Raw genomic sequence first — 57,671 nt, forward strand, 5'->3', positions numbered from 1 at the left:
GACCAATAATGTTTGTGCGCCTGTACCCGGGCGACGCCGACAAAGGCGGCGACCAGCTGCGCCGGGATGCCGACTTCCCAGCCATAGCGGTTTTGCAAGGTCGCGGCGGCAGCAAAGGAGGTCGAGCTGTGGCCCGAGGGGAAGCTGTCATTGTCGCTGCCGTCGGCGCGCAGGCGCGGGAAGGCCTGTTTGGCACCCTGGGTCAGCGCAAAGGCCGCGCCGATGCTGCCCAGTGCCTGAAGATCGCCATGCCAGTCCTCCTGCACGGCGGGAACCAGAAAGGCGGAAGCCACCAGCGCATCGCGGCCGATATCGCTGGCGGTAGCCCAGCCCTTGTCGCTGGCCTGGGCCGGGGCGGCAAAGGTCAAGGCGGCGATGATCGGGATCATCGGCAAAAAACCGGGCAAATGTTTCATGGGAAAATCCTTGTTCGGTGGCGGCGTTATGCATCGCCAGCCGATATTCTACCAGGGAATTTCACGGCCGCTATAGTCATAAAATTTACCATTCTGGTCATGGCTGAGCCCGTCGATCACCGCCCGCATGCCCTCGACGCTTTCCTCCGGGGTCAGGTCGGCATTGGCACCGCCCATATCGGTCTGCACCCAGCCCGGGTGCAGCATCGCCAGCGTCAGGCCTTCGTCCTGCCACTGCTGTGCGAGTGAGTGCCAGGCCTGGTTCACCGCCGCCTTGCTGGTGCGGTAATACATCATGTTGCCGCTGTCATTTTCGGCGATGCTGCCGACCTGGCTGGAGATGACCACCATCTTGCCGTCTGCAGATTTGGTAACATTGTCCTTGAGGGCCGTTGCCAGCTTGACCGGGCCAACCACATTGACGTTGAACAGGTCGAGCCATTGGTCGCGGTCCAGTTCGGTCGGGCCGTATATTCCGGCGTTGTTGATGAACAGGTCTACCGGCCGGTCAGCGAGTTGCGCGACAAATTTTTCTATGCTCGCATCATCCGCTGCATCTAGGTGCATGACCGTGACCTTGTCGATCGCCTTGAGTTCTTTCGCCTTTTCGGGTTCCCGGGCGGTGCTGATGACATCCCAGCCATTGGCCGCATATTGTTTCGCCATTTCGAGGCCCAGGCCCCTATTTGCGCCGGTGATTATGACTGTGGCCATGTGAATTTCCTTCTGGTTGGTGTACTTTTTTTGTGACAGGGGCAATCGCCCCTCGCACCTGCAGGGTGAAACCGCTATATATGTCTACATGAGCAACAGTCCCGCAGGTTTCAACCAATGACAGCTGAAAATCCCTCCTTGCGCCCCTGGCGTGATATCGAGCGGCGCAAATGCCGCCAGATCATGGTCGGCGATGTGCCGGTCGGCGGCGATGCGCCGATTACCGTGCAGACGATGACCAACACGCTGACGAGCGATGCCAAGGCGACGATCGACCAGATTCGTCGCTGCGAGGAAGCCGGCGTCGACATCATCCGCGTCTCCTGCCCTGATGTCGAAAGCACCGCTGCGCTGAAACAGATTGTCCGCGCCAGCAAGGTGCCGATCGTCGCGGATATTCACTTTCACTATAAGCGCGGGATCGAAGCCGCCGAAGCGGGCGCGGCCTGTCTGCGGATCAATCCCGGCAATATCGGTTCCTCGGCGCGGGTGCGCGAAGTCATCGACGCGGCCAAGGCCAATGGCTGCGCGATCCGTATTGGCGTCAATGCGGGCAGTCTGGAAAAACATCTGCTCGAGAAATATGGCGAGCCCTGTCCGGAAGCTCTGGTCGAAAGCGCGCTCGACCATATCAAGATACTGCAGGACCATGATTTTCACGAGTACAAGGTGGCGGTGAAGGCGTCGGACGTGTTTCTCGCGGTTGCCGCCTATATGCAGCTGGCCGACGCGGTCGATTGTCCGCTGCACGTCGGTATTACCGAGGCGGGCGGCCTGATTGGCGGCACGGTGAAAAGCTCGATCGGCATCGGCAATCTGCTGTGGGCCGGGATTGGTGACACGATCCGGGTGAGCCTGTCGGCGGAACCGGAAGAAGAAGTGCGCGTCGGCTATGACATGCTGAAAGCACTCGGCCTGCGCACGCGCGGCGTCCGGGTGGTCAGTTGCCCGAGCTGCGCGCGGCAGGGTTTCGACGTGATCCGCACGGTGCAGAAACTGGAAGAACGGCTGCAGCATATCCGCACGCCGCTTTCGCTCTCCGTGCTCGGCTGCGTGGTCAATGGCCCCGGCGAGGCGCGCGAAACCGACATCGGCATCACCGGTGGCGGCAAGGGCAAGCATATGGTCTATCTCTCCGGCGTCACCGACCATCATGTCGCGGACGAGGATATGGTCGATCATATCGTCAAGCTGGTCGAGGCCAAGGCGGCGGAGATTGATGCGGCGGATCTGGCCATGGAACCGGCGGAATGAGGGCAGGCCGTAATTTGTACAACCAATGAATAAGGTCAGAACCGTTTGCCCTGAGCCTGTCGAAGGGCCTCTCTCGTAAAGCGCATCGTCAGTGCTATGCCGGGCAAGGCGCTTCGACGGGCTCAGCACAAACGGGATTACCAAAAGTATATTCTATGCTAACCGGAACTTCTGCTAAACTTCGCTGACGGATGATCCAACATGACTTTGACCCGCAAACGCGCAAGCGACTTCCACCCCCATATTCTCGAGATTTTCGACGGCTATGTCCATGGCGCGATCTCGAAGCGGGATTTTATCAAGCAGGCCGGGAAATTTGCTGCCGCTGGCGTGACCGGGGCGATGATCCTGGATCAGCTACAACCCAATTATGCCTGGGCGGCGCAGGTCGAGCCGGATGATCCTTCGATCAGCGCCGAACGGATCAGCTATATGAGCGCCGAAGGTCATGGCCCAATCAATGCGTTGATGGCGAAGCCGGCGGGGGCGACGGGCAAATTGCCGGCGGTGCTGGTGATCCACGAAAACCGCGGCCTCAATCCCTATATCGAGGATGTAGCCCGGCGGGTGGCCAAGACCGGTTATCTGGCGCTGGCCCCCGACGGCCTGTCCTCTCTGGGCGGCTATCCCGGTAATGACGATGACGGGCGGACGATGCAGCGGACGCTGGACAGCGCCAAGCTGATGGAGGATTTCTTCGCCGCCTTTGAATTTCTGCGCGACCATGATGGTTCGACCGGCAAGGTCGGCGCGGTCGGTTTCTGCTATGGCGGCGGCGTGTGCAACGCGCTGGCGGTGGCCTATCCCGATCTCGCCGCGTCGGTGCCTTATTATGGACGCCAGCCGGAAGCCGGCGATGTGCCAGCGATTGCAGCGCCGCTGATGATCCATCATGCTGGCAATGACGAGCGGATCAACGCCGGCTGGCCGGCCTATGAGGCGGCTTTGGCGGAGCATCAGAAAGAATATAGCGTGCATTTCTACCCCGATGTGAACCATGGATTCCACAATGACACGACGCCGCGCTATGACGAGGAAGCGGCCCAATTATCATGGCGGCGGACAATGGCGTTTTTCGACACGCATTTGCGCGGTTGATCGCAGCTTGATGCGTTTCCTGTTCCTGCTGTTTTTGGCGATGGCTACCACCACCTCTCCGCAATCGGCGCAGGCCGAGGGGGCTGTGGCCGACCATCCAGAGGCCCGTCCGTTTGAGGAATCTGCCGATGCGACAGCGCAAGTCGATGCAGCGCTAGCCCGTGCACAACTCAATGAAAAGCGGGTGATTCTCGTGATGGGCGCAAACTGGTGTCACGATAGCCGCGGCCTAGCGGGCTGGTTTGCGCAGCCGCGTTTCGCTGCGATGCTCGAAGCCAAATATGAGCTGGTCTATGTCGATGTCGGGTACAAGGACCGCAATATCGATATTGCCCGGCGCTTTGGCCTGAAGTCGATCAAGGGCACGCCGACGGTGCTCGTCCTGTCATCGAGCGGTGACCTGCTCAATCGCCAGTCCGCACCGAAATGGCGCGATGCCGCGCGCCGGGAGCAAGACGATATTTTCGTCTATTTCGACCAATTTGCCGCTGAACTCTGAATTGAAGGAAAGCAGGTGCCGCGCGCATTGACCTATATATTGATCATAATCTCCGTGATTGCCGTGGCCTTGTTCTTCCTGCCGCTGCGGCTGGCCGTGAGCATGGCCGGGCTGGAGGGAACGCGCTTCTCCGCCAAGGCGATCAGTGGATCGGTCTGGAACGGCCGGATCGAGGGCGCGCAGCTCGGGCTGTTTCCGCTGGGTGATCTGGATGCCGGTGTGCGGTTGCTGCCGCTGCTGACCGGCCGGGTGCTGCTCGATCTCGAACGGCCACCGGTCGCCGGTGATCCGGGGCTGGTCGCAACCGTCGGCAAGGCCGGCAACAGTCTGGTGGTGCAGGATCTGACCACAATATTGAGCGTGGGCCGCCAATTGGCGCCGCTGCCGGCCTCCGCGATTGATCTGCAGGCGGTCAGCATCAGCTTTGCCCAGGGCCGCTGCCAGTCGGCCAGCGGTCAGGTGCGGGTTTCGCTCGACGCCAATATTCCCGGGTTGAATCTCAAGCAGGGGTTGCTCGGCAAGGCGGAATGTCAGGACGGCGTGCTGGTGCTGCCGCTGCAAAGCGGGTCCGGCATGGAGCAGCTGACGCTGAAACTCCAAGGCAATGGCTTTTATACCGCGCGGCTGTTCCTCTCGGGTAGCGACCGCGCCTGGACCCTGCTATTGCCGACGCTTGGCTTTCGCAAGGCTCCCAGTGGCTATGCGATCAAGGTTGCCGGGCAGTTGGGACAAAGGAACGGACAATGATGCAAATGGGCACCAAAGCGGTAAAATTTTCGATTCTTGATCTTTCGCCGGTGCCGCTGGGCAGCGATGTCAGAACCGCACTCGACCGGTCGCTGGCGCTTGCGCAGCATGGCGAGGCGCTTGGCTATGAGCGGTTCTGGATGGCCGAACATCATGGTATGGAAGGCATTGCCAGCGCCGCCACCGCGGTCGCACTCGGCCATGTCGGACAGGGAACCAAGACCATCCGCATCGGTGCCGGCGGGATCATGCTGCCCAATCATGCGCCGATGATGATTGCCGAGCAATTCGGGACGCTGGAAGCGCTGTTCCCGGGAAGGATTGATCTGGGGCTTGGCCGGGCACCGGGATCGGACCAGCGGACCGCACAGGCCTTGCGCCGCAATCTGAACAGCGATGCCAATGAATTTCCGCGCGATGTGCTCGAATTGCAGGCGTTTCTGGCAGGCGACGAACGGCTTGGTATCCAGGCAACGCCGGGGCAGGGGACGAATATCCCGCTCTATATTCTCGGCAGCAGCCTGTTTGGTGCGCAACTGGCGGCAGCGCTGGGCCTGCCCTATGCCTTTGCATCGCATTTTGCGCCGCAGATGCTGGATGAGGCGCTCACCATTTACCGCCGCGACTTCAAACCGTCGGCGCAGCTGGCCGAGCCTTATGTGATGTGCGGCTTCAACATATTTGCCGCCGACAGCGACGCGGAAGCGGAATATCTGGCCAGCTCGATGCTGCAGAGCTTTGTCGCGCTGCGCACCGGCAATCCGGGCAAAATGCCGCCGCCGGTCGAAGGCTATCGCGAAAGCCTGCCACCCCAGTTCCAGTCGATGCTCGAGCAGATCATGCAGGGCAGTGCGGTGGGATCGGCCGATAGTGTGAAACAGGCGGTTGACCGCTTTGTCGAACGGACCGGCGCCGATGAGCTGATCATCTCCGGGTCGATCTTCGATCAGGCAGCGCGCGAGAAAAGCTATACCATTGCTGCAGGCGTTCGTGATCTGGTCGCCGCTTAGGGCCAAATTGGCTGCATACAAGTCTTGATTTTACCATCTGGCCTGCGCATGACCCGGAAAATCGCAATTCCGGAATAGACCCCCCAAGGGAGAAGAAAACGTGCCACGCACAGGTAGAAATTCAGCACTTCGCGACTTTCTGAAAAGCGAAGCGGCGGGCGGCATATTGCTGATGGTCGCTGCCGCGCTGGCGATGGTGGTGGCGAACAGCCCGTTATACGACATGTATCACCATTTTCTGCACGAACTGAAGGGACCGACCCTGTCCAGCAAACTGGGGCCGATGACGCCGCATTTGTGGATTAATGACGGGCTGATGGCGATTTTCTTCCTGCTCGTCGGGCTGGAAATCAAGCGCGAATTTGTCGACGGACGGCTGAACACTTGGGAACGCCGGCGACTGCCGGTACTCGCTGCCGCAGCAGGGATGGTGGTTCCGGCGCTGATCTATCTGTTCGTCGTCAAGGATGTGCCCCATCTCTATAATGGCTGGGCGATTCCGGCTGCCACCGATATTGCCTTTGCGATCGGCGTGCTCGCCCTGCTTGGCCCGCGCGCGCCAACCTCGCTCAAACTGTTTCTGGTCACCGTCGCGATTGTCGACGACATGGGCGCGGTGGCGATTATCGCGCTGGTTTACACGGCCGAGATCAACGGCGCGGCGCTGCTGGCCAGCGCCGCGATACTGGCGATCATGTACACGATGAACCGCAATGGCGTGCTCAAGCTCTGGCCCTATCTGATCGGTGCCGGTCTGCTTTGGTATACTGTGCTGATGTCCGGGGTTCATGCCACGATCGCCGGGGTCTTGGCCGCGATGGTTATCCCGATCGTGGTCACGCCGACCTCGCCGGATGATGAAAATTCTCCACTGCACCGGCTCGAACATGCGATTTCGCCATGGAGCGCCTTTCTGATCGTGCCGGTTTTCGGCTTCGCCAATGCCGGCGTGTCGCTTGAAGGTATCGGCTGGGAGCAGGTTTTTGCGCCTTTGCCGCTCGGCATTGCCGCCGGCCTGTTCTTCGGCAAGCAGATCGGTATTTTCGCCAGCGTCTGGATCGCGGTGAAAACCGGTTTTGCCGGTCGCCTCGGCGGCGCCAGCTGGCTGCAGGTCTACGGTGTGGCGATGCTCTGCGGTATCGGCTTCACGATGAGCCTGTTTATCGGCGCGCTGGCCTTCCCTGGTGAGGAGCTGCTGATCGAAGAGGCCAAGATCGGCGTGCTTGGCGGTTCTTTGCTGTCGGCCGTTGTCGGCTTTTGCATTCTCCGCTTTGCGCCGCAGGACAAGCATCTGAAATCCCTCGACAAGGAAGAGGCCGAAGAACTGAAGGCGGTGCTTTGAAAATTTCTCCGTTTCTCACCGCTGGCCTGTTCTTTGTCGGCTGCAGCCCTGCTGCCGCTCTGGCTGCAGATCCACCGGCACCAGTTCAGCCGGTGCCGGCCAGTATTTCGGTCGTGCCCATGTCGATCGATGATATCGTCCAGGACTATATCTTCTTCTCTCTGGCCATGGACAAATATGAGCCGGGCTATGTCGATGCTTATTATGGTCCGCCGGAATATGCCGAGATTTTGAAGGCTGACAAGCCTTCGCTGATCGAGCTGGGCAATGAATTCATCAAGATGATGGAACGGCTCGACGCGGTGCCGACCGGCGATGATCCGCTGGTCGCGGCGCGTAAGCACTTTCTGTCGGCGCAACTGGAAGCGGCGGTGACCCGCCATGCGATGATCCAGGGAGAGGTGTTTCCCTTTGCCAAGGAGGCCAAGGGATTGTTCGGGGTGACGCCGGAGCTCCGGCCGCTGGAAGAATTTGATCCAGTGCTCGAGGAGATTGAAAATCTTGCGCCGGGTGAAGGACCGCTGAGCGAGCGGGTAGCGGCGTTTGAAAATGGCTATATCATCCCCAAGGACCGGCTGCAGGTCGTGTTCGACACTGCGATTGCCGAGTGCAAGGCGCGGACCGCGCAATATTTCGATCTGCCCGAGGGCGAGAATTTTAGGCTGGAATTTGTCACCGGCAAGAGCTGGAGCGGCTATAATTATTATCAGGGCAATTATCAGAGCCTGATCCAGGTCAACACCGACCTGCCGATCTTCATCGGCCGCGCCGTCGATCTCGGCTGCCACGAAGGCTATCCCGGCCATCATGTCTATAATATGTTGCTCGAGCAGAATCTGACCAGGGGCCGCGGCTGGCAGGAATTTTCCATCTATCCGCTCTACAGCCCGCAAAGCCTGATCGCTGAGGGCTCGGCCAATTATGGCATCGAGCTGGCGTTCAGCGGCCAGGAGCGGCTGGATTATGAGCGCGAAGTGCTATACCCGCTCGCCGGTCTCGATCCCGATACGGCGGCGGCTTACTGGGCGCTGCAGATCGCCAAACAGGCGCTCAGCGGCGCGCGGATGACGATTGCGCAGCAATATCTCGATGGCGAAATCACCCGCGAGCAAGCGGTTGCGCTGAATCAGAAATATCAGCTGGTTTCGCGCGAGCGGGCCGAGCAGATGACCGATTTCAACGAGCAATATCGCAGCTATGTGATCAACTACGGTCTCGGCATGGAAATGGTCCGCGACTGGATCGAGGCGCAGGGCGACGCACCGGTCTGGCGCTGGAAGGCGATGGAGCGGTTGCTGAGCGAGCCGATGTTGCCGGGGGATTTGCAAAGCAATTTGGTGGAATGATTTGGCTGGGGTAATGGTTCCAGTACAATGAATTCGTCATGCTGAACTTGATTCAGCATTCAGAACGGCAATAGCTGTCCTTTCTCCCTGGATCCTGAAACGAGTTCAGGATGACGAGTTTCCAAATCCGGATTCCGTGCATTGCCCTTCTTCCTCAAGGGAGAAGATGGGGTAGTAATTCCAGCCCGGAAAACCCTTCCTATCTGCGCTTAGAATAATCGCGAACACCCCGCCGAATCCCTCTTGCGCATTGCAAAAATCGGCGTAATCCAAGCGCAGTTTTTCGGGATAGGATTGCTTCATGGCCTTCAATCTTTTCGGACGTATCAAGCCTCTCGACGCGATTTTGGCCACGGCAGAGAAAAAGGCGCTAACCCGCTCTCTCGGACCGGTTCAGCTTACCTTGCTGGGCGTTGGTGCGGTTATCGGCACCGGAATTTTCGTACTGACATCGGAGGCGGCGCAGAAGGCCGGGCCGGGGATGATGTGGAGTTTCGTGATCGCCGGGCTGGTCTGCGCGGTCGCTGCGCTCTGCTATTCGGAACTGGCCTCGATGGTGCCGGTATCAGGCTCCGCCTATACCTATACTTATGCGGTGATGGGCGAGCTGCTGGCGTGGATGGTCGGCTGGGCGCTGATCCTGGAATATGCGGTGGCGGCGAGCGCGGTTTCGGTGGGCTGGTCGGGCTATTTTGTCGGCCTGCTGGCCAATGCCGGGATAGAGCTACCGAGGGCGCTGACCATTGGCGGCTATGCGCCGGGCGGGCTGATCAATCTGCCGGCGCTGATCATCGCGCTGCTGGTCACCTTTCTGCTGATGATCGGCACCAGCGAGAGCGCCAAGGTCAATGCGGTGCTGGTCGCGATCAAGGTGACGGCGCTGACCATGTTCATCGTGCTCACCCTGCCGATGATGCAGGGGCAGAATTTCGATCCGTTCATGCCCAATGGCTGGTTTGGCGAGAGCCGCGGTTTTGGCGCGGTTGGCGCGGCTGCCTCGATATTTTTCGCCTATGTCGGCTTTGACGCGGTTTCGACTGCGGCGGAGGAGACCAAAAACCCGCAGCGCAACGTGCCGATCGGGCTGCTCGGCAGTCTGGCGATTTGCACGGTTTTCTATCTGCTGGTCGCGGCAGGCGCGATTGGTACGGTCGGCGCGCAGCCGATTGTCGATGCCGCTGGCAACACGCTCGCGCCCGGCAGCACCGCCTTTGCCGCGCAATGTCAGGCCTTGCTGGCCGCTGGCCATGAACCTCTGGTGTGCAGCCACGAGGCGCTGGCTTTCGTGCTGCGTCATATCGGCTATCCGGCCTTTGGCAATATGATCGGCATTGCCGCCTTCCTCGCGCTGCCATCGGTGATCTTGATCATGCTCTTCGGTCAGACCCGGATCTTCTTCGTGATGGCGCGCGACGGCCTGTTGCCCGAAAAGCTCGCCACCATTCACCCAAAATGGAAAACGCCCCATATCGTCACCGCCATCACCGGTGTCGCGGTATCGGTATTTGCGGCGTTTCTGCCGGTCGGCCAGCTGGCGGACATCTCCAATTCGGGGACATTATTCGCCTTTTTGATGGTCGCTCTGGCGGTGTTGATCCTGCGCCGCACCGATCCGGGCCGGCATCGCCCGTTCCGCACGCCGCTGGTCTGGGTGGTCGCGCCGCTGGCGATCGTCGGCTGTCTGGGGCTTTTCTACAATCTTCCCTATGAGGCGAAAATGGTGCTGCCGATCTGGGGCGGGATCGGGCTGCTGCTCTATTTCGCTTATGGTTACAGAAAGAGCCATGTCGGGCGCGGCCATATCGAGGTGCACGAGAGCGATGCCGATGCACCGCCGCAGCCGGTACCGCCGATCAGCGACCAATAAGCGGCCTTTGTCGCCTGTAAATTTCGGGGCGACATTAACTATCTGCTAACCAATTTCGTTCACTCCTGTTTCTGAAACATGAACCGCGCTCGCACAGGGCGCACCATGGACAGGGACCAGACTGTATGAATACGCCAAGCAAAGCCGCAGAAAAGCTCGTAGACGTAGCCATTATCGGTGCCGGACCGGCGGGTCTGACCGCCGCCTATCTGCTCTCCAAAAAGGGCTATAAGGTCACCGTGATCGAAAAAGACCCGAAATATGTCGGCGGGATCAGCCGGACGGTGGAACATGACGGCTTCCGCTTTGATATTGGCGGGCATCGCTTCTTTTCCAAAAGCCAGGAAGTGGTCGATCTGTGGAATGAAATCCTGCCCGACGACTTCATCCAGCGTCCGCGGATGAGCCGGATATATTATGAGGGCAAATTTTACAGCTATCCGCTGCGTGCCTTTGAAGCCCTGTGGAACCTCGGCATCTGGCGCTCGACCCTGTGCATGCTCAGCTATGGCAAGGCGAAGGTCTTCCCGAACAAGAATGTGAAGAGCTTTGAAGACTGGACGGTCAACCAGTTCGGTCACAAGCTCTATTCGATTTTCTTCAAGACCTATACCGAGAAGGTCTGGGGCATGCCATGCGACGAAATGTCGGCGGACTGGGCGGCCCAGCGGATCAAGGGTCTCAGCCTCTGGAACGCGGTCACCGACGGCCTGAAACGCTCGCTTGGTCTCAACAAGAAACCGAATGACGGACAGGAAGTGAAAACCCTGCTCGAAACTTTTCGCTATCCTCGCCTCGGCCCCGGCATGATGTGGGATGCCGCCAAGCGCCATGTCGAAGCCAAAGGCAATGAAGTGCTGATGGGGCATAGCCTGAAACAGCTCGCCCAGGATGGTGATGGCAATTGGCGGATGAGCGCCTCGAGCGCAGATGGCGAAACCATCATCACCGCGAAACATGTGATTTCGAGCGCGCCGATGCGCGAACTCGCCACCCGCATCCACCCGCTGCCGCAGTCTTTGCCGGAAGCGCAGGATCTGAAATATCGCGATTTTCTCACCGTGGCGCTGATGGTCAAATCGGACGACCTGTTCCCCGACAACTGGATCTATATCCATGATGATCGCGTGCAAGTCGGCCGGGTACAGAATTTTCGCAGCTGGTCACCGGAAATGGTGCCGGACGAGCATATCGCCTGTGTTGGCCTGGAATATTTCTGTTTTGAAAATGACGGCCTGTGGTCCTCATCCGACGAAGATCTGATCGAGCTTGCCAAGCAGGAAATGGCGATCCTCGGCCTGTGCAATCCGGAAGATGTCACCGGCGGCGCGGTTGTCCGTCAGGAGAAGGCCTATCCGGTCTATGACGACAGCTATGAAGATAATGTCGCCACCATGCGCGATGATCTGGAAAGCCGTTTTCCGACGCTGCACATGGTCGGTCGCAACGGCATGCACCGTTATAATAATCAGGATCATGCGATGATGACAGCGATGCTGTCCGTTGAAAATATCGAAGCCGGCACCCGCAAGTGGAATGTCTGGAACGTCAACGAAGACGCCGAATATCACGAATCGGGTGATGAAGGCGCGGAGACAATCATTGCTGAAGAAATTAGCGAAGATCGTGTGGCGGCGCTTGAAAGCATGCGCGATGTACCGACGCGGATCGAGGAAGACAAGCCAGCGAAGCGGGCCGCTTAGAAATGACCTTGGGTTGCCCGGACATAAAATTCTGCTGTTCTCCTGCAAAGGCGATGGCGGGTGATGGGTCCCTGCCTTCGCAGGGACACAAGTAAATGGAACGCAGCAGCCAAGAGAGACGGTCAACCGTCGGCGGCTGGGTCGGACAGCTGCCCGCTCCGCTCGCGATTCTCAACCGTTTTTCGATCACCCGCTATTTGCTGGCGAGCGTCGTCAGCCTCGCCTTTGATGTCGCCCTGTTCATGGTATTGGTCGCTTTCCTGGTCGATCCGGGATGGGCATCGGCAGCCGGTTATAGCGCCGGTATTGTCATTCACTGGCTGATTTCATCCAGCTTCGTTTTCCCCGGCAAGGCCCGTGATGGTGCGGCGCTGCACTTGCAGCGGCTCGGTTTCATCGGCACCGCCGTGCTCGGCCTGGGCATAACGGTCAGCATGGTCAGCGGTCTCACCAGTGCCGGTGTGCTGCCGGTGATGGCCAAGGCGGCGGCGGTTGCCGTCAGTTTCTTCGCCGTCTATCTGACTCGGAAATATGGCGTGTTCCGGTGAGCTATATGGACATGACCCTCGAAGCCCCGGCAAAAAAGCATCGCTTCAGCCCGGACTTCAAAAGATTTCTTAACTGGGCTCTGGTCTGGATAGTGCTGGCCAATATCCCGTTCATGGCGATGTGGATGGTCGGCGCGCCGCCGCGTGCGATTCCGATTGCGCTGGCGGGTCTCGTCGGTCTGATTGTCAAACGCATGCCGAGAGCGGTGCAGTGGATCGGTTTTGTTGGCGTGATGGTCTATTCCTTGCTCTCCTTCGTTTCCGGCCTGTTCAGCCTGACGCTCGACTCCCTGCTCTATTCGATGCAGTTTTTCGCCGAGATCAAGCCCGGCAACTCGATTGAATATATTGCCGCAGCGGTGGTCATCGTCGGCATATTGATCGGCAGCTGGTTCCTGCTCAAGCGCGATACCAATTTCGCCAAACCGCTGCATATCCTGCTCGGCGGAGCATTGATCTTCGGACTTGTCGGCGCCGATGCCGCAATCGGCGAGGGGATGCGCGGCCATTATTTCCGGCCCGCTCCGGTCGGCGCAGCTTTTGAATCGGCGGTCAGCAAGTCGGGCTTTGCCGCGCGCGCCGATGGCAAGCGCCATCTGGTGCTGATCATCGTTGAATCGCTGGGTGTTCCGAAAAATAACAAGGCGATGTCGGACAAGCTGTTCGCCTATTATAACGATAGTGCCGTCAAGGCGCGTTATGAGGTCAGCCAGGGTACCAGCCTCTATTATAACAGCACCACCTCCGGCGAGCTGCGCGAGCTGTGCGGTCGCTGGGGCGACTATTATGAATTGCTCGAAACCAATGATCCGAAGACGTTGGATTGCCTGCCGGCGCAGCTCGCCAAAAAAGGCTATGCGACGCAGGCGATGCATAGTTTCAAGGGTCCGTTCTTCAAACGGGAGGACTGGTATCCCAAGATCGGCTTTCAAAAGCGCGAATTTGCAGTGGATCTGGAAAAACGCGGCGCTGAATGGTGTGGCGGTGTTTTTGCCGGCGCTTGCGACCGTCAGGTGCCGAAGATGCTGGCCGAAAATCTGAAACGGGCGAAGCAGCCCACTTTCCAATATTGGCTGACACTGAACACCCATTTGCCGGTCCCGACCGAGCAGAATCTCGACACCGAAAATTGCGAAAAAACATCGGCTGCACTGGCCCGTGACTATCCGATGATCTGCCGCCAGTTCGCGATATTTGATGATATCGACAAGGCGCTGATCAAGGAAATTACCGCGAGTGATTTTCCGGAAGCGGATATATTGCTGGTTGGCGATCATATGCCACCATTTTTTGACCGCCATCACCGTTCGCAATTTGACCCGGAGCGGGTTCCATGGCTTTACCTGAAAGCCAAGGCCTCACAACCCGAGGGATAAGATTTTGGAACGCTTGCGCGGCAACCTGCCACTATTACTGATCTGGCTCGCGGTATGCGCGGTGCTGATTCTGGTCACTCGCGGCCAGATCAGCAGCGGCATCGGCTGGGATCCGGACGATCAGCTGCGCATGGTGCAGCTGCGCGACTGGCTCGGCGGACAAAGCTGGTTCGACACGACCCAATATCGCATCGGTGAACCGGACAGCCAGCCGATGCACTGGCCGCGCTGGATCGAGCTGCCGCTGGCTTTGGTATTCCTGCTGCTCAGGCCATTGATTGGTGCGGCGAGCGCAGAAACCGGCGCAATGGTTGTCGTACCGCTGATCACGCTGGGCATCGCCATGTGGCTGGCCATGAAAATCAGCGAACAGCTTTTTGACCGCAATATCGCGATATTGGCGGCCGCCCTGACCGCGACTGCAGTGCCGATTGTTGCACAAATCCGGCCGATGCGGGTCGATCATCATGGCTGGCAGATTGTGCTCGCGCTGACCGCGCTGTGGACGATGTGCTGGCCCGAGAAACGCAGAGGCGGAATCGCCCTCGGCATGGCGCTGGCGCTCTGGCTTTCGATATCACTGGAAGGTTTGCCGATATCGGCTGCCTTTGTCGTGCTGCTGGTCTGGCGCTGGGTCTTCCAGACCGAAGAAGGAGTCCGACTATTCTGGACCTTATTGTCCTTTCTGATTGCCAGTTTCATCTTCTATTTTGCTAGCCAGGGCAGTTTCGACGCCGCCATCAACTATTGTGATGCGCTTTCGCCAGCGCATTTGCTGGCTTGCGTGACAGGGGCCGCTGTCATCCTGCCGGCAATCAAATGGCTGCCCGCGAACATCCCGCTGCGCGTCGTCAGCCTCGCCGTTGCCGGCGGGGCGGCATTGGCTGTCTTCTATGGCCTTGCGCCGCAATGTATCGGCGGGGCGTTCAACACGATGGATCCGATCGTCCGCGAATATTGGCTGGTCAATGTCCTCGAAGGCCTGCCGATCTGGTATCAGAACGGGAAGACCATGGTTACCTTGCTCGGCGGATCGATCATCGTCGGGCTGGTCAGTCTGATCTATATCGTGCGCGTCCGTCCCGGCCAGATTGATCGCAGCAAATTGTTCGTCCTTGGCTATGCCTTTCTCTGGGCATTGGTGCTGTCGCTGTTCGTTCAGCGCGCGACGGCGGTCGCGGCAGCCTTTGCCCTGCCATTCATGGCCTGGGCCGTGCATCAGGCTTTTGTGAAGGCGCGGGGCATCAAGCGTCCGCTATCGCGTATCCTGGCCACCGCAGCGGTCGTGTTCCTGATCATGCCGGGACCGCTGGCCATCGCGCTATTCAACGGTGTCAGCGGCAAGGACCAAAAAACCGAGGAAAACCTGGAGACCGCTGCATGCGAGAATGATGCTTCGCTCGCCCGGCTCAACGCCTTGCCCCGGTCCAACATCCTGGCGCCGTTCGATTTCGGACCACGCATATTGCTGCTGACTCCGCATAATGTGCTCGCCACCAGCCACCATCGCAACGATCAGGCGATGGCGGACCAGATCAGGATTTTTACCTCCGCACCAGATGTGGCCAGTGCTTTGCTGGAGGCCCACAATATTCGCTATATCGTCGCCTGCGAAGCGGAGCCGGAGCTGGCCATCTATGCGAAGAAAAATCCCGAAGGCCTGTGGGCCCAACTGGTCAAAGGCCAAAAACCGGATTGGCTGCAGCCTGTCCATATTCGGGACAATAGCCTCGTCGTCTGGCGAGTGACGCCAATAAGGTTGCAAAACGCTACGTAAAATATAATAGTTTTCACTCGGGCGTCAAAAATAAAAACCGTGGAGATTATAATGGCAAGGGTCACCGGACTCGGTGGGGTTTTTCACAAGGTGAAGGATCCGGCGGCAACACGCAAATGGTACAAGGAATATCTGGAGCTGGACGGAGAATATGGTCCGATGCTCAACTGGTCGGAAGAGAAAGGCGAAAAGCCCTATAGTCTGATCAGCCATTTCCCGGAAGACACCGACTATCTGAAACCCAGCGAGGCGCGGTTCATGATCAATCTGCGGGTTGACGATCTGGACGCCTATGTCGAGCAGCTCGAAGAAAAAGGCCTGGAGATTTTGGGTCAGATTGATGAAGGATATGGCAAATTTGCCTGGATCCTTGATTGCGACGGGATCAAGCTCGAATTCTGGCAGCAGGTAGACGCGCCAGAAAGCTGATGTGCCAGTCTATGCTGGAATGAATTTAAGCGCGAGCCCGTTGATGCAATGCCGCTTGCCGGTTGGTTTCGGCCCATCATTGAAAATATGCCCGAGATGCCCGCCGCAGCGCGCGCAATGGACTTCGGTCCGAGGATAGCCGATCTTATAGTCTGTTGTCGTGCCAATCCGGTCCTTGGCGATCGGACCCCAAAAGCTCGGCCAGCCGGTGCCGCTGTCATATTTTTTGTCCGATTTATAGACGCCGAGATTGCAGCCGGCGCAGGCATAAACGCCGTTGCGCTTCTCACCATTCAGCGGGCTGGAATAGGCGCGTTCGGTACCTTCCATGCGCAATATCCGGTAGCGGGCCGCGCCCAGCTGCTGCTGCCATTGCTCCGGTGTCCGATTGATTTTGAACGGTTCGGATCGCGCATTTGCCTGGTCGAACACGCCCGACAGGCGCACAAGCCCATAAGCTCCAACGGCTGCCAGAGTTCCGGATATGACGGTGCGCCGATCGGGTGATTTCATCTGCAATCCTTGTCAAAATTCCTGATTCATTCGCAGCAGGAAGCCCAAGGGTTACAGATTTTCACCTGAATGGGAACTGATCAATATTTCGAGAGTTCGACTTCCAGTTCGCGGAATCCGTGGACGAAACAGGCGTGGACGCGGCGATGTTTGCCGGTCGGATTGACCTGCATCCGCCGCTTGTGCATTTCTTCCAGCAAAATACGGATCTGCAACTCGGCGAGGCGGGCACCGACACAGCGGTGAATGCCATAGCCAAAAGCCAGATGGCGCCGGGCATTTTCGCGGTCGACCTTGATCTTGTCGGCTTCCGGGAAAACCTCTTCGTCGCGATTGGCGGAAATATACCAAAGCACGACCTTGTCGCCTTTCTTGATCTGATGACCGAACAGGTCATGATCTGCCAGCGCGGTGCGCCGCATATGGGCGAGCGGGGTCTGCCAGCGAATGATTTCCTGCACCGCATTGGGAATAAGATCGGGGTTCTGCTGCAACTTTGTCCGTTCCTCGGGGAACTGGCTGAGACCAAAGGCCACGCCCGACATGGTGTTGCGCGTGGTGTCATTGCCACCGACGATCAGCAGCACCAGATTGCCCATGAATTCCATCGGATCCATATCGCGCATATGTTCCGAGTGGATCATCATCGAGATCAGGTCGGGGGTCGGTTCTGCATCCACCCGTTCATTCCACAGCTTGGTGAAATAAGCACCCATTTCAAATAATATCTGGCGTCGCTGCTCGGTGAGATCTTCTGCAACCGACAATTCCACGTCGCCAGCCCAGTCGGACCAGTAGGTCAACATCCTGCGGTCTTCCCAGGGGAAGCCGAACAATATGGCGAGCATGCCGGTGGTGAGTTCGATCGAGACCTTGTCGACCCAGTCGAATTTTTCGCCCCATGGCAGGCTGTCGAGCACTTCCTCGGTGCGCTGGCGGATTTCGGTTTCCATCCGCTTCATCTCGGTTGGCGTGAAGGCCGGTGCTACGGTGCGGCGCTGGCCGGTGTGCTTGGGCCGGTCCATGGCGATGAACATCGGCAGCTGGAAATCCTGATCAAATTCGGGATCGGCGATGGTGATGCCGCCATGGGAAACATCGGAAGAATAAATGTCGGGCAGCGCCTCGACATGCTGGATCGGTTTGTAGGTGGTGATGTTCCAGAAATCTCCGTGAACGCCGCCTTCGATCTTGTTGATCGGCGCCGTAGCGCGCATTTCCGCGAACGGCTTGCGCCAGAGATCCTTGCTGTACAGCTCGGCGCGACTGACGTCCCAGGGATTGGCATCGGTATCAGCAATCGGGGGGTTGCGTTTGTACCAGCCTTCCAGCGCCTCATCTGCAGTGGGGGAGGTAGTCAGATTGTCGAGGTCAATTTGGGGAACGGAAGCCATAATTCTCTCCTGCCGTTGCTGGTTTTAGCAATCGGTTGCGTTTCAAAACTAGTTCAATCTGCCGCTATTGACAGCAATGTCAATGTCTTTTCGGCAAATTACGTGAATCCCGAGATTATTTTCCGGTGACTCTGGCGAACAGGCTTTTCTTGCGGGCGGCCTGTCCGGATTTCATGACGTTGCGGCGGAACAGCATCACGGAAAAGCGGATGATGATCATCGTGAAAATTGCCTGCCAGATCAGCGCCAGGCCGTGCTGCCAGAGATTGTCCATCTGCGCCGCGCGCGCGATCATCGCGAACGGCGAGCTGAACGGAAACAGGACAGCGAACCATTCGACCGGTTCGCCGAGCTTGGTGATCGCGGAATAGGAGAGAAAGAATACCAGCAATTGCCCCATGGTGACCGGCATCGACAGGGTTTGCACCTCTCGCACGGTTGTTGCCATCGCCCCGATCCCGAGAAATAGCGAGCCCAGCAGCAGATAGGCCATGGAGAAGTAGAATATCATCAGCACGCCGAATATCGGCCAGCCGACTGCCGGCGAGGGCAAGGCACTCCAATTTCCGCCGACCAGCAGAGCCACGGTCAGGCCCATCGTGCTCCACACGGTGATTCCGACAAGGGCCATGCCAAGCATCGCGAATAGCTTGCCGAGAAATATCGCATCCATCGGGATCGCGGCGGCGAGAATTTCGATGATCTTGTTGGTCTTTTCCTCGACCAGATTGGACAGAACCATGCCCGCCAATATCATCGTCAGCAGGATCAGGATCGCCTGACCGGCCTGCGCCGTCATGAGTTGATTGCGTTCGCTGGAACTGCTGGTCTGACCGATAAATCTTGTTTCCACGTCAACCATTGCGGGCTGCGAAAGGGCCGTTTCCGCCAGCAGGGTGATCTTGCCCTGCCATCGCTTGACGTCGCGTTCCGATCCAGTCAGCACCGGCGCGGCGAGCGTGCCGGACAGGATCGCGGTCAATGATTTCTCGCTGTCCAGTTTCGCGATAATGTCCGCTTCCTTCTTGGAAAAATCTCTCAGGACCACCAGTTCCGGCATGGATTTGGAACCGAGACTCCGGGACAGGCGCAATCGAGTCGCCAGCAATATATCGGCTTCTTCCGGGCTTATGGCGACCCCGATGACGGAATTGTCGATATCCTGGGAAACCTGTGATCCGAGCCCGCCGGCCGCAACGGCAATGCCGATTGGAAATAGCGGCCCGAGCAGGAAGAAAAAGAAGGATTTGGAAAATATGATCGCGGTGAAATCACGGCGGGCAATGACATAGGCGGCGCGAATGGTCTCGATCATGCAGCTTCGTCCATATTGTTGGTCGTGGCATCTTCATCCATTTTTCGGGCCACCGCTTCGCCGGCGATCTGGACAAAGGCGTCGTGCAGGCCGGGGCGCTCGATCGACAGCGATTCGATACCGGCACCGCCTTCGACCAGCGCATGCAGCAGCGGTTCCACTCCGCTTTCCGGCAATGTGAAATGCCAGTTGTGACCGAGCGGCTTGCAGTCCGCCGGGATCGCGGTGCGCCAGGGACCATCGAGATTCCGCGTCTCCAGATGAACTTGCGGGCGCAGTCGGTTTCGCGCCGCCGAAACCTTGCCTTTGAACGGGATCTTCCCATCGGCGATAATGGCGATTTCTTCGCACAATCGCTCGGCATGAGCGATCACATGAGTCGAGAAAATGATCGTCACACCCTTGTCGGCCTGGTCGCGGATCAACCGTTCCAGCTTGCCCTGGTTCAGCGCGTCGAGACCGGAAAATGGTTCATCGAGGATGATCAGATCGGGATCGTGGACCAGCGTGCCGAGCAATTGCACCGTCTGCGCCATGCCTTTGGATAGCTGGCGAATCTGTTTGTCGGCGGCATCGCCCAGCCCGTGGTCTTCCATCATTCTGCGCCCGCGCTTGCGGCCTTCGGCCAGCGGCAGTCCGCGCAGCGCACCCATGAAGGCAATCGCATCATAGGCTTTCATCGATTGATAGAGGCCGCGCTCCTCGGGGAGATAGCCAACCTGATGCGCTTTTGAAATCGGGTTGGGTGATCCGAGCAGAAAGCGCTCGCCTTCGTCGGGGTCGATGATCCCGAGCAGCATCCGCAAGGTCGTGGTCTTGCCCGCTCCATTCGGTCCCAATATGCCGAATATGCTGCCTTTTCTGATCGCCAGATTAATGCCGTCAACGGCGGTCTCGCCATCAAATCTTTTGACAATATTGCGGGCCTCTATGGCAAATTCGGGATTGGGGGCGTGCATTTACGGCTTTCATATCTGATGCTAGTGTTTGATAGGGACAGCCTATGGCGGATGACAAGTTAAGATTGGCAAAAGCGCTCGAAAAAAAGGCGATCGACGAGGGGTTTTCTGCTGTCGGCATCGCGCCGGCCACTTTGGCCCCCGAAACCCGGAAACGCCTGCAGCAGTGGCTCGCGCAAGGGCGTCAGGGCGACATGCTCTGGATGGCCAACCGGGCGGATGAGCGGTCCGATCCGAAGACCCTGTGGCCCGAAGTGGAAACGGTTGTCATGCTGGGCATGAGCTATGCGCCGGCTACTGATCCATTCGCGCTGGAGGGCGTCTCTGACCATGGCCGGATTTCGGTCTATGCGCAGGGCAGGGACTATCATGATGTCGTCAAAGGCGCGCTCAAGCGCACCGCCCGCTGGCTGGTCGAACAGGCCGAGTGCGAAGTGAAGGTCTTTGTCGATACCGCGCCGGTGATGGAAAAGCCGCTGGCCGAAGCCGCTGGCCTCGGCTGGCAGGGAAAGCATACCAATGTCGTCAGCCGGGATCATGGCAGCTGGCTGTTTCTGGGTGCGATCTACACCACGCTTGAACTGGAGCCATCAAAGCCGGGAAAAGACAGTTGCGGCAGTTGCTCCGCCTGTCAGGATATTTGCCCGACCGGCGCCTTTCCCGCGCCCTATCAGCTCGATGCAAGAGCCTGCATCTCCTATCTGACGATCGAGCATAAGGGGCCGATCCCGCACAAATATCGCAAGGCGATCGGCAATCATATCTATGGTTGTGATGATTGTCTGGCGGTCTGTCCGTGGAATAAATTTGCCCAGGCGGGAGCGGCGAACAAGGCTTTCCTGCCGCGCGCGGAACTGGCGGCTCCCGCTCTGGTGGATATACTGGCGCTCGACGATGCCGGTTTCCGGCAGGTGTTCTCAGGATCGCCAATCAAGCGCACCGGCCGTAACAGGATGGTGCGCAATGCCCTGATCGCTGCTGGCAATAGCGGGGATGCAGCCTTGATTGCGCCGGTGCAGGCGCTTTTGGATGATGGCGATGAAGTGATCCGGGAAGCGGCTGGCTGGGCGCTTGATCAGCTGGCGTCAGCGCAGCCTTAAGGCATTGACGCAGCTGACCCGGTCCACTTCCGCACCATCGCTGCGGCGGGTGTCGATATGGGTGACCCGGCCTTCACCGCCACTTTCGGACGGATAGAGGTAGGCATCCATTATGCACGCGCCGCTGGCAAATTGCAGTTTCCGGGCGGGCGGCTCGGATATATCGAGCTGGGGATCGCCGAACAGGCGGGTCAACTGACTGGCGGTCTTGCCCATGACAATGTCCAGACCAGCGACAGAATTGAGCGGCGAAGCTGCAACAGCTGGCAGGCCGGGGCGCGTTGTCGTGGTCGTCGAGGCGCAGGCGGCCAGACCCGGCAGGCTGAGCAATATTAGAAATTTGGCTTTCATGCGGACCATTGTTCCTTCTTCCCATGAACCAGATGGGTAGCCATAGCGGCTGCCAAAACCGGTGCAAGAAAATTGACAAAGGGTATGGCGAGCAACAAGGCCGCGATCAGGCCAAGGAGGAAGCGCTGGGCTTTGGGAAGGCTCCATTCCGCCGCGAGATTTCGATAATCGGTCACGTGCCGGGCCGCGACCATGTCCTGCAAATCCCGGCCCAGCAAAATGGCATTGATCGCAAAAAAGGCAATCGGAACGCCGACGCCGGTCACCAGCAGCAACACATAGAGCGGGGCAGCAAGAATATTATAGCCCAGGGCGCGACCAGCGGAAGCAAGCCCCATTTTGATGCCGATGCCATAGCCCGGCGGTTTCGCCATTTCCGCCCGTTCCGGATAATAGCGCCGCTCGACCGCGTCGACGATGTCGTCAGAGAAGATGTTGAGCACAAAAATGGCGACAATCCGGAACAAAAAAAGCCCGGTCAATATAGCGATGATCGCTGCTACGGTTGCGGCGGCAAACCCGCCGTCTGTCGTGCCGAGCCACGCGAACAGCCATAGCAGCCCAAAATAGGCCACGACCCCGAACAGGATGAACAGCAGGGTCGTGAGTAATATGACCTTCAGCAGAATCGCCAATATGGTCCGGTCCGTGAGCTGCGCAAGCGAGCGGGTGAAGGCCTGTATCATATGTGCTTCATGTCACGATTGCCTGGCCAGCGTCAATTCTGCTTGATGGCGTCGGGGCAAACCCCTAACGCACCCCGAACTATAGACATTGCCCCAAGAGGATTTTTATGAGCACCGAAGCCCGTTATGATATTGTCGCCATCGGCAATGCGATTGTTGATGTAATCTCGCAGGCCAGCGACGAATTTCTCGACGAGGAGCAGCTGGTCAAGGGCAGCATGGCCCTGATCGATGCCGATCGGGCGCAGGAGCTTTATCGTGACATGGGGCCAGCGCGGGAAATTAGCGGTGGTTCAGGCGCAAATACGCTTGCCGGGGCTTCGACTTTGGGTCGCCAGTGCGCGTTGATCGCGCAAGTGGCCGACGATCAGCTGGGCGAAGTCTTTGCCCATGATATTCGCGCGACGGGGATTGATTTTGATGTGCCGCCGCTGGGCAAGCAGCCGCCGACCGCGCGTTGCCTGATTTTCGTCACGCCAGATGCACAGCGGACGATGAACACTTTTCTCGGCGCATCACAATTTCTACCCCCGGCTGCGGTCAATGCCGATTTGATCGCCAGCGGCGCGATCCTCTATCTGGAAGGCTATTTGTGGGACGCCGACGAACCCAAGGCGGCCATGGCACTGGGGATTGATATCGCCAAGCAACATGACCGGAAAGTTGCATTCACCCTGTCCGATACATTTTGTGTCGATCGGCACCGGGCAGAATTTGTCGGCCTGATTGACGATGGCAAGATTGATATTCTGTTCGCCAATGAAGCGGAAATCATGATGCTGAGCGAGACTGAAGATTTTGATGCGGCGGTTGCGCAAACGGCTGCCAAAGTCGAAACGCTGGTGGTGACGCGCAGCGAAAAAGGCGCGATCGCGGTTCGTGATGGCAAGACGACAGCCGTTTCTGCGGAACCCGTTGATCATATCGTCGATACGACCGGTGCCGGCGACCTGTTCGCCGCCGGTTTCCTCAGCGGCTATATCGAAAAGCGCCCGATGGCAGAATGTCTGACCATGGGTGCCGTCGCCGCAGCGGAAGTGATTTCTCATTATGGTGCCCGCCCGGAAGCAGATCTGCTTGCATTGGTGAAAGCCCGGCTCGGCTGATCAGCCTTTCATTTTGAACAAGGTTCGGTCTTCCGGTCCAAAGCCCCATTTCCAGATGACCCAGGCGTAACTGCCGAGGATCATCGGGATGCCGACGATCAATTCCGCCCATTCGGGCATATAGGTGACGAGATAGCCGACTGCGCTGGCGACGCCGACAGCGATCATCAAGGTCCAGCGCCAGCCATTGACCGGCGCGTCGAGCAGTTTTGACAGGAAAATTGCTTTGACCACCGAAGCATAAGCGAGCGCCACCATCAGGGCCGCCGCGACCGCCGCAGCCTTAAACAGGGGCCCCCAGCCCATATAGATGCAAATCTGGATGAAGGCGATGCTGAGCCCGGCCTGCAGCAGCAGCATCGACAGCGAGATCAGCAGGTTGCGGTGGCGCGCAATATAGACCAGCGCGGATTCGCTGACCACGGCGGTTGCCGCAACCGCTTCGGCGGCGAGCAGGAAGGCAAGGGCGCCGGTCCCTCCGACGAAACCCGGCCCGACCAGTCCCATCACGGCTTCGCCCGGGATCGCCAGAGCCAGCGCAATGCCGATCTGTGCAGCAATGATCCAGAAGCCGACCTGGCTGACCTGGCTGGCAATGGCTTTCATATTGCCGGCTGCCAGATTGCGGGTGATCACCGGACCGAGAATGGGATCGAAGCTGGTTTTGAGCTTCTGCGGCAGGCTCGCTACCTGCTGGGCAATATAATAGATTCCGACGATGGCGGGCGATGCAAACAGACCGAGGATCGCCAGATCCAGTCGGCGCGAGCCCCATTCGGCGGCATCAGCGGCCGCCAGCGGCATGTTGCGCCGGGCGATCATTGCGATTTTCATCGGTTCCGGACGCCAGCCCCAGGGCAGGCCATAGCTTTTGAACAGGGGCCAGAGCGACGCGACCAGTGCCGCGATCATTGATACGACATAGGAGAGGATCAGGCCGTCGCGCAGCGAATAATAAGAGAACAGGAAGGCGGCGATGCTGATCGTCCAGGGTTCCACGATCGACCGGGCGCGCACGGTCGCGGCAATATCATAGCGATAAGCGAGGGCGGCCAGAGCGATATCCGCTCCGACAACGGTGAATATCACCAGCGGTAAAAACCGGTCCAGTCCGTTGATTTCGCTATTGGGGAACATGATGAATGGAAAAGTGATGAGAATGGTCGCGGCGATTGCGGATGCCAGGAAGCTGACCAGCAAGCCATCCCAGACCACATGCACATGGGGTCTTTCGGTCTGGCTCAGCTGAGCCGCCAGTCCCCGTTTCAGTCCAAGAGTAGCGAGCTGGGCGGCAAATTCGACAACCAATATCGCATAGGCAAAACGCCCCAGCGCATCGGCGCCATAGATGCGTCCGGCGATGAACAGAAACGGTAGACGCGCAGCCAGACGCAGCAGAAAGCCGAAAATATTGGTCCGTCCGCCTTTGGCCAGCGCGGCAATATCATCCTTGCTTTTGTCGGCGGGCGTGTCGCCATCAATTGGCGCCGCACCAGCCGTGCCTGATGGTTCAGGACTGTTCAAATCGCTCTCCGGCTGGCCCGCTCCAGGGAAACAAGTCTATAGCAGTTTTGCAAATTTGTCATCATCATGGCTTGCCGGTCTATCTGCGTTCAGAGACCAGCGGCCTTTTCATGAGCTGGGTGACCACAGACTGAACATCGGCTGTGCCGGCCAGCAAAGCGCAGACGGCATCGACGATCGGCATGTCGACCTGGCGCGCCTTTGCATCCTGCTGAAGCACGGGTGCTGTTGAGGCGCCCTCGGCAACCGTTGTCCGGTCTGACAGAAGCGCTTCGGCCGACTGGCCTTCTCCCAACCCCCTGCCGAGCGAAAAATTGCGTGAGCTGGTCGAAGAGCAGGTCAGCACCAGATCGCCGAGGCCGCACAGGCCGGACAAGGTTTCCGCTCTGGCACCGCGGGCCGCGCCGTAGCGGAGCATTTCGGCAAAGCCGCGACTGATCAGCGATGCGCGGGCATTTTGTCCGAGGCCGGCACCGTCGACGACGCCGCAGCCGATCGCCAGCACATTTTTGACGGCGCCGCCAATTTCCGCGCCGATCACATCGTCGGAATAATAGGGCCGGAAGCTTGCTTTTGCGATCAGCGGATTGAGTCGGTCCCACAAGGCCTCGCTTTCGCAAGCCAGCGTCAGGGCGGTCGGCAGACCTTGCGCGACTTCGTGGGCAAAGGTCGGGCCGGATAATATCGCGAGGGGATTGTCAGGCCGCACTATCTTTGCAACTTCGCTTAACAGCAATCGGCTTCGCGCCTCGATGCCCTTGCAGCACAATAGCAGCGCCGCATCGCTGTCCGGCAAAGTCTGGAGGGTGGCGCGCAGATGTTGCGCCGGCGTGACCAGCAGCAGCATATCGCAAGCCGCCATTGCATCCCAATCCTGGGTCGCGTGGATATTGTTGCGGAGCCGGTGGCCGGGGAGAAAGGATTTATTTTCGTGGGTCCGGTTGATCTGGTCGATAACCTCAGGTTCGCGGGCCCACAGCAGCAATTGATCTTGTCCCTCGGACAGCACCTGCGCCAGGGCCGTGCCCCAGGCTCCGGCACCGATCACGCCGATTTTGGCAGTCGCCTTGGTCATGCTTTCACCCCCGCACCGCGCGCTTTTTCAGCCGTCGGATCCAGCGGCCAGCGCGGTCGGGCGACAAAATCGAGGGGATCGGTGAGGCCGGCTGCGAAACGCTCGGCGCCCGCCCAGGCGATCATCGCCGCATTGTCGGTGCACAGCCATTGCGGCGGCGCGGTAAAGGCCATCGCATTTTCCTCCGCGACCTGTTCGAGCATGGCGCGAATCGGGCCGTTGGCGGCAACTCCGCCCGCAACTACGAGATGGGCGCAGCTTTCCTGTTCCGCTATCGCCTTTTCCAGCCGGTCGCGCAGGCAGTCGACCACCGCTTGCTGAAAAGATGCGGCTATATCTTCGGGCCTGTGCGCGCCATTCTGATGGGCGCGAACCACGGCACTTTTCAATCCGGCGAAAGAAAAATGTGGTTCGGCAGACCGGAGCAACGGGCGGGGCAGGGGAACTGCGGCCGGATCGCCCTGCCGTGCCAAGGCCTCGACCCTGGGGCCGCCCGGATAGCCGAGACCCAATATTTTCGCGGTCTTGTCGAACGCTTCACCGGCGGCATCATCAATCGTGGTTGCCAGCCGCCGATATTGGCCGACGCCCTCGACGCGCAATATCTGGCAATGGCCGCCGGATACCAGCATCAGCAAATAGGGAAAGGCCAGATCCGGATTGACCAGTCGCGGGGACAGTGCGTGGCCTTCGAGATGATTGACCGCGATCAACGGTTTGCCTGCGGCCATCGCCAGCGCCTTGCCGGTGACCAGACCAACCATCACGCCGCCGATCAGGCCGGGGCCGGCGGTGGCGGCAATGGCATCGACATCATCCAGTGACTTGCCCGCTTCCGCCAGCGCCGCGGCTATGAGCGGGGTCAGAATCTCGGCATGGGCGCGGGCAGCAATTTCGGGGACGACGCCGCCATAGGGGGCATGTTCCGCTTCCTGGCCAGCCAGTTTGTGCGCCAAAATCTCCCGATCAGACGTGACTAGCGCGGCCGCTGTTTCGTCGCAGCTGGATTCAATTCCCAAGATCAGGCTCATGACGCTTTTACTTAGGCGCTCAAGCCATTAGAACAAGCGCTATCATGAGTGAAAACGCCAAAAAAGAGATTCTCGCCGGACTGGACCGGCCATTGCGTATCGGTACGCGCCAATCCCCGCTGGCTATGGCGCAGGCGCAAATGACCGCCAATGCGCTGTTATCGGTGCATGGCTGGCGGCCCGATCAGGTGGAACTGGTGCCGATGATCGCCAGCGGCGACAAGATACTCGATCGGGCGCTGGCGGACGTCGGCGGCAAGGCTTTGTGGACCAAGGAACTGGATTACGCGCTCGGCGGCGGTGAAATCGACTGCGCAGTGCACAGCATGAAGGATGTGGAAACCATCCGGCCGGAGGAATTCATTCTGGCGGCGATACTGGAACGGGCCGATATCCATGACCGGCTGATCGGCGCGGATTCGATTGACGGCCTGGCGGAGGGCGCCATCGTCGGTACCGCGTCGCCGCGCCGCAAGGCGCAGCTTTTGCGGCAAAGAAGCGATCTCGACATCCGGCTGATCCGCGGCAATGTGCAGACCCGGCTGCAGAAAATTGCAGACGGCGAATATGACGCGACTCTGCTCGCGGCCGCCGGTCTGAACCGCCTCGATATGGAAGATGTCGGAACCGAGATATCCGACGAAATCATGCTTCCCGCGCCGGCGCAAGGCGCGGTCGGGATCGAAACCAGGTCCGATGACACGCATGTCCGCCATCTGATGCACGCGATATCATCGCCAAACACATTTCGCGCGGTCATTGCCGAGCGCCTGTTTCTGGAACAGTTGACTGCGGATTGTCACAGCCCGGTTGCCGCATTGGCAACGATTGATAGCGTGACGATTCATCTGCGGGCCGAAATTTTATTGCCCGATGGTTCAGAATTCGTCGTGGGAAGCTGCAGCTTTGACACTGGTGATGTTTCCGCGCCCGGCATATTGGCAGACAAGCTTCTGGGGCAGGCCAGTGCGGAGCTGAGAGCCATATTCGGCCGATGATGCTGCCGCTGCTGATCCTGCGGCCGCTCGACGGCGCGCTGCAGACCGAGCGGCGAGCGAAGCAATTGGGGTTGCAGACGGTTGTTGATCCGCTGTTCACCGTCGAGTCGATTGCATGGTCTGGTCCCGCAGTGCAGGATTTTGATGCATTGCTGCTGACCAGTGCCAATGCCGTGTCTCATGGCGGAACCCAGCTAGACGCCTACAAATCGCTGCCGGTTCTGGCGGTGGGCCAAGCAACCGCAAGGGCCGCAGAAAATGCGGGATTTCATATCGCCAAAACCGGCGAGTCCGGGGGCCAGCAATTGCTTAATCAGCTACCGGCCAATCGATATCGCAGCATTTTGTGGCTGGCTGGCGAGCAGCATAGCCTGTTCGATTCGGGTGAACGGCTATTGCATATTGTCCCGGTGTACCGCTCGCGAGCGATCGATTTGGGCGAAAAGGCCGTGGCCTGCCTGGACGCGGAAACGATCATATTGCTCCACTCGGCACGCGCGGCGAGGCATCTGGCGTCGGAACTGGATCGCCTGCAAATCGAGCGGGACCGCCATCATGCTGTTGTTTTTTCCGCCAAAGTGGCAGAAGCGGCAGGGCAGGGATGGGGAAGCGTGCAAATGGCGGACCGTCCGGACGACGAGTCTTTACTGTCTCTGGCGACCCGACTATGCCAGAACAAATGAGAATATTTGGTTCGCCATATGGCCGGGCCGGGAAGGAAAACCGGAATGAGCCGCGATTATGAAAGGCTGTCGCCATCGACTGGCAAGAGCAATTTGACGCGCAATATACTGATTTTGATGGTGGTGGCCTTTATCGGCGGGGTGATCCTGACCGGATGGATATTGTCCCGTTATAATCCGTTTGATAGCGCTTCGGACACGGAAGCTGCCGCGGTTGCCAATAGCAATGGCGCAAAAGCAAAGCCTGACCCGGCGACTGCCCTTGCCAATCGAATCGATGCCGATGGCAGCGTCTTGCCAGCGACATCGCCAGCGCAGTCCGCAAAAGCTGCCCCTGTGACGACCCTGACCTCCGATCTGGAGCGCGCGCTTGCGGTCCGCGTTGCCGATCTGGAAGACCGTTTGTCGCGGATCAATGTGCAGGCGCAGGCGGCATCGGGTAATGCAGCCCGGGCGGAGGGCCTGCTGATCGCCTTTGCCGCGCGCCGTGCGCTGGATCGCGGATCGCCGCTTGGCTATATTGATCCCCAGTTGCGGCTTCGTTTTGGCGATGCGCAGCCGAAAGCTGTGACGACGATTGTCAACGCCTCTCGCCAGCCGGTTACACTGGAAGAATTGTCCGCGGGACTGGATGAATTGGGGCCGGCACTGATGACGGGCTCAAGTGGTGCAGGATTCTGGTCGGACTTTCAGCGGGAGCTGTCCGAACTGTTCGTCATCCGCCGTCAAGGCACGCCTTCCCCGGCACCACAACAGCGACTGATTCGCGCGAAACGCTATGTCGAAACCGGCAATGTCGATGCTGCCATTGCGGAAGTCGAGAAACTGGCCGGCGTGGAAAAGGACGAGGATGCCCTGCAATGGATGGAAAAGGCACGGCGCTATAACGAAGCGCGGAGGGCGCTGGACGTCATCGAAACCGCAGCGATTCTGGAGCCGCAACAATTGCGTACTGCCGACGGGGACAGGGTAGACCAACCCTCACCGCTGGCCCCGTCCACCGCCATACCGGCGCCTTAATTCCTCAGGAACAGCTGCGCGAGATCAGCGGGTACACGAACCGGCCGTCCGCTTGCCCGCTCGATAATCGCCCAGTTGGTTTTCGCGGCGACCTTGATCTTGCCATCGGACCCGGTGAAACTGACATTGCGCCAGAAACGCGCGCCCTTGGGCGGCTCTGAAATCCAGGTGCGCCCGGTGACGTTCTCGCCGACCCCGACATTGCCGCGATAGTCAATCTCGTGCCGGGTCACGACCCAGATATAGCGATCAATGGCATCCTGCGGCGCGACCGCCTGCCAGTGCGCCGTTGCCAGATCCTGAATCCAGCGCACCCATACCGCGTTATTGACATGACCGAGTTCGTCAATGTCTTCCGGTTGCGCGGTGATCGGGAGGGTGAATCCAATTTTCCCCTCTCCCAGGGAAGAGGGCGCATCGCTCATGCAGCCAAGTCCATCTGCCACAGGATGAAGGCGAATTCCTCCGCCGTTTCTTCCAGCGCGTTCCACCGGCCGGACTTGCCGCCATGGCCAGCGCCCATATTGGTCTTGAGCAGCAGCATATGGTCGTCGGTCTTGGTCGCGCGTAATTTCGCCGTCCATTTCGCCGGTTCCCAATAGGTGACGCGGGGATCGTTGAGCCCGCCGGTGATCAGCATCGGCGGATAATCCTGCGCCGTCACATTGTCATAAGGCGAATAGCTGCGGATATATTCAAACGCCGTCTTGTCGGTGATCGGATTGCCCCATTCCGGCCATTCGCCGGGGGTGAGCGGCAGGCTCTCGTCCTGCATCGTGTTGAGCACGTCGACAAAGGGAACATGGGCGACGATGGCGCCCCAGAGGCCCGGATCGCTATTGACAATTGCGCCCATCAGCTCGCCACCGGCAGAGCCGCCCGAGGCGGTGATCCGGCCTTCGCTGGTATAGTGCTTGGCGACCAGGCCCCTGGCGACATCGACGAAATCGTTGAACGTGTTGGTCCGTTTGGTCAGCTTGCCATCAAGATACCAGTTGCGACCGAGATCATCGCCGCCGCGAATATGGGCAATGGCATAGACGAAGCCGCGATCGACCAGACTGAGCCGGGTCGTCGAGAAGCTGGGCGGCACGGCATAGCCGTAAGCACCATAAGAATAGAGATGGAGCGGCGCGCTGCCGTCGATTTTGGTGTCCTTGCGATAGAGCAGAGACACCGGTACCAGCGTTCCGTCGCGGACCTCAATCATCAGCCGCTCGGTCTTATACTGGCTGCCGTCATAGCCGGACGGAATTTCACGTAGCTTGAGCGTTTCGAGCGATTTGTCGGCGAGATGATAGTCATAGACCGTGTCCGGTGTGACCATAGAATCATAGCTGAGCCGGAGCCTGTCGACATCATATTCGGGATTGTCGTCCAAACCGGCGCTATAGCTGGCCTCGGGAAAGGAGATGCGCTCGACCTTGGCTGGATCATCATAGGACCGGATTTCGATCTGATCGAGGCCATTTTCGCGGCCTTCGGTCACATAGAAATTCTTGAAAGTGCACACATCCATCAGGTAAAATTCATCCGATCCGGCAATCAATGTCGTCCAATTGTCCGGGTCGGCGACCGGCGCCGTCGCCAGCCGGAAATTAACATGGTCGTCATTGGTCAGGATATAGAGCCTGTCGTCATGCTCCTCGACTTCATATTCGCGGCCAATCTGCCGCGCCGACACCAATATCGGTTCGGCCAGCGGATTGTCGGTGGGCACCAGCCGTATTTCGCTGGTTTCGTGATCGCCGCTCGAAATGGCGATATATTTTTCCGAATGGGTCAGGCCGATGCCGACGCGGAAGCCCTCGTCATCTTCATGATAAAGCTCGACATCATCGGCAGTATCGCTGCCCAAGACATGCAGCCGGGCATTGTCGGTACGCCATTGTTCATTGGCGAGACCATAGAGCAGCATAGTGGAATCGGCCGACCAGACCAGGCTCGACAGGGTACCGGGTATGATGTCGGGCAGCAGATCGCCGCTGGTCAGATCCTTGATCCGTACCTCAAACCGCTCCGAGCCATTGTCGTCAAAAGCATAAGCCAGCAAGTGGCCATCGGGGGACACTGACGCCGCGCCCAGCCGGAAATATTCCTTGCCTTCGGCCAGTATATTCTCGTCCAGCATCAGCTGGTCTTCTCCGCCCGATACCGCTTTGCGCCAATGCTGGTGATATTGCATGCCCTCCTCGAACTTGCTCCAGTAAAGCCAGTCGCCGTCTTTTTGCGGGACCGAACTGTCGTCTTCCTTGATCCGCGCCTTCATCTCCTGAAACAGCGACTGGGTCAGCGTTTTGCGATCCGCCATATTCTGTTCGAACCACTGATTCTCCGCCTTGAGATAGGCGAGCACATCCGCGTCCTCGACCACCGGATATCGCGCATCTTTCAACCAGTGCCAGGGGTCGTCCACGACATATCCGTGCCGCTCGTAGCTATGGGGACGCTGTTCTGCAAAGGGCGGACGAGTCAGCTTTTTGGTCATATTCTCTATATATCTCCGGCCGGATTTAGGTGGTGATTGGGGCTCGGAACCCCTATGTGTGTCACCATAAGCTTATTCAAGGAGTTTGCTCAGCGATGTTGATGTCTACCTATGAAGCCCGCTTGCATGCGCTGCGGGAACAAATGCAAAAAGACGGTCTCGATGGCTTTGTCGTGCCGATTTGTGACGAGCATATGAGCGAATATGTCGGCGATTATGCGCAGCGGCTGGCCTGGTTGACCGGCTTTGGCGGTTCTGCCGGTTCCGCCGTGGTGCTCAAGGACAAGGCGGCGATTTTTACAGACGGGCGCTATACCATTCAGGTGCGCGATCAGGTCGATGGCAATCTATATGAATATGTCGGCACGGCGGATCAGACCGTCATCGACTGGCTGGGGGCCAATGCACCCGAAGGTTCTTCCATTGGCTATGATGCCTGGCTTCATACCCAGGATTGGGCGAAGTCGGCTGCCGCCAAACTGGAAAAAGCCAGTGCCAAGCTGGTTGCGGTCAAGGTCAATCCGATTGATCGGGTTTGGGAAGACCAGCCGGAACCATCTTTGGCCAAGCTCGACGTTCAGCCGGATGAATTTGCGGGCAAGTCATCCGCCGACAAACGTGCAGATATTGCCAAATGGCTAGCGGAAGAAGGGCTGGACGCAACGGTTATCGCTGCGCTCGATTCTGTCGCCTGGGCGTTTAATATTCGCGGTAAGGATATCGCCAACACGCCGGTTCCGCGTGGCTATGCAATCGTGAAGGCTGATGGCAGCGCAGAACTGTTTGTGGCACCGGAGAAGCTCACCGACGACGTGCGCGTGCATTTGGGCAACGCGGTCGGGGTGCGCAGCTATGACGAATTTCCTGCTGCCTTGAATGAATATCAGGATCAGAAGATCGGTGTCGATCCGGAACGTTCGGTCGCCGCGATATTTGAACAGCTGGAGCAAGCCGGCGCGATCATTGTCAAAAAGCGCGATCCGACGATATTGGCGAAGGCGATCAAGAATGAGACCGAAGTCAATGGCCACAAGGCGGCACAGGCGCGCGATGGCGCTGCGCTAAGCCAATTCCTGCACTGGTTCTCGCAAGAAGCCCCCAAGGGTGGCTATGACGAATTGTCGGTTGCGGCCAAGCTCGCCGAATTTCGCGGGCAATCCGACAAGTTGATGGATCTGTCGTTCCGCACCATCTCGGGTGCCGGCCCCAATGGAGCACTGTGCCACTATAGCGTGAACGAAGAAACCAATCGCAAGATCGAAGCCGGTACGCTTTATCTGGTCGATAGCGGCGGCCAATATCGTGATGGTACGACCGATGTCACCCGCACGATGGCAGTGGGTGAGCCGACCGCCGAAATGATCAAGCGCTATAGCCAGGTCTTGCAGGGTCACATCGCGCTGGCCAAGGCGGTCTTCCCGAAAGGCACGACCGGCGGGCAGCTCGACATATTGGCGCGGCAATATCTCTGGGCCGATGGCGTTGATTATGCTCATGGCACCGGCCATGGCGTGGGTTCCTATCTGGCTGTGCATGAAGGGCCTCAGCGGATCGCGGCTCATAGTGGCTTTGACGAGCCACTGGTGGCAGGTATGATCTGTTCCAACGAGCCGGGCTATTACAAGACCGCCGAATTCGGCATTCGCATCGAGAATCTGATTCTGGTCGAAGAGCGCGCCATCGATGGCGCCGAACAGGCCATGCTCGGTTTCGAAACGCTTACCTTCGCGCCGCTCGAGCGCAAGCTGATCGATATTGCCATGCTCTCGCCGGATCAGCGCCAGTGGGTCGACGACTATCATGCCAAGGTGCGCGCGGCGATTGCGCCGCAGCTGGACGGTGATGCGCTGAACTGGCTGGAGGTACAGACCGCGCCGCTCTGACGCCATTGACCCGACTCAATCGTTCACTTAATGTTCTTTTTCGACAAGAAGGAGGAAGAGCATGATTGGTTATGTCACATTGGGTACCAATGATATGGAGAAGGCGGCAAAATTCTATGATGCGCTCGCCAAGGAAATGGGCGTTGGCCGGATGATGGACTTTGACCAGTTCATCGCCTGGGGCAATATGGGCGGTGCGCCGGGCATCGCGGCGACCAAGCCGTTTGACGGCCAGGCGGCCAGCGTTGGCAATGGCGTGATGGTTGCGCTGCAGGCCGAGGATATGGATCAGGTGCAGCGGCTTTATGATCTCGCGCTGGCCAATGGCGGCAGCGATGAAGGCGCACCGGGTCCGCGCGGCGACAACGGTTTCTATGCCGGCTATTTCCGCGATCCGGATGGCAACAAGCTCAACGCCTTTTGCATGACCGCGGCCAAAGCCGGTTGACAGGCCTGCGGCGCTGGGGAAAGAGCCGCCACCATGACGGAACAGAAAAATCCCCGTGACGGCTTTCGCCTGATCACCCCGATGCGTGTGCGCTATGCCGAATGCGATTTGCAGGGCATTGTCTTCAACGCCCATTATCTGGCCTTTGCCGATGTCGGTCTGACCGAATATATGCGCGCGCTGATGGCGGCGAGCGGGACGCAGGCCACAGGCGATATGCTCGGCGGCTTCATGCAGCATTTTGGCGGCGACAATTGGGTGCGCCATGCCGAGGTCGACTATCGCGCGCCGGCAAAGGCGGATGACCTGCTCGACATCGCGGTGCGAATCACCCGCTTCGGCCGGACCAGCTATGCGCTGCTCGTGAATATTTTGCGCGGCGAAGAGCTGCTCAATGTGGTCAAGCTAACCTATGTCTGGTTTGATCCGGCAACCGACCAGGTTGCTCCGGTGGCCGCGAAATTCATCGAGGCGGTCAGCGATTTCGAGATTATCAAGCCGGAACGGGCAGTCGTCAGCGTCTAGGGTCAGGCTCTAGGGTTGCGGCTTGGCGTCGGCATTGCCGGGAACCAGCTGCTTTGCCTGCGCCTTGCGCAGGCGCAGATTGGCGCGCAGCTGTGCGGCGAGGCGCTCGGCTTTCTCCGCTTCCTTGCGTAATTTTTCCGATTTTGGCTGTGGTTTTGGCATGGCGCCTGATTGCATTATCCGATGAAAAACGCAACTCCGCTTGACAAGCTCGCAAGCATTTGGTCTTAGCCCCTCGGTTCGGTCGAAACCGCCCAGCGCGGCGGCTGTTGCCGATGCATCAAAATGGTCCGGCTGCTGTAGCTCAGTGGTAGAGCGCGTCATTGGTAATGACGAGGTCGAGAGTTCAATTCTCTCTAGCAGCACCACCATTTTTCCCAGATTTCAGCGTCTCTAGGCTACGGCCATGAGAGCGAAATTATTGTCTATATATCAGAGGGTTACCGGTGGGTGGCTCACTGCTCCTGTCCACTGAGACCATTTGGCACCCGCGATACCGGGGCAGAATGGCCATTGATCTCGATGGCCCGAAACGCTGGCACCGGATGCACTTTTAGATATTGATGAATGTGGGGCTTAGTTGAACCCAAGCATGGCGCGCTGCGCTGTCCAGCATAGCGGGACATTGCCCATGCGCAATATTCTGCGCCCGGTGAGATTTTCCGGTTGCGATCCATCAATGATGGTCGAGATGATATCGGGAGCCAGATAACTGAGCCGGGTCAATTTCTGTAGATGAGCCTTGCTGTATACCGCGATCATTGGAGATGGTGTTCCATCCATCAGAAAATCCCGTGCGGCAAATGCATGCGCTACTAGACGGAGCAGTATCGGGTCAGGATCTCGTTTTGAAGTTCCATCGCTTGGAGCGATGGCTAACTTCACATCCGAGCCTCTGCTAACGAGTTCTGCGTTTACGGTTACGGATACGGGGTCAGTATAGTCGGTTGGTCTGAAGACTATTTCTATCGCAGCTTCCTTGATCTGAACTTTGGTTTGATAGTTCAGCAATGTCTCGCGCCGGTTGGTTATGCACATATCAGGCAAGGCATCCGCCATATCTGATCGGTCATCGATCTGTGTGGAAAGATCCGCTGCAGTTTCGCTACCGTTGGATCCGGAGGCGCGGAGTTGGTCTGCAATCGCATTGATCACCAGTCGTTCGATTTCTCCGCACGGCATCCTCCAGACCGAGTTTTTCTTTTCTCCTGGTTCCAGTCGGGTTGTATAATAACGATAGAGCTTGGCTCCTCTGCGAGACTGCGTCGGTGACATGGGCCTGCCATCTGGGTCAGTGATGAGACCGGTCAACAGACTTGGGTTATCGGATTTTTTGCCGAGGGCATTGTCGCGGCGGTTGGTGGCAAAGGTTTTTTGCACCTTATCGAACAGTGCCTGATCTATGATAGCTTCATGCTCTCCATCATAGATCGCATCTTTATGCCGGACCTTTCCTATATAGATCGGGTTATGAAGGAGTTTCGTAAGGGATCCAGCCCGGAACGGAATGCCGCCAACGATTCGTTCGCCCTTATACAAGCGCTGCTTTGTTCGGTAGCCATCGGCCGCAAGCTCATCGACAAGCTGAGGTACCGATTTGAGTTTGGTGTAGCGCCTGAACATATGACATACTGCTTCGGCCTCACTCTCATTAATCATCAGCTTGCGATCTTGAAGGTTGTATCCAATGGGAATGGGACCACCCATCCACATGCCTTTTTTCTTGGATGCGGCGATCTTGTCCCTAATGCGCTCACCAGTGACCTCACGTTCGAACTGCGCGAATGACAGTAAAACGTTCAGCGTCAGCCGCCCCATGCTGGTCGTTGTGTTGAACGACTGGGTGACGCTCACGAATGAAGCTTCATTCTCATCCAGTATCTCAACGATCTTGGCAAAGTCAGCCAGCGAGCGCGTCAGTCGATCAACCTTGTAGACAACGATGACATCAACCTTCCCGGCTTTCACGTCGCCCAGCAGCTGGGTTATGGCAGGGCGGTTCATTGAACCGCCAGACCAACCGCCATCATCATAAAACTCGGATACCGCCTCCCAGCCTTCACTGGCTTGACTGAGAATATAGGCGGCGCAGGCTTCTCTCTGTGCATCCAGACTGTTAAAATCCTGCTCCAACCCGTCCTCGGTCGATTTGCGGGTGTAGATCGCACAGCGAAGCTTTTTGGGCTTGTCAGACATTTGCCGTCGACCTTGGTTGATAGCCACCCCTTTTCTTCAATCCGAAGAAGCGGGGACCTGACCAATGGGCACCGGTTATCTCCCGGGCAATATGGCTGAGACTGTCATAGTGGCGACCTTCAAACTCAAAGCCATCATCGCAAACGAGCACATGATAGCTCTTGCCGTTCCACGCTCGAACCAACCTGGTTCCTGTCTTCAACGAGATGGCGTGCATGTTTCCGGCCTTGCCCGTGCGCTCCACGCGTTTGCGGAGCCGTTCGATTTCTCGCTTGGTAGCGTTCGGCAATTTGCCGTGCAAGCGTTCCTGCAGGCGATGGGCGATACCGCGCCTGAGCAGGTCTGGACTAACGTCCGGTGCTCGCGATCGATATGTGTCACGCCACAGCGATCGCAGCCGAGCAGGGGGCATGGTTATAAGCTCGGCCAACAGTTGGCCCAGCATAGTCATGATGCTGCCTGCTGCGGTTTCTCATTGGGCGTCTCCGTCAACCGGTAGACCGTTCCTTCATCACCGCGTTGTTCACGGATGATGACAAGGCCCTTTTTGCGGAGGCGAGTCAGGAATGCGCGGGTGCTGTGCTTTTGCCATTTGGTGGCATTGCATATCTCATCGATGCTCGCGCCTTTGCCTCGGCTTAGAAGCGCGATAACGGTGGCGGCCTTGCTTTGTGTCTTGGGTTTTGTGGTTGGCATATTGGGTCTCCGGTATGGAAGCCGGACTGTCCGGCTCCTCCACTGACCCAAGCCGCGGATCGCTTGTCAGAGCGGGCGGTGCATCGCGTCACTGGCGGCGACATCGACAGCAATGCTCCAACAAACACCGAAGTCCAGTGGATTATTTGCTCGTATTAGAAAGCTGCATATGGACTTCCGAGCGAAGTCGAGCATTTGTTGCGACATGGCAAATATCGATGATGAAGTTGCCCCGATTAAGGTGCGATCCGCGCTGTTCGCTCTAGTTACCGCGAGGCTGGAAGATGCTCACGTATTTGCGGTCAAAGGGCAGCCCAGGGATTTGGATGCTGCAGGTGTCAAATACTGCATCAGCGATTTTCGGTCGATCCTCGATAAATAGCAGATCCAATTGGATGCAGCGGAGCTAGTAGGTTAGATTCGCTCCGGCCGTTGCCAAATATCAAAAGTAGACTCTAGCGTTGGCCTTGTTGAATGGCGACCAAGTGGCGAGATAATAGAAACCGGAAGACTGCTGGGCTGAAAGTCGACTTTCGGTTTCCAGGATTGGACCCTGCAGAAGCGCACGTCGATCGCAAGCAATCCGGTCACTCAGCGGCAGGGCAATATTGCGACAAGAATTCCTTGTGGGCGGGCATGTGCTGGACCAGGAAAGAGATCGACTTTTCGATTTCATCGACCTCAGGTTTCAGCGTGGCCAGGTCGATCGTGTCCGCCATCGCGTTGTGGCCTTGCATCTCGATACCCTGTCCCATCATCACCGCGGCCCAGCTGGTTTCCGTGAACAACTCGTCATCTTCCCGGAAAATCTGACCATTGGTCCGGAAAAGCTCAATCTTCTCGGCGAGGCTGTCCGGGATACTCATGTTCCGGCAGTAATTCCAGAACGCGCTGTCATTGCGGCTGGTCTGGCAATAGTGGAGGATCAGAAAATCGCGAATACGTTCATATTCCTTCCCGGTCAGCCGGTTATATGCATTTTCCTGCACCGTCGTAACCCGATCGAGGGAGAGCAAGGCAATGAGCTTGTTGATTCCGGTATTGATCAGGTGAATCGACGTCGATTCTAGCGGTTCCATGAAACCGGCGGAAAGACCGATCGCAATGACATTCTTGTTCCAAAACTTCTTGCGGCGGCCGGTGACGAAGCGGAGAAAATTGGGATCTGCAGTCGGCTTGCCGGCCAGATTGCCGACGAGAATGCGATGCGCTTCATCGTCCTCCATATATTCGCTGCAATAGACGTGACCATTGCCATTTCGATTTTGCAACGGCACTTGCCACTGCCATCCAGCCGAATGCGCGGTCGCGCGAGTATAGGGCAGGGGAGGGCTGCCGTCATCGCGTGCACAGGGCAGGGCTACAGCCCGGTTGCAGGGCAGCCAATGGGTCCAGTCCTCATATCCCGTTTCGAGCGCCTGCTCGATCAATATGCCGCGGAAGCCGGAGCAATCAACAAACAGGTCGCCTGAAATCGTTTCGCCATTGTCCATCGTAATGGAGGTGACGAATCCTGTCTCGCCGTCCAGCGCCACATCCGAAACCCTGCCCTCGCGCCGGGTTACCCCCCGCTTTTCAGCATATCGCCTCAGGAATTGGGCGTAGCGGCCAGCATCGATATGATAGGCATAGTTGATCGGCGGCAGATCTTCCCGCTGGTTTTCCGGAGTCCGGGCAAAGCGTCCGTAATAGGCGGCCATGGTTTCGGGATTGAACACCTGTATCGGTCTTTTGTCTCCCGCCTGGCGAAGTCGGTGCCAGATATGGTGGAACGTCAAGCCCTCCATTTCATAGCCATAATTGCCAAAGGGATGGATATAGCTGTCACCAAGTTTGCCCCAGTTCACGAACTGGATTCCCAGTTTGAAGGTGCCCTGAATTGCGCTCAGCATTTCGCTTTCATCGATTTCGAGCAAGCGGTTGAAATCCACGATGGGTGGAATGGTTGCCTCGCCGACACCCACCGTACCAATTTGCTCGGACTCCACGAGAATGATTTCCACCTTGTCAGCATCGTTCAGCTTGGACAATGCAGCGGCTGTCATCCAGCCAGCGGTGCCTCCACCAACGATAATGATTCTGTCTATCGGCATCAGGGTGTTTCCTCTCGCGGTCGTCGTTTTCTTTTTTCGCTACCCGATAACGGGCATCATGACTAGCTTGATGACTAGCTTGCGCGCGCAAGGCATAACATGAGGGAACACAAATGTGAACGTTCATTTAATTGCTTGTGAACGCTAACATATTGAGCTAATGAATTGTCAATTAAGGCGCGAATCGGAAATAAAGCGCCAGTTTTGGGGAATGGGGAGGTTGCTTTGACAAACAAGAATCACTTTTGGGGTGTGTGCCATTCAAGCAGGCTGAAGGCGCTCGGAACCGTATCGAGCCTTGCCATCAGTCTTGCCATGAGCGGCGCGGCTTTGGCACAAGAAGCAGGGCAGCCGGCTCCCGTGCAGGTTGAAGTCGATGACGAAGATGAAAATGTCATTATCGTCAGTGGTTATCTCGCCTCGCTCGAATCGGCCCAGGGTGTCAAGCGCGAAGCCGATACCTTCGTCGACGTCATTACCGCGGAAGATATCGGCGCATTGCCCGATCGTTCCGTGGCCGAGACGCTCCAGCGCATTCCTGGCGTAAACATCAGTCGCTTCGAACAGCGCGACGACCCCGATCGTTTCTCGGTCGAGGGTTCAGGGGTCATTATCCGTGGTCTGTCCTTCGTGCGTTCCGAACTCAACGGACGCGACATTTTTTCTGCCAATGGTGGTCGTGAACTGAGCTTCAACGACATTTCGCCGGAGCTCCTCGGCCGCGTCGAGGTATTCAAAAATACCACCGCCGACATGATCGATGGCGGTCTTTCGGGTACCGTCAATCTCGTCACCCGCAAGCCGCTCGACACGCCGGGGCTGAAAATTGCAGGCACAATCGAAGCAAATATCGGTGATTTGGCTGAAGAATGGTCGCCCGGTTTCTCCGTACTGGCATCAAATACATTTGAAAGCGGCATTGGCACCTTCGGCCTTCAACTGGGCTACGCCCAATCCGAACTGGTCACGCGAACCGATGCTTCGCAGATTACCGATCCGTGCTACCGCGCCGATACGCTTGATGGTCCGTGTTTCCGCGTCCGTGGAGTGGGTTCGGGCGGGTTCTCCGGCGACGCAAATTTTGATGCATCGACCTTCCCGCCTGCGGGCGCGGTTTTCGTGCCCAAGGGGGCAGGCGTTCGCACGACGGATCTGACGCGTGATCGCAACGCTTTCTCGGCAGTTGGCCAGTGGGAGAGCAATGACGGAAGCGCCGTTGTCACCATCGAATATTTGCGAGCCGAAACCGAAGCCACGCTGAACGAATTTTCCGCGCTCGCGTTGGTGAATGATGACAATCTCTTCCCGATTGTGGCGCCGGGTACGACGCCAACGTTCAACGGCAATCAATTTGTTTCCGGCACACTGACTCAGGCGCAGCCATTCAATGGCGGACGGGGCATCCCAACCGAAATGCTTCGCTTCCAGCGGGAAGACGAGGCGAAGACCGAGGATTTCTCGATCGATATCGATCTGGCTCCTTCAGACCGGCTCCGCTTCAACGTCGAAGTCCAGCATATCCGGTCCGATCGAACCGAAAGCGGCTTCATCGGGGCGATGCAGACCTATTCCGATCTGTTCATCGACAATTCCGGCGAAACGCCGATCGTGCAGTTTCTGGAGCCGGGCACCGACAGTTCGCCAGCCAGCTATTTTACCAACCCTGCCAGAAGCCTCTACTGGTTCCTGCTCGACAATCAGGTCGCCAATGAAGGTAAGCTGACCAGCATGAAATTTGACGGCGAATATGACGTCAGCGACGATGGCTTTTTCAAAAAGGCACGCTTTGGTGCACGTTGGGCTGATCGCAATCGTGTCACGCGCAATTCGAATTTTTCGAACTGGGGTAACCTCGGTGCACCCTGGACCGGTCGCGGCGGCAACTGGAATTGCGGCGATTTCCAGGCCTTTGGCTGTGGTGGCGCCTATGCGTTCGACTTCCCCAATTCTTCACAGCTCCGCAATCCCTTTGGCGACGGCTTCCAGCGCGGCAATGCGCCGGTTCCGCTTGGCGATGGTTCGGCCTATTTCTTCGGCGGCGACAACCTGGTTGACGATTATCTCAGCGGAGCTGTCCAACAGCAGGCAAACGCGATTACCGCCTTCACGCTTACGCCCAATGCCTGGTTCCCGATTTCGGCTCGCGGCAACAATGTGCCCGGTGGTGTATGGAATGCCGGCGAGATTTCGGACGTCGATGAAAGCACTTTTGCAGCTTATGCGCGGGTCGACTTCGGCGCCGACTTTGGCGGTCTTTCCTTGGACGGCAACATAGGCCTTCGCTATGTCAAGACGACGGTCCAGAGTGGCGGTTCCATCACCTATCCGACTGGTCAATTTTTTGGTAATGGCGACAATGTAGTCACGGTAGCCGAACTTCAGACCTCCTGCGGCATGGTCCAGCCAGGTCAGGTGGCACCCGGTTATTGCGGACTATCGCCTGCCAGACTGGCCGAATTTGGATCGGTCTTCACCGGCGAGCAGATACTGGACAATTCCGATATCACTTATGAAAATTGGCTGCCCAGTTTCAATGCCAAGCTTGATTTCGGCAATGGCATGCTGGTGCGCGCCGCAGTGTCCAAGGGTATTTCTCGCCCGGATCTGTCATCCTATCGCACCGGCGGTTCGATTTTTGACAATACCAGCAATCTGCGCGCTGCCGGCACGCTCGAAACCGGGCCATTATTTGCGATCAACACCGGCAACAGGTTGCTGCGACCCATTCAAGCCTGGAATTACGATCTGTCGTTCGAATGGTATTGGGCCGATGTGGGTTCAATCACGATCGCCGGCTTCCTGAAGGACATCAAGGGCATCGTGAATGGCGGCGCGACGTCTCGAACCTTTACCAGCCCGAGTGGAGCCACCACCGAAGTGCTGGTGAACGGACCGACCAACAGCGACGGGGGAACGCTGAAGGGCGTCGAGATCGCCTACCAGCAGGTATATGATTTCCTCCCCGGTCTGCTCAGTGGCTTCGGCTCGCAGCTTACCTATACTTATGTGGATGGTGGCAAATTCAGCAACTCCAATCTTGGCGCCGAACAAAGTCCGTTTGCCGGCAGCCTGCCACTGGCGGGAATATCCAAGCATACCGTCAATGCAGTACTGTTCTATGAAAAGGGGCCAATTTCTGCTCGTGCGGCCTATAATTGGCGATCCGACTTCCTGCAAACGCCGCGAGACGTTATCTTCCCGTTCTCGCCAATCTATGGCGAAGCTACCGGCCAACTGGATGCTTCGATATTCTTTAGCGTGACGGACAATATCAAATTGGGTGTTCAGGGAGTGAACTTGCTCGACGAGGTTACACAGACGTCGCAGGTAATCGATTTTGACGGTACGCGCGTCAGACGTTCGGCGTTCCGAAACGACCGCCGGTTCACCTTTCTGGCGCGGTTCGACTTTTAGGGAGGTCGAGAATCCGACGATTTCAAAGCGAGCTCCTGCCCCACAGCAGGGGCTCGCTTTTCTTTTTGGCCCGATGCCCTAGACTTTGCCGATGCTGAACAATCTCAAACCGATCCCGGAAATCGACCGACCAAGCGTCGAGCAGTTTCAACGGGACATCTATTTCAAGGCGCAGCCGGTCATCATGCGCGGTATCGCTCGCGATTGGAAGCCGGTGGCTGCCGGGCTTGAATCCCCCGAGACGCTGGGTCGATGGCTCAAGGAAAGCGTTGGCAACAAGAATGTGCAGATACTGACCGGCAAGAATCTGGATGACTCGACCTTTTTCTATGACGACAATCTGGTCGACATCAATTTCGAACGCAATGAAATGGCCTTCGACATGTTTGTCGATAGAATCCTTGGTTCGTTCGGCGATGATGCGGCGCGGAACATTTATCTCCAAGGAACCGAAGCGACAAATCTTTCCGCGCATTTGAGCCAGGCATTGCGCCTCCCCTATGTGCCCGCTTCGTCGGAACCCAGCGTATGGATGGGCAATGAAACCACCGCGCAAACCCATTTTGATTTGTCCCAGAATGTGGCCGTGCTGGTCAGCGGACAGCGTCGCTTCACCTTGTTCCCGCCAGAACAGATCGCCAATCTTTACATGGGGCCGGTCGAATATGCCCCGTGCGGCACGCCGATCAGCATGGTCCGCCTCGATTCTCCGGATTTGCAGAAACACCCCCGCTTTGAAGAGGCATTGGCAAATGCATGTTATGCCGATCTGGAACCAGGAGATGCTATTTTCATTCCCTATATGTGGTGGCATCAGGTGCAGGCTCGCGGTGCGCTCAACATGCTCGTAAATTTCTGGTGGAACGAATATGATGATTTCGGTTCACCTATGTATGCCATGTTGCACGCAGTGCTCACGGTCCGGGATATGCCCCCGTCCATGCGTTCGGCATGGAAAGCCATGTTCGACCATTTCGTATTCGGCGATGGCGCGCGGGCGATGGATCACATGCCGATGCCGATGCGCGGCGGCCTGGGACAGGTCTCTGCCAACATGCGTCAAAACCTCTGGCACGGGATTGCCAATGGCATTGCCCCGCATTTCGCACCACCTTCCGATGCACGACCAAAATAGGAAATGACCATGTCGCGAAGCCTTTTTCCTTTTTGCCTGGCCGCGCTTTCGCTGGCCGTTTCCGGATGCGATGGAGCAGTCGCGTCGCAGGACAATCCACATATTGTCGAGCAGGGAACGATTGGCGTGGCAATTGGACCTCCTGCCGAGGCGAATGGCTGGTCGATGATTTGGTCCGATGAGTTTGACGGGGATCAGATCGATCGGTCCAAATGGGGATTTGACATTGATTGCTGGGGTGGCGGAAATGCCGAACGGCAATGCTATACCGACAGAATAGAAAATGCCGCGATCGAAGATGGAAATCTTGTGATCACGGCGCTCAGAGAGCAAGCGACCGGGCCGGCGTTGCCGCCCTATCTGCGCGCCGCGGCCGACGATCCGGAAGCCACAGCCACGAAACCATTCACTTCCGCGCGCCTGACAACCAAAGGCAAAATGTCATGGCGCTACGGCCGGATCGACGTGCGCGCGAAATTGCCCTTGGGGCAGGGAATCTGGCCTGCAATCTGGATGCTGCCCGAGGACAATAGCTATGGGCCATGGGCAACTTCCGGCGAAATCGACATTTTGGAAGCCGTGAATCTGGGCGTGCCTTGCGAAAAATGTCCCGGCGGCACCGAGAACCGGATTCTGGGCACATTACATTTTGGTGGGGCATGGCCCGCCAATAGATTTTCCAGCACCGAGGTGGCGCTGCCCGGCTCACTCGACGATTTTCATATTTTCAGCATAATCTGGCGCGAGGGCGATTTCCGGTGGCTGGTTGATGGCAAGGTCTTTGCATCGAAGAAGGCCGATGACTGGACCACGACCAGTTCCGATGATGCCAATGCGCCTTTTGACAAGCCGTTCCACCTTCTGATCAATCTTGCCGTCGGCGGCGGTCTTCCGGAAGGGCGGGGGCTGGGCGGCGTCTCTGACGAGGGCTTTCCCAAACGCTTTGAAATAGACTTTGTTCGTGTCTGGAAATGTCAAAGTGAACCTGCTAGCGCACATCACTGTGGCGGGATATGGAATAACTGAACTATGGCCAGACGACGGCAAACGGTAACGATCAAGCATGTCGCTGCAGAAGTAGGGGTGTCCCTGCAAACCGTCAGCCGCGTGATCAACAACGAGCCCAATGTCCGTCCGCAGATGAAGGAGCGGGTCCAGGCGGCAATCGATAAATTGGGATATGTTCCCTCGATCGCTGCCCAGCGGATGAGCGGATCCAAATCCTATCTGATTCTCGCGCTGAACGATCGAGAGCGGACCATTGAAGACTGGCGTGCGCGGCAAGGCAGTGACTGGGTCGACCAGATGCTGCTTGGCGGCATGCTGAAATGCGCCGAGCTCGGATATCGGCTGATTTTCGAGCTGGTCGATACGCATAATGACCATGTCGAACGTGAATTGCGGGCGATGATCGCTGCCCTGCAACCCGACGGAGTGATCCTGACTCCTCCGCATTCCGACAATCCGCTCATCACCGGACTGTTGAACAAGCATGAAATCCCCTTCGCCCGGATTGGTTCTTCCGGCAATGGTGGCGGCATTCCGCTGATCATGGGCGACGAGGGTGCCGCCCGCATGGCGACGCGCCACCTGATTGAGCTGGGTCACGAGCATATCGGGTTTATCGCCGGTCCCGATGATTATGCGTTAAGTGGCTGGCGCAGCGCAGGCTGGCGCAACGAGATGAACGACGCGGGGCTGTCAACAGAGGGCTTGTGGGCTGCCGGCGATTTTGGCCACGATTCCGGGGTGAAGGCGACCCGCCAATTGCTGGCCCAATCTCCAAGGCCCACCGCCATAGTGGCGAGCAGTGACCAGATGGCGATCGCGGCAATAGAGGTCGCGGGTGAAATCGGTTTGACCGTGCCGGCCGATCTTTCGGTTGTGAGCTTCGACAATACACCGATGGCCCGGTTCAACAGCCCGACTTTGACAGCCGTCGATCAGCCGATTGCCCAAACCACGTCGAAGGCTGTCGAATTGATCGTCGACGCCAATCGCGGCAAGGAACTGCCCATCGCCACGACGATAGTCGCCGCAAAATTGATCGTCCGGCAATCAACTGCACCGCCTCCGCAAAGTGAGTGAAGCCGCGGGCAAGCCTCTGCAGAGTTACCGGTTCATGTTGCTTTACGCACTTGCCGTTGCGGGGGGGGCGATCGCCTATGTGCCGTTTCTGACCATCATATTCCCGATGCGCGTCACCTTTCTGGCGGGTGCTGATGATGTCCAGTGGCTCGCCTATATGACCTTCGCAGGGGCAATTTCGGCGAGCCTGGGCAATATATTATTTGGCTGGTTGAGCGACGTCACGCGCCACCGCCGCGGCTGGATTCTGTGTGGCCTGATATGTTCGAGTTTATTGCTCCTCGGATTCGCCTGGGTGGAGCGTTTCGAAGCCCTGATCGGGCTGATCTTGCTTTGGCAATTGTCGCTGAACATGATGCTGGCGCCGCTCGGCGCCTGGGCAGGGGACTGCGTTCCCGATCATCAGAAAGGAATGCTGGGCGGACTGATCGCTTTTTCGCCGGCTCTCGGCGCATTTTCAGCGGCGATCATCACCATCCCGGGGCTGGCCGGCCCGGAAACGCGGCTTTGGATGGTTGCTGCTTTGGTTGTCGTCTGCGTCGTGCCGGTCATCATCTTTGGCGCTCCCAGGCGATTACCGGAACTGCAGCCCGCGCTGGGCATCGAGCAGGTACGGCCGGTCATCGAACGTCACGGTCGGCAGATGGTTGTGCGCATGTGGGTGGCAAGGCTGCTGGTGCAGATTTCGGAGGCCGCTCTCTTCGCCTATCTCTATTTCTGGTTTCGCTCCATTGATTCCGGATTGGGCGATAGCACGACGGCGAGGATTTTGAGCATCGTGCTGATCACCGCCATTCCGATTGCCATCATCACGGGGCGCTGGGCCGATCGCCATGATCGACCGATCTTCCCGCTGGCCGTGTTTGCCGGCTGTTCCAGTATCGGGCTGCTGGTGATGGCCCTGTCTTCAACCCCGATATCGGCGATCGCGGGCTATTTCCTGTTCGGGCTTGCGACGACCGTGTTTCTCTCGCTCCATACTGGCCAAACCCTCCGCGTCTTGCCGAAAGCCGAGAGGCGTGGCCGGGATTTGGGTCTGTTCAACCTGACCAATACCACGCCATCGCTGGTCATGCCGTGGATCGTGCTCGCCCTGGTGCCGATTTTCGGATTTCCGGTCCTGCTGGGTCTGCTGGCCTTTCTCGCGCTGGCAGCCTGCATCGTGCTGGCGACCTTCCCCAAGGCAAGCAACATTCCCGAAATCGCTTGAAGCCCGCGATCAAACAGCATCAATTTCAGTCACTAAACCGAATTTCCCGCAAAATTCCGGCACCGTCGCAGAATGTTTCACTTAAGCATTGTGAACGTTCCCATTTACTGCTCTAATAGATCAAAGGCGATTCGAAAATCGCGGATGGTGGAGGACTGAGAGTGAATTTTCGAATTGGTGTATGTGCGGCAGCGGCAATGGCAGTTTCTGCCTGCGTTTCGGGTCCTGCAGGATCCGAACCCCGTGTCACTCCATCCCAGTCTCAGCCGCAATCGATCGAATCCCGGGCAAGCGGGATCTTGGGCCAGATGACCCTGGAAGAAAAAGTTGGCCAGATCATTCAGGCGGACATCGCCTCGGTTTCGCCGGACGAGGTCAGGAAATATAATCTCGGCTCGGTCTTGAACGGCGGCAATTCTGCGCCGGGCGGTGGCAAGGTTGCTCCTGCCGGTGAGTGGATCGCTCTTGCCGACGAATTTTGGCGGGCGTCGACCGATAAATCCGATGGCGGCGTTGGTATTCCGGCCTTGTGGGGCACCGACGCGGTCCACGGCCACAATAATCTGCAAAATGCGACCATATTCCCGCACAATATTGGTTTGGGGGCCGCAAATGAACCGGAATTGATCGGGCGCATTGCTCAGGTGACGGCGCGAGAAGTGCGGGCGACCGGAATCGAGTGGACCTTTGCCCCGACCCTGGCCGTTGCGCAGGACGATCGCTGGGGGCGCACCTATGAAAGCTATTCGGAAAACCCGGATATTGTCGCACGATATTCCAGGGCGATGGTGGAAGGCTTGCAGGGAAAATCTGGTGATGCGGATTTCCTGAAGGGCAGCCATGTCATTTCCACCGCCAAGCATTTTGTCGGCGACGGCGGCACTCAGCTGGGGATTGACAAGGGCGATACGCAAGGCGATCTCGCCGACATATTGAAACTTCACGGCGCAGGATATGCGCCCGCGATCGCAGCCGACGTGCAAACTGTCATGGCGAGTTTTTCCAGCGTGAACGGCAAGAAAATGCATGGTTATCGGGAGCTGCTGAATGATTACCTGCGCGGCGAGCTCGGATTTACCGGGTTTGTCGTCGGCGACTGGAACGGTCATGCGGAGATTCCCGGCTGCATCAAGACCGATTGTCCCGCCGCAATGGAGGCCGGGCTGGACATGTACATGGCTTCTGATTCCTGGAAGGGATTATATGACTCCCTGCTGGGCCAGGCCAAATCGGGCACCATGAATCTGGCACGGCTGGACGAGGCTGTCACGCGGATCCTGAAAGTGAAAATCCGTTCCGGACTGCTGGATGCGCCCGCCCCGTCGCAGCGCACCGGCACCCAGCCAAGCCAATTGGGGGCCGCCGAGCACAAGGCGATCGCCCGGGAAGCGGTTCGCAAGTCGCTCGTGCTGCTCAAGAATAATGACGGTCTTTTGCCGCTCAGGCCCGGGCAGGCTATTCTGGTGACGGGCAGTGGTGCGCATAGCATCCAGCAGCAAACCGGTGGCTGGACTCTCTCGTGGCAGGGGGATGACAATGCCAATGAGGAATTTGCCTCCGCCGAGACGATTTTTGACGGTATCAAAAGCGCGGTTTCGGCCGCCGGCGGAGCGGCGTCTCTGTCGGATGACGGGACGTTTCAGGAGCGTCCGGATGTGGCGGTCGTCGTTTTTGGCGAACAGCCTTATGCCGAATATCGCGGCGATCGCTCTGATCTGGTGTTTGAGGGTCAGGATGGCGAAAATCTTGCGCTCATAAAATCCCTCAAGGCGCAAAATATTCCGGTGGTGGCGGTCTTTTTGTCCGGGCGGCCAATGTGGACAAATCCTCTGATCAACGCATCGGATGCATTTGTCGCGGCTTGGCTGCCGGGAACCGAGGGCGGTGGCGTCGCGGATGTCCTGATCGCGAGTCCTGAACGCTCGGTGCGCCACGATTTCCAGGGACGTTTGTCCTTTTCCTGGCCTGTCCTGGGCGACGGGAAGCCGGTCAATGGTCCGGATGCCGATGGTGCACTGTTCCCGCTGGGTTACGGACTGAGCTATGCGCATGGCGCGCAGCTGGCTCAATTGTCGGAAGATCCGGGTATCGATCTGACAAAAAATTTTGATGGCACGATAATGAAGCGCGGCGATGCCGCTGCCGGGCTGCAACTCTATCTTGGCGACAGCTCCAATGCCAATGTTCCGGCGCCAGCCCTGATCAGCAAGAGCCTCGGAGGAGCCGTCTCCACCGCCGGTATCGATTACAAGGCACAGGAAGATGCGCGAACGGTTACCTTTGCCGGAACCGATGACGCCAAACTGGGGGTTCGCGCATCAAGGCCGATTGACCTGTCTGGTCGCAAGTCGGATGCCCTCCTGATCGAGTGGCGTGCCGAGGTGTTGCCGGACGGCGAGCTCAGGCTGGGGATGGACTGCGGCGAGGGCTGCACGGGACTGATCGACGCCAATCAATTTTTTGCAGCGGAGAAGGCAACGGATTGGCGGACGGACGTCATTTCTCTCCAATGCTTTGTTTCTGCGGGCCTGGATCTCACCAAGGTGACTGCCCCATTCGTTCTGGAAAGCGATGCAAAGGGCAGCATTTCCTTGCATCGCTTGGAGCTGGTGGAATCGAAAGAGGCAACATTGCGCTGTGACTGAATTTGGGCGGAAAGCCCCTCAACGGGGAATGCGCGCGAAATCATATAGGGGGTTGATATGAGCTTGGATTTTTTGGATGTCGTAATCATTGTCCTATACGCAGTCGGCCTGTTCGGCATGGCGCTATGGGTTTCAAGAGAACCGGCCGGCCATTCGAAAGATACCGAAGACTATTTTCTCGCGGGGCGCTCCTTGCCATGGTGGGCCATCGGCGCCTCGCTGATCGCTTCGAATATATCGGCAGAACAAATCATCGGACAGTCGGGCCAGGGTTTTGCCGTCGGCATCGCGATTGCTGCCTATGAATGGCAGGCAGCAATTGTCTTGCTGATCGTCGCCAAATGGTTCCTGCCGATCTTCCTGAAGCGCAATATCTATACCATGCCGCAATATCTCGATCAGCGCTATGGCCACGGCGTCAAGACGATGATGTCCTTCTACTGGATCATCCTGTACACGGCGGTCAACCTAACCACGGTGCTCTGGCTGGGCGGCCTGGCGGTCGCGTCCCTGACCGGACTCTCCATCATGTGGGCAATGGCCGCACTCGCTGCATTTGCATTGCTCTATTCCCTATATGGCGGATTGAAAGCAGTGGCGCTGACCGACATCATCCAGGTTGTCATTCTGATCTTGGGCGGCCTTGCCATAACCTGGATTGCCCTCGACCAGGTTGGCGGAGCCGATGCTGGTGCGTGGGGTGGCCTGACGAAGCTTTATGGCGAAATCCCGGGCCATTTTGAAATGATCCTGGACAGTGATCATCCTGCCTATGGGGATTTGCCGGGCATATGGACATTGCTGGGCGGCCTGTGGGTGCTGCACTTCTCCTATTGGGGCTTCAATCAATATATCATTCAGCGCGCCCTTGGTGCGGAAAGTCTTGCCGAAGCGCAAAAAGGGCTGGCATTTGCTGCGTTCCTGAAATTGTTCATCCCGCTGATTGTGGTGATACCCGGGATCGCCGCTGTCATGTTGGCCCAGCAAGGAGCGCTTGATGGCGCCGCGCTGGCCGACAAATCGGACGGCACATATGGGGAGTTGATGAAGCTTGCTCCCACCGGGCTGCGCGGTCTGGTATTCGCTGCGCTGATCGCCGCCATTGTCTCCTCTTTGGCCTCGATGATGAACAGCATATCGACGATCTTCACCATGGATATCTACAAGACCCGCTATAGGGAAAAGCCGGAAAATCACTATGTCATGGTCGGCCGGGTGACCGCTTTTGCCGCGATGCTGATCGCATTGTTTCTGGCGCGTCCATTTGTCGGCGGTTTCGCCAGTGGCTTCCAGACCGTCCAGGAATATTCGGGCTTTATCGCTCCCGGTATCGTGGTGGTGTTCCTGCTCGGGTTCTTCTGGAAGAAAACAACGTCGACCGGTGCCTTTGCTGCGCTTCTGGGTTCGATATTGTTCAACATCATGCTGAAATTCGGGTTCCCGGACATTCCGTTCATTATCCGGGTATGGATCGTATTCATGGCCTGTCTGGCGGCCGCGGTCCTATTGTCGCTGATGTCGAAGCAGACCGAGGCCAATCAATCGCTGCAACTGGCCGATATCGACTTTTCGACAAACAGCACGTTTAATAAATTGTCGGTTGCGGTTATCGTCATATTGATCGGGCTTTACATCTATCTCTGGTGACAGACCGTCCAGTGACTCCATAGGAAAGCAAATCCCGTATGAACTCTGTCGGCGCAACCAAACCCTGTTCTGCCTTGCTGCTTTTTGGAGCGACGGGCGATTTGGCAAAGCGCATGCTGCTGCCATCGCTTTTTGCGCTGCATGACGACGGGCTGATCGCGAAGAACCTGCGGATTGTCGGGACAGCGCGCAGCGAGATGTCGGACGCCGACTATCGGGCATTCGCATCCGATGCGCTGGCGGAATATCTGCCGGACGATCGCAAGAACAAGGACCAGATCCGGTCATTTCTTGATCGCCTGCTGTATCAGCCGCTGGATGCGTCCGCGATTGACGGATTTGGTGCTTTGGCGGACAAGCTTGGTGATATATCGGGCGGTCTTTCGATCTTCCTGTCGACGGCACCATCATTGTTCAAGGCAACCATCGCGGGCCTGCAATCTGCCGGTCTGACCGGCGACAATGTCCGCATCGGCCTGGAAAAGCCGCTGGGCAACGATCTGGAATCATCGAGCGCGATCAATGATGCGGTCGCGCAGGCCTTTACCGAAGAACAGACTTTCCGGATCGACCATTATCTGGGCAAGGAAACGGTGCAGAATCTAATGGCATTGCGCTTTGCCAATATGATGTTTGAACCGCTCTGGAATTCGACCGGGATCGATCATATCGAAATTACCGTGTCGGAGACCGTCGGCCTCGAGGGCCGGCACGGCTTTTACGATGATACCGGAGCACTGCGCGACATGGTGCAGAATCATATGCTGCAGCTTCTGGCGCTGACGGCGATGGAAGCGCCCGCCAATCTGGACGCAACCTGCGTGCGGGATGAAAAGGTCAAAGTGCTGCGTTCGCTCCGCCCGGTTGTCGCCGATGAAATGGTGCGCGGCCAATATCGCGATGGCGCGGTGAAGGGCGCGGTTGTGAAAGGTTATGCCGATGATCTGGGGCAGGACTCGGACACCGAGACCTTTGTCGCCATCAAGGCCCATGTCGACAACTGGCGATGGAAAGGCGTGCCATTCTACCTGCGTACCGGAAAACGGCTGGCCGAACGGCGCAGCGAGATCGTGATTCAGTTTAAATCCGTTCCCCACAATATTTTTGCCGAGCGGGGCGGAAAGCTGCATGCAAACAAGCTGGTGATCCGCCTGCAACCGGAAGAATATGTCCGGCTCCAGGTGATGGCGAAAGAGCCCGGACTGGACCGCAACGGCGTCATTCTGCGCGAAGTACCGCTTGACCTGTCGCTCAGCCAGGCATTTTCAAAATCACTGAACCGCATTGCCTATGAACGCCTGTTGCTCGACCTGATCGAGGGAGATCCGACGCTGTTTGTCCGCCGCGACGAGGTCGAAGCGCAGTGGCGCTGGGTCGACGCGATACGTCAGGTATGGACCGACAATGAAATGGCGACCAAATCCTATGGTTCGGGAAGCTGGGGTCCGTCGGCGGCGATTGCCTTGACCGAGCGAGACGGGGTCAGCTGGCATGAATGAGGCAGCGGATCATCGGACAGACGCAATCACCGCGCCAATAAGCTGGGCCGCGCGCGCCGATGCCGAGGCGGTTGCAGACCATATTGCAGCGATCATCAGCCAGCCGGGGCGTCAATGGCTGGCGGTTCCCGGCGGAAAAACCCCGATTCCGATCTTTGATATCCTCTCGCGGCGCAGCCTGCCGTGGGGCACGGTATCGCTCATGCTGACCGATGACCGGATTGTGCCGGATAATCACCCGGCCAGCAATCAGGGCAAATTGGAAGCGGCTTTTGATGCAACCCCGGCCCATATCGAAAAGCTCGAGGAAGGAATGGCTCTGCCGCCATTCGATCTGCTATGGCTCGGCATGGGAGCAGACGGGCATATTGCCTCGCTGTTTCCGAACATGAAGGTCGGCATGGCTGATCAGGCGGCGGTCGTGCATACGATTCCGGATCCGATGCCGTCAGAGGCGCCGTTCGAGCGGTTATCGCTGAATCTGGCGGCCCTGGTCCGCGCGAAGGAGATCATGCTGGTGGTCCGCGGATGCGACAAGAAGCGCGTGCTTGACGAGGCGATTGCCGGCGAGAATGATCTTCCGATCACGCAGCTGTTCAGAGCCGCGCGCTGCCCGATCACGATTTTCTGGAGCCGGACATGACCATACATCCAACCGTTGCCAAGGTCACCGAACGGATCATTTCGCGGTCCGGCGACACGCGCCGTGCCTATCTCGACCTGATCGACCGCGCTCGCGACGAGGGGGTCCACCGGCCTGCGATGTCCTGCGGCAACCTGGCCCATGGATTTGCTGCCAGCGGTGATGACAAGCCGGTTATAAAATCCGGCAAGGCCATGAATATCGGCATAGTATCGGCCTATAATGACATGCTGTCCGCGCATCAGCCCTACGGCCGCTATCCGGAGCAGATCAAGATATTTGCCCGCGAAATGGGGGCCACCGCCCAGGTGGCCGGCGGGGTGCCAGCCATGTGTGACGGGGTGACCCAGGGCCAGCCGAGCATGGAACTCTCGCTGTTCAGCCGCGATGTCATCGCAATGGGGACGGCGGTTGCCCTGAGCCATGGCATGTTCGAGAGCGCATTGCTGCTCGGCATCTGCGACAAGATCGTGCCGGGCCTGTTGATCGGTGCTCTGCGCTTTGGCCATTTGCCGACCATCCTTGTCCCCGCCGGGCCGATGCCATCGGGTCTCGCCAACAAGGAAAAGATCCGGGTGCGGCAGCTATTTGCCGAGGGCAAGGTTGGTGAAGAGGAGTTGCTCGAGGCGGAATCTGCCAGCTATCACGGGGCCGGCACCTGCACCTTTTTCGGCACCGCCAATTCCAACCAGATGATGATGGAAATGATGGGGCTGCACATGCCGGGCAGCAGTTTTGTGAACCCGGGCAACAAGTTGCGGCAGGAACTCAACCGTGCAGCCGTGCATCAGCTGGTAAAAAATGGATGGGATGGAGACCAGTATCGCCCGCTCGGTCATTGCGTGGACGAAAAGGCCATCGTGAATGCGATTGTCGGCCTGCTGGCCACTGGCGGCTCGACCAATCATGTGATCCACCTGCCGGCCATGGCGCGCTCTGCCGGTATCCTGATCGACTGGGATGACATGGACGAACTCTCGTCGGTAGTGCCGCTGATTGCCAGCATCTATCCCAATGGTTCCGGCGACGTGAACCATTTTGCCGCGGCCGGCGGCATGCCCTATGTCATTCGCGAACTGGTGGGCGAAGGCCTTGCTCATGATGATATCATGACGGTCTACGGCCAATCGCTCTCGGACGGAGCCCGGCAGCCGGTCATGGATGGCGATCGCCTGGTCTTTGCTGACGGACCGCAATCCTCTGCCGACGACAGCATGTTGCGTCCCGTCAAAGCTCCTTTTCAGGCGGATGGCGGCATGAGGCTGCTGCAGGGCAATCTTGGCCGTGCGACCATGAAGATAAGCGCGGTCGACAAGAGCCGCTGGACGATTGAAGCACCGGCGCTGGTCTTCGATGACCAGAATGATGTGGTCACGGCCTTCAGGGCGGGAGCGCTCGACCGCGATGTGGTAGTCGTCGTCCGCTTCCAGGGTCCGGCAGCGAACGGCATGCCGGAACTGCACAAGCTCACTTCTCCGCTCGGTGTCCTGCAGGACAAGGGTTTCAAGGTCGCCTTTGTCACCGATGGCCGCATGTCCGGGGCCAGCGGCAAGATACCCTCGGCCATCCATGTTTCTCCCGAAGCCTATCATGGCGGCCCGCTCGGCAAACTTCGCGACGGCGACATGGTTCGGGTCTGTGCCGAAAAAGGCGAGCTGACGGCGCTGGTAGATCCAGTCATTTGGGATGCCCGCGAACAGGCCATCGCGCCGCCGCCGGCGTCAGGAACCGGGCGTGAACTGTTTGCGATGCTGCGGCACCACAGCGACCCGGCGGAAAAAGGCGGTTCTGCGATGCTCGCCGAAGCGGGACTCTAGGCTGTGCGCGAGATTGTGGTTGCGGATATCGGCGGCACCCATGCCCGCTTTGCCATCGCCACCATAGCTGATGGCAAAGTTGCCGGGCTGGGCGATGAAATCAAGATGAAGGCCAGCGAGCATGCCAGTCTGCAAATCGCCTGGGAAACCTATGGCCGCCAGCTGAACCGAGACCTGCCGCGTGAGGGCGCGTTGGCCATAGCGGGGCCGGTCGGCGGCGAGGTCATCTATTTTACCAACTCGAGCTGGATGATCCGACCGGCGCTGATATCGGAAAAATTGAAACTGGACCGGTTCACGCTGGTCAATGATTTTGGTGCCGTGGGTCATGCCGTGGCCCAGATGGATGGGGACATGTTCAGTCCCATTTGCGGTCCTGACGTCCCATTGACCGACCAGGGCATTGTCGCGGTGGTCGGGCCGGGAACGGGATTGGGCGTTGCCCATATTCTGCATCAAGGTGAGGATTATTACGTCACGGAGACCGAAGGCGGGCATATCGACTTTGCGCCGCTGGACCATGTCGAGGACCAGATACTGTCGCATTTGCGCAAGGGGCATGGCCGGGTCTCGGTCGAACGGATCGTGTCCGGACCCGGTCTGGCGACAATCTATCAGGTTCTTGCCGGGATGGAACAATGCAAGGCCCAGACGCTGGGCGATACGGAAATGTGGAAATTGGCCATGTCCGGCAGCGACAGTCTCGCCGCCGCCGCCTTTGACCATTTCTGCCTGTGTCTAGGCAGCGTGACCGGCGACATTGCGCTCGCGCAGGGTGCCAAATCTGTTGTCATGGCAGGCGGCCTCGGTCGCCGCATTGCCGAGCGACTGCCATCGTCCGGCTTTCGCGAACGCTTCATCGCGAAAGGGCGCTTCCAGTCAAAGATGGAAGCCATTTCGGTCAAGCAATTGCTGCATGAAGAGCCGGGCCTATATGGCGCGGCCGCGGCCTTCATTCAGGAACACGGGACAGGATCGTAAAATGAAACCCATCGAAAAGCTCATGCGCACTGCGCCGGTCATCCCGGTTCTCGTCATCGATGATATCGCAAAAGCACGGCCGGTGGCGGAAGCGCTGGTCAAGGCGGGATATCCGGTTCTGGAAGTCACCTTGCGAACCGATTGCGCGCTTGATGCCATCAGGACGATGAAGCAGGTCGACGGCGCCATTGTTGGGGCAGGGACCGTCACCAATCCCGAAGAACTGGCCGCGGCAATCGACGCGGGTGCAGAATTTATCGTCGCTCCCGGCCTGACCGACCGCCTCGGTCATGCCGCTATCGGGGCGAACATCCCGTTTCTTCCCGGCATCGCCAATGCAGGCGACATCATGCGCGGGCTGGACCTTGGCCTGACCCACTTC

General features: G+C 58.1%; 52 protein-coding genes and 1 tRNA gene (1 of these 53 running past the window's edge). 34 read left to right on the forward strand and 19 right to left on the reverse strand.

Features of this window, described 5'->3' with window-relative positions; all coding sequences use genetic code 11:
• Both V7665_RS02145 and V7665_RS02150 read right to left on the reverse strand, forming a co-directional pair.
• Window positions 1–416 (reverse strand): phosphatase PAP2 family protein (locus tag V7665_RS02145; protein ID WP_335662892.1); only part of this gene is annotated, 416 nt, incomplete at its 3' end.
• 48 nt (window positions 417–464) lie between these two features.
• On the reverse strand, window positions 465–1,130 hold the full coding sequence (locus V7665_RS02150; protein ID WP_335662893.1) for an SDR family oxidoreductase: 666 nt from the start codon (window positions 1,128–1,130) through the stop codon (window positions 465–467).
• Window positions 1,131–1,247: 117 nt separating this feature from the next.
• Between V7665_RS02150 and ispG the strand changes: the two genes are divergently transcribed.
• The 7 genes from ispG to V7665_RS02185 all read left to right on the forward strand — a co-directional run bounded on the left by ispG (window position 1,248) and on the right by V7665_RS02185 (window position 8,426).
• Entirely contained in the window at window positions 1,248–2,384 is a 1,137-nt protein-coding gene (ispG, locus tag V7665_RS02155; RefSeq protein ID WP_335662894.1) for a flavodoxin-dependent (E)-4-hydroxy-3-methylbut-2-enyl-diphosphate synthase, read from the forward strand.
• Between the two features lie 201 nt (window positions 2,385–2,585).
• Window positions 2,586–3,482 carry a YghX family hydrolase gene (gene yghX, locus V7665_RS02160; RefSeq protein ID WP_335662895.1) on the forward strand — a complete coding sequence of 299 codons (897 nt, stop codon included), beginning with the start codon at window positions 2,586–2,588 and terminating at the stop codon, window positions 3,480–3,482.
• A gap of 10 nt (window positions 3,483–3,492) precedes the next feature.
• The gene (locus V7665_RS02165; protein WP_335662940.1) at window positions 3,493–3,981 is read left to right on the forward strand and encodes a thioredoxin family protein; all 489 of its coding nucleotides are present in this window, start codon (window positions 3,493–3,495) and stop codon (window positions 3,979–3,981) included.
• Window positions 3,982–3,996: 15 nt separating this feature from the next.
• Window positions 3,997–4,728 carry a type II secretion system protein N gene (gene gspN / locus V7665_RS02170; protein WP_335662896.1) on the forward strand — a complete coding sequence of 244 codons (732 nt, stop codon included), beginning with the start codon at window positions 3,997–3,999 and terminating at the stop codon, window positions 4,726–4,728.
• Window positions 4,725–5,738 carry an LLM class flavin-dependent oxidoreductase gene (locus V7665_RS02175; RefSeq protein WP_335662897.1) on the forward strand — a complete coding sequence of 338 codons (1,014 nt, stop codon included), beginning with the start codon at window positions 4,725–4,727 and terminating at the stop codon, window positions 5,736–5,738. The genes gspN and V7665_RS02175 overlap by 4 nt, the downstream gene beginning before the upstream one ends.
• Before the next feature lie 100 nt (window positions 5,739–5,838).
• Window positions 5,839–7,080 carry a Na+/H+ antiporter NhaA gene (gene nhaA, locus V7665_RS02180; protein WP_335662898.1) on the forward strand — a complete coding sequence of 414 codons (1,242 nt, stop codon included), beginning with the start codon at window positions 5,839–5,841 and terminating at the stop codon, window positions 7,078–7,080.
• Window positions 7,077–8,426: a hypothetical protein gene (locus V7665_RS02185; RefSeq protein WP_335662899.1), complete on the forward strand. Its 1,350-nt coding sequence runs from the start codon at window positions 7,077–7,079 to the stop codon at window positions 8,424–8,426. Before nhaA ends, V7665_RS02185 begins: the two co-directional genes overlap by 4 nt.
• Before the next feature lie 105 nt (window positions 8,427–8,531).
• Here V7665_RS02185 and V7665_RS02190 read toward each other — a convergent pair whose 3' ends face one another.
• Window positions 8,532–8,729 (reverse strand): hypothetical protein, encoded by a 198-nt coding sequence (locus V7665_RS02190; protein WP_335662900.1) that lies wholly within the window; start codon window positions 8,727–8,729, stop codon window positions 8,532–8,534.
• Here V7665_RS02190 and V7665_RS02195 point away from each other — a divergent pair.
• The 6 genes from V7665_RS02195 (at window position 8,728) to V7665_RS02220 (ending at window position 16,126) form a co-directional block, all read left to right on the forward strand.
• Window positions 8,728–10,293: an amino acid permease gene (locus V7665_RS02195; protein WP_335662901.1), complete on the forward strand. Its 1,566-nt coding sequence runs from the start codon at window positions 8,728–8,730 to the stop codon at window positions 10,291–10,293. The two genes, V7665_RS02190 and V7665_RS02195, sit on opposite strands and share 2 nt — an antisense overlap.
• A gap of 125 nt (window positions 10,294–10,418) precedes the next feature.
• Window positions 10,419–11,996 carry an NAD(P)/FAD-dependent oxidoreductase gene (locus V7665_RS02200; RefSeq protein WP_335662902.1) on the forward strand — a complete coding sequence of 526 codons (1,578 nt, stop codon included), beginning with the start codon at window positions 10,419–10,421 and terminating at the stop codon, window positions 11,994–11,996.
• Between the two features lie 95 nt (window positions 11,997–12,091).
• Entirely contained in the window at window positions 12,092–12,544 is a 453-nt protein-coding gene (locus V7665_RS02205; protein WP_335662903.1) for a GtrA family protein, read from the forward strand.
• A gap of 5 nt (window positions 12,545–12,549) precedes the next feature.
• On the forward strand, window positions 12,550–13,920 hold the full coding sequence (locus V7665_RS02210; protein WP_335662941.1) for a sulfatase-like hydrolase/transferase: 1,371 nt from the start codon (window positions 12,550–12,552) through the stop codon (window positions 13,918–13,920).
• Window positions 13,921–13,924: 4 nt separating this feature from the next.
• Window positions 13,925–15,697 (forward strand): hypothetical protein, encoded by a 1,773-nt coding sequence (locus V7665_RS02215; RefSeq protein ID WP_335662904.1) that lies wholly within the window; start codon window positions 13,925–13,927, stop codon window positions 15,695–15,697.
• A gap of 51 nt (window positions 15,698–15,748) precedes the next feature.
• Window positions 15,749–16,126 (forward strand): VOC family protein, encoded by a 378-nt coding sequence (locus tag V7665_RS02220; protein ID WP_335662905.1) that lies wholly within the window; start codon window positions 15,749–15,751, stop codon window positions 16,124–16,126.
• 9 nt (window positions 16,127–16,135) lie between these two features.
• Here the strand turns inward: V7665_RS02220 and msrB are convergent, their stop codons facing one another.
• The 4 genes from msrB to V7665_RS02240 form a co-directional block, all read right to left on the reverse strand.
• The gene (gene msrB, locus V7665_RS02225) at window positions 16,136–16,639 is read right to left on the reverse strand and encodes a peptide-methionine (R)-S-oxide reductase MsrB (protein ID WP_335662906.1); all 504 of its coding nucleotides are present in this window, start codon (window positions 16,637–16,639) and stop codon (window positions 16,136–16,138) included.
• 80 nt (window positions 16,640–16,719) lie between these two features.
• Entirely contained in the window at window positions 16,720–18,033 is a 1,314-nt protein-coding gene (locus V7665_RS02230) for a cytochrome P450 (protein ID WP_335662907.1), read from the reverse strand.
• Between the two features lie 115 nt (window positions 18,034–18,148).
• A complete protein-coding gene (locus V7665_RS02235; RefSeq protein WP_335662908.1) occupies window positions 18,149–19,348 on the reverse strand; it encodes an ABC transporter permease in 1,200 nt (399 codons plus the stop codon).
• Complete coding sequence (locus tag V7665_RS02240; protein ID WP_335662909.1) at window positions 19,345–20,307, reverse strand: ABC transporter ATP-binding protein; 963 nt, start codon at window positions 20,305–20,307, stop codon at window positions 19,345–19,347. The genes V7665_RS02235 and V7665_RS02240 overlap by 4 nt, the downstream gene beginning before the upstream one ends.
• A 44-nt stretch (window positions 20,308–20,351) precedes the next feature.
• On the opposite strand from V7665_RS02240, the gene queG reads away from it, so the two are divergent.
• Entirely contained in the window at window positions 20,352–21,407 is a 1,056-nt protein-coding gene (queG, locus tag V7665_RS02245; protein WP_335662910.1) for a tRNA epoxyqueuosine(34) reductase QueG, read from the forward strand.
• Here queG and V7665_RS02250 read toward each other — a convergent pair.
• Both V7665_RS02250 and V7665_RS02255 read right to left on the reverse strand, forming a co-directional pair.
• On the reverse strand, window positions 21,393–21,758 hold the full coding sequence (locus tag V7665_RS02250; protein WP_335662911.1) for a hypothetical protein: 366 nt from the start codon (window positions 21,756–21,758) through the stop codon (window positions 21,393–21,395). The genes queG and V7665_RS02250 overlap by 15 nt on opposite strands.
• Window positions 21,755–22,444, reverse strand: coding sequence for an EI24 domain-containing protein (locus tag V7665_RS02255; protein ID WP_335662912.1), 690 nt, complete (start codon window positions 22,442–22,444; stop codon window positions 21,755–21,757). Before V7665_RS02255 ends, V7665_RS02250 begins: the two co-directional genes overlap by 4 nt.
• Window positions 22,445–22,551: 107 nt before the next feature.
• On the opposite strand from V7665_RS02255, the gene V7665_RS02260 reads away from it, so the two are divergent.
• The gene (locus V7665_RS02260; RefSeq protein ID WP_335662913.1) at window positions 22,552–23,550 is read left to right on the forward strand and encodes an adenosine kinase; all 999 of its coding nucleotides are present in this window, start codon (window positions 22,552–22,554) and stop codon (window positions 23,548–23,550) included.
• On the opposite strand, the gene V7665_RS02265 is transcribed toward V7665_RS02260, so the two are convergent.
• The 3 genes from V7665_RS02265 to tsaD all read right to left on the reverse strand — a co-directional run bounded on the left by V7665_RS02265 (window position 23,551) and on the right by tsaD (window position 27,180).
• Window positions 23,551–25,074: a lipopolysaccharide biosynthesis protein gene (locus tag V7665_RS02265; RefSeq protein WP_442955157.1), complete on the reverse strand. Its 1,524-nt coding sequence runs from the start codon at window positions 25,072–25,074 to the stop codon at window positions 23,551–23,553. It abuts the gene before it with no gap.
• Between the two features lie 79 nt (window positions 25,075–25,153).
• A complete protein-coding gene (locus V7665_RS02270) occupies window positions 25,154–26,149 on the reverse strand; it encodes an NAD(P)H-dependent glycerol-3-phosphate dehydrogenase (protein WP_335662914.1) in 996 nt (331 codons plus the stop codon).
• Window positions 26,146–27,180: a tRNA (adenosine(37)-N6)-threonylcarbamoyltransferase complex transferase subunit TsaD gene (tsaD, locus tag V7665_RS02275; RefSeq protein WP_335662915.1), complete on the reverse strand. Its 1,035-nt coding sequence runs from the start codon at window positions 27,178–27,180 to the stop codon at window positions 26,146–26,148. The genes V7665_RS02270 and tsaD overlap by 4 nt, the downstream gene beginning before the upstream one ends.
• Before the next feature lie 44 nt (window positions 27,181–27,224).
• Here tsaD and hemC point away from each other — a divergent pair, with 44 nt between their 5' ends.
• From hemC to V7665_RS02290, 3 genes are read left to right on the forward strand one after another with little or no spacing between them, the layout of a single operon-like run.
• Entirely contained in the window at window positions 27,225–28,178 is a 954-nt protein-coding gene (hemC, locus tag V7665_RS02280; RefSeq protein ID WP_335662916.1) for a hydroxymethylbilane synthase, read from the forward strand.
• On the forward strand, window positions 28,175–28,861 hold the full coding sequence (locus tag V7665_RS02285) for a uroporphyrinogen-III synthase (protein ID WP_335662917.1): 687 nt from the start codon (window positions 28,175–28,177) through the stop codon (window positions 28,859–28,861). The genes hemC and V7665_RS02285 overlap by 4 nt, the downstream gene beginning before the upstream one ends.
• 45 nt (window positions 28,862–28,906) lie before the next feature.
• A complete protein-coding gene (locus V7665_RS02290; RefSeq protein ID WP_335662918.1) occupies window positions 28,907–29,881 on the forward strand; it encodes a mitofilin family membrane protein in 975 nt (324 codons plus the stop codon).
• On the opposite strand, the gene V7665_RS02295 is transcribed toward V7665_RS02290, so the two are convergent.
• Window positions 29,878–30,306, reverse strand: a complete 429-nt coding sequence (locus V7665_RS02295; RefSeq protein ID WP_335662919.1) for an acyl-CoA thioesterase — start codon at window positions 30,304–30,306, stop codon at window positions 29,878–29,880. The genes V7665_RS02290 and V7665_RS02295 overlap by 4 nt on opposite strands.
• Window positions 30,303–32,369 carry a S9 family peptidase gene (locus V7665_RS02300; protein WP_335662920.1) on the reverse strand — a complete coding sequence of 689 codons (2,067 nt, stop codon included), beginning with the start codon at window positions 32,367–32,369 and terminating at the stop codon, window positions 30,303–30,305. The genes V7665_RS02295 and V7665_RS02300 overlap by 4 nt, the downstream gene beginning before the upstream one ends.
• A gap of 101 nt (window positions 32,370–32,470) precedes the next feature.
• Here V7665_RS02300 and V7665_RS02305 point away from each other — a divergent pair, with 101 nt between their 5' ends.
• From V7665_RS02305 to V7665_RS02315, 3 genes are all read left to right on the forward strand, one after another.
• Window positions 32,471–34,252 (forward strand): aminopeptidase P family protein, encoded by a 1,782-nt coding sequence (locus V7665_RS02305; protein ID WP_335662943.1) that lies wholly within the window; start codon window positions 32,471–32,473, stop codon window positions 34,250–34,252.
• A 61-nt stretch (window positions 34,253–34,313) separates the two neighbouring features.
• On the forward strand, window positions 34,314–34,700 hold the full coding sequence (locus tag V7665_RS02310) for a VOC family protein (RefSeq protein WP_335662921.1): 387 nt from the start codon (window positions 34,314–34,316) through the stop codon (window positions 34,698–34,700).
• A 33-nt stretch (window positions 34,701–34,733) separates the two neighbouring features.
• Window positions 34,734–35,225, forward strand: coding sequence for an acyl-CoA thioesterase (locus V7665_RS02315; protein ID WP_335662922.1), 492 nt, complete (start codon window positions 34,734–34,736; stop codon window positions 35,223–35,225).
• Window positions 35,226–35,234: 9 nt separating this feature from the next.
• On the opposite strand, the gene V7665_RS02320 is transcribed toward V7665_RS02315, so the two are convergent.
• Window positions 35,235–35,387, reverse strand: a complete 153-nt coding sequence (locus tag V7665_RS02320; protein ID WP_335662923.1) for a hypothetical protein — start codon at window positions 35,385–35,387, stop codon at window positions 35,235–35,237.
• Window positions 35,388–35,518: 131 nt separating this feature from the next.
• On the opposite strand from V7665_RS02320, the gene V7665_RS02325 reads away from it, so the two are divergent.
• Window positions 35,519–35,593, forward strand: a tRNA-Thr gene (locus V7665_RS02325).
• A 208-nt stretch (window positions 35,594–35,801) separates the two neighbouring features.
• Here V7665_RS02325 and V7665_RS02330 read toward each other — a convergent pair.
• From V7665_RS02330 to V7665_RS02345, 4 genes are all read right to left on the reverse strand, one after another.
• Entirely contained in the window at window positions 35,802–37,421 is a 1,620-nt protein-coding gene (locus tag V7665_RS02330; protein WP_335662924.1) for a recombinase family protein, read from the reverse strand.
• Entirely contained in the window at window positions 37,414–37,872 is a 459-nt protein-coding gene (locus tag V7665_RS02335) for a DUF2924 domain-containing protein (RefSeq protein ID WP_335662925.1), read from the reverse strand. The genes V7665_RS02330 and V7665_RS02335 overlap by 8 nt, the downstream gene beginning before the upstream one ends.
• Window positions 37,869–38,117, reverse strand: coding sequence for a DUF3489 domain-containing protein (locus V7665_RS02340; protein WP_335662926.1), 249 nt, complete (start codon window positions 38,115–38,117; stop codon window positions 37,869–37,871). The genes V7665_RS02335 and V7665_RS02340 overlap by 4 nt, the downstream gene beginning before the upstream one ends.
• Window positions 38,118–38,704: 587 nt before the next feature.
• Window positions 38,705–40,210, reverse strand: a complete 1,506-nt coding sequence (locus V7665_RS02345; protein WP_335662927.1) for a tryptophan halogenase family protein — start codon at window positions 40,208–40,210, stop codon at window positions 38,705–38,707.
• Between the two features lie 330 nt (window positions 40,211–40,540).
• Here V7665_RS02345 and V7665_RS02350 point away from each other — a divergent pair, with 330 nt between their 5' ends.
• The 12 genes from V7665_RS02350 to eda form a co-directional block, all read left to right on the forward strand.
• On the forward strand, window positions 40,541–43,624 hold the full coding sequence (locus V7665_RS02350; protein WP_335662928.1) for a TonB-dependent receptor: 3,084 nt from the start codon (window positions 40,541–40,543) through the stop codon (window positions 43,622–43,624).
• Window positions 43,625–43,715: 91 nt separating this feature from the next.
• Window positions 43,716–44,759: a cupin-like domain-containing protein gene (locus V7665_RS02355; RefSeq protein ID WP_335662929.1), complete on the forward strand. Its 1,044-nt coding sequence runs from the start codon at window positions 43,716–43,718 to the stop codon at window positions 44,757–44,759.
• Window positions 44,760–44,768: 9 nt separating this feature from the next.
• Window positions 44,769–45,785, forward strand: coding sequence for a glycoside hydrolase family 16 protein (locus tag V7665_RS02360; protein ID WP_335662930.1), 1,017 nt, complete (start codon window positions 44,769–44,771; stop codon window positions 45,783–45,785).
• Window positions 45,786–45,788: 3 nt separating this feature from the next.
• Window positions 45,789–46,847 (forward strand): LacI family DNA-binding transcriptional regulator, encoded by a 1,059-nt coding sequence (locus V7665_RS02365; protein ID WP_335662931.1) that lies wholly within the window; start codon window positions 45,789–45,791, stop codon window positions 46,845–46,847.
• Window positions 46,840–48,057: an MFS transporter gene (locus V7665_RS02370; RefSeq protein WP_335662932.1), complete on the forward strand. Its 1,218-nt coding sequence runs from the start codon at window positions 46,840–46,842 to the stop codon at window positions 48,055–48,057. Before V7665_RS02365 ends, V7665_RS02370 begins: the two co-directional genes overlap by 8 nt.
• 308 nt (window positions 48,058–48,365) lie before the next feature.
• Window positions 48,366–50,702 carry a glycoside hydrolase family 3 protein gene (locus V7665_RS02375; RefSeq protein WP_335662933.1) on the forward strand — a complete coding sequence of 779 codons (2,337 nt, stop codon included), beginning with the start codon at window positions 48,366–48,368 and terminating at the stop codon, window positions 50,700–50,702.
• A 57-nt stretch (window positions 50,703–50,759) separates the two neighbouring features.
• Window positions 50,760–52,349, forward strand: a complete 1,590-nt coding sequence (locus V7665_RS02380; protein ID WP_335662934.1) for a sodium:solute symporter family transporter — start codon at window positions 50,760–50,762, stop codon at window positions 52,347–52,349.
• Window positions 52,350–52,387: 38 nt separating this feature from the next.
• Complete coding sequence (zwf, locus tag V7665_RS02385; RefSeq protein WP_335662935.1) at window positions 52,388–53,848, forward strand: glucose-6-phosphate dehydrogenase; 1,461 nt, start codon at window positions 52,388–52,390, stop codon at window positions 53,846–53,848.
• Window positions 53,841–54,491, forward strand: a complete 651-nt coding sequence (locus V7665_RS02390; RefSeq protein WP_335662936.1) for a 6-phosphogluconolactonase — start codon at window positions 53,841–53,843, stop codon at window positions 54,489–54,491. The genes zwf and V7665_RS02390 overlap by 8 nt, the downstream gene beginning before the upstream one ends.
• Window positions 54,488–56,308, forward strand: a complete 1,821-nt coding sequence (edd, locus tag V7665_RS02395; protein WP_335662937.1) for a phosphogluconate dehydratase — start codon at window positions 54,488–54,490, stop codon at window positions 56,306–56,308. Before V7665_RS02390 ends, edd begins: the two co-directional genes overlap by 4 nt.
• A 3-nt stretch (window positions 56,309–56,311) precedes the next feature.
• Entirely contained in the window at window positions 56,312–57,289 is a 978-nt protein-coding gene (locus V7665_RS02400; RefSeq protein ID WP_335662938.1) for a glucokinase, read from the forward strand.
• 1 nt (window position 57,290) lies between these two features.
• On the forward strand, window positions 57,291–57,671 hold the 5' portion of the coding sequence (gene eda, locus V7665_RS02405) for a bifunctional 4-hydroxy-2-oxoglutarate aldolase/2-dehydro-3-deoxy-phosphogluconate aldolase (protein WP_335662939.1). It continues 177 nt past the right edge of the window; 381 of the gene's 558 nt are visible here — the first part of the coding sequence; its start codon is at window positions 57,291–57,293; its stop codon lies beyond the right edge, outside the window.

It is taken from the genome of Parasphingorhabdus sp. (assembly GCF_036964675.1).
GTDB lineage: Bacteria > Pseudomonadota > Alphaproteobacteria > Sphingomonadales > Sphingomonadaceae > Parasphingorhabdus.

What these genes read in the sequence shown, in the direction of transcription:
- V7665_RS02150 (WP_335662893.1), bottom strand. Translation starts at nt 1,130, where the DNA reads ATGGCCACAGTCATAATCACCGGCGCAAATAGGGGCCTGGGCCTCGAA.
- ispG (WP_335662894.1), top strand. Translation starts at nt 1,248, where the DNA reads ATGACAGCTGAAAATCCCTCCTTGCGCCCCTGGCGTGATATCGAGCGG.
- yghX (WP_335662895.1), top strand. Translation starts at nt 2,586, where the DNA reads ATGACTTTGACCCGCAAACGCGCAAGCGACTTCCACCCCCATATTCTC.
- V7665_RS02165 (WP_335662940.1), top strand. Translation starts at nt 3,493, where the DNA reads ATGCGTTTCCTGTTCCTGCTGTTTTTGGCGATGGCTACCACCACCTCT.
- V7665_RS02175 (WP_335662897.1), top strand. Translation starts at nt 4,725, where the DNA reads ATGATGCAAATGGGCACCAAAGCGGTAAAATTTTCGATTCTTGATCTT.
- V7665_RS02195 (WP_335662901.1), top strand. Translation starts at nt 8,728, where the DNA reads ATGGCCTTCAATCTTTTCGGACGTATCAAGCCTCTCGACGCGATTTTG.
- V7665_RS02190 (WP_335662900.1), bottom strand. Translation starts at nt 8,729, where the DNA reads ATGAAGCAATCCTATCCCGAAAAACTGCGCTTGGATTACGCCGATTTT.
- V7665_RS02200 (WP_335662902.1), top strand. Translation starts at nt 10,419, where the DNA reads ATGAATACGCCAAGCAAAGCCGCAGAAAAGCTCGTAGACGTAGCCATT.
- V7665_RS02205 (WP_335662903.1), top strand. Translation starts at nt 12,092, where the DNA reads ATGGAACGCAGCAGCCAAGAGAGACGGTCAACCGTCGGCGGCTGGGTC.
- V7665_RS02210 (WP_335662941.1), top strand. Translation starts at nt 12,550, where the DNA reads ATGGACATGACCCTCGAAGCCCCGGCAAAAAAGCATCGCTTCAGCCCG.
- V7665_RS02220 (WP_335662905.1), top strand. Translation starts at nt 15,749, where the DNA reads ATGGCAAGGGTCACCGGACTCGGTGGGGTTTTTCACAAGGTGAAGGAT.
- msrB (WP_335662906.1), bottom strand. Translation starts at nt 16,639, where the DNA reads ATGAAATCACCCGATCGGCGCACCGTCATATCCGGAACTCTGGCAGCC.
- V7665_RS02230 (WP_335662907.1), bottom strand. Translation starts at nt 18,033, where the DNA reads ATGGCTTCCGTTCCCCAAATTGACCTCGACAATCTGACTACCTCCCCC.
- V7665_RS02235 (WP_335662908.1), bottom strand. Translation starts at nt 19,348, where the DNA reads ATGATCGAGACCATTCGCGCCGCCTATGTCATTGCCCGCCGTGATTTC.
- V7665_RS02240 (WP_335662909.1), bottom strand. Translation starts at nt 20,307, where the DNA reads ATGCACGCCCCCAATCCCGAATTTGCCATAGAGGCCCGCAATATTGTC.
- queG (WP_335662910.1), top strand. Translation starts at nt 20,352, where the DNA reads ATGGCGGATGACAAGTTAAGATTGGCAAAAGCGCTCGAAAAAAAGGCG.
- V7665_RS02250 (WP_335662911.1), bottom strand. Translation starts at nt 21,758, where the DNA reads ATGAAAGCCAAATTTCTAATATTGCTCAGCCTGCCGGGTCTGGCCGCC.
- V7665_RS02255 (WP_335662912.1), bottom strand. Translation starts at nt 22,444, where the DNA reads ATGATACAGGCCTTCACCCGCTCGCTTGCGCAGCTCACGGACCGGACC.
- V7665_RS02260 (WP_335662913.1), top strand. Translation starts at nt 22,552, where the DNA reads ATGAGCACCGAAGCCCGTTATGATATTGTCGCCATCGGCAATGCGATT.
- V7665_RS02270 (WP_335662914.1), bottom strand. Translation starts at nt 26,149, where the DNA reads ATGACCAAGGCGACTGCCAAAATCGGCGTGATCGGTGCCGGAGCCTGG.
- tsaD (WP_335662915.1), bottom strand. Translation starts at nt 27,180, where the DNA reads ATGAGCCTGATCTTGGGAATTGAATCCAGCTGCGACGAAACAGCGGCC.
- hemC (WP_335662916.1), top strand. Translation starts at nt 27,225, where the DNA reads ATGAGTGAAAACGCCAAAAAAGAGATTCTCGCCGGACTGGACCGGCCA.
- V7665_RS02285 (WP_335662917.1), top strand. Translation starts at nt 28,175, where the DNA reads ATGATGCTGCCGCTGCTGATCCTGCGGCCGCTCGACGGCGCGCTGCAG.
- V7665_RS02290 (WP_335662918.1), top strand. Translation starts at nt 28,907, where the DNA reads ATGAGCCGCGATTATGAAAGGCTGTCGCCATCGACTGGCAAGAGCAAT.
- V7665_RS02295 (WP_335662919.1), bottom strand. Translation starts at nt 30,306, where the DNA reads ATGAGCGATGCGCCCTCTTCCCTGGGAGAGGGGAAAATTGGATTCACC.
- V7665_RS02300 (WP_335662920.1), bottom strand. Translation starts at nt 32,369, where the DNA reads ATGACCAAAAAGCTGACTCGTCCGCCCTTTGCAGAACAGCGTCCCCAT.
- V7665_RS02305 (WP_335662943.1), top strand. Translation starts at nt 32,471, where the DNA reads ATGTCTACCTATGAAGCCCGCTTGCATGCGCTGCGGGAACAAATGCAA.
- V7665_RS02310 (WP_335662921.1), top strand. Translation starts at nt 34,314, where the DNA reads ATGATTGGTTATGTCACATTGGGTACCAATGATATGGAGAAGGCGGCA.
- V7665_RS02315 (WP_335662922.1), top strand. Translation starts at nt 34,734, where the DNA reads ATGACGGAACAGAAAAATCCCCGTGACGGCTTTCGCCTGATCACCCCG.
- V7665_RS02320 (WP_335662923.1), bottom strand. Translation starts at nt 35,387, where the DNA reads ATGCCAAAACCACAGCCAAAATCGGAAAAATTACGCAAGGAAGCGGAG.
- V7665_RS02330 (WP_335662924.1), bottom strand. Translation starts at nt 37,421, where the DNA reads ATGTCTGACAAGCCCAAAAAGCTTCGCTGTGCGATCTACACCCGCAAA.
- V7665_RS02335 (WP_335662925.1), bottom strand. Translation starts at nt 37,872, where the DNA reads ATGACTATGCTGGGCCAACTGTTGGCCGAGCTTATAACCATGCCCCCT.
- V7665_RS02340 (WP_335662926.1), bottom strand. Translation starts at nt 38,117, where the DNA reads ATGCCAACCACAAAACCCAAGACACAAAGCAAGGCCGCCACCGTTATC.
- V7665_RS02345 (WP_335662927.1), bottom strand. Translation starts at nt 40,210, where the DNA reads ATGCCGATAGACAGAATCATTATCGTTGGTGGAGGCACCGCTGGCTGG.
- V7665_RS02355 (WP_335662929.1), top strand. Translation starts at nt 43,716, where the DNA reads ATGCTGAACAATCTCAAACCGATCCCGGAAATCGACCGACCAAGCGTC.
- V7665_RS02360 (WP_335662930.1), top strand. Translation starts at nt 44,769, where the DNA reads ATGTCGCGAAGCCTTTTTCCTTTTTGCCTGGCCGCGCTTTCGCTGGCC.
- V7665_RS02365 (WP_335662931.1), top strand. Translation starts at nt 45,789, where the DNA reads ATGGCCAGACGACGGCAAACGGTAACGATCAAGCATGTCGCTGCAGAA.
- V7665_RS02375 (WP_335662933.1), top strand. Translation starts at nt 48,366, where the DNA reads ATGACCCTGGAAGAAAAAGTTGGCCAGATCATTCAGGCGGACATCGCC.
- V7665_RS02380 (WP_335662934.1), top strand. Translation starts at nt 50,760, where the DNA reads ATGAGCTTGGATTTTTTGGATGTCGTAATCATTGTCCTATACGCAGTC.
- zwf (WP_335662935.1), top strand. Translation starts at nt 52,388, where the DNA reads ATGAACTCTGTCGGCGCAACCAAACCCTGTTCTGCCTTGCTGCTTTTT.
- V7665_RS02390 (WP_335662936.1), top strand. Translation starts at nt 53,841, where the DNA reads ATGAATGAGGCAGCGGATCATCGGACAGACGCAATCACCGCGCCAATA.
- edd (WP_335662937.1), top strand. Translation starts at nt 54,488, where the DNA reads ATGACCATACATCCAACCGTTGCCAAGGTCACCGAACGGATCATTTCG.